Source organism: Nocardia ignorata NBRC 108230, from assembly GCF_001612905.1.
In the GTDB taxonomy this organism is placed as follows: Bacteria; Actinomycetota; Actinomycetes; order Mycobacteriales; family Mycobacteriaceae; genus Nocardia; species Nocardia ignorata.
In genome coordinates, this window is sequence record NZ_BDBI01000044.1 from 1 (window position 1) to 53,947 (window position 53,947).

General features: G+C 67.7%; 58 protein-coding genes (1 of these 58 cut by a window edge). 27 read left to right on the plus strand and 31 right to left on the minus strand.

Features of this window, described 5'->3' with window-relative positions; all coding sequences use genetic code 11:
* A partial coding sequence (locus tag NI2_RS34810) for a hypothetical protein (protein ID WP_218018535.1) occupies nucleotides 1–190 on the minus strand: 190 nt, incomplete at its 3' end.
* A gap of 139 nt (nucleotides 191–329) precedes the next feature.
* Nucleotides 330–749 carry a DUF5318 domain-containing protein gene (locus tag NI2_RS29560; protein ID WP_159372838.1) on the minus strand — a complete coding sequence of 140 codons (420 nt, stop codon included), beginning with the start codon at nucleotides 747–749 and terminating at the stop codon, nucleotides 330–332.
* A gap of 123 nt (nucleotides 750–872) precedes the next feature.
* On the opposite strand from NI2_RS29560, the gene NI2_RS34565 reads away from it, so the two are divergent.
* The 4 genes from NI2_RS34565 to NI2_RS29580 all read left to right on the plus strand — a co-directional run bounded on the left by NI2_RS34565 (nucleotide 873) and on the right by NI2_RS29580 (nucleotide 4,543).
* A complete protein-coding gene (locus tag NI2_RS34565; protein ID WP_084476964.1) occupies nucleotides 873–1,937 on the plus strand; it encodes a DUF1707 SHOCT-like domain-containing protein in 1,065 nt (354 codons plus the stop codon).
* Between the two features lie 4 nt (nucleotides 1,938–1,941).
* Nucleotides 1,942–2,730, plus strand: coding sequence for a DUF1707 SHOCT-like domain-containing protein (locus NI2_RS29570; RefSeq protein WP_067497593.1), 789 nt, complete (start codon nucleotides 1,942–1,944; stop codon nucleotides 2,728–2,730).
* Nucleotides 2,731–2,883: 153 nt separating this feature from the next.
* Nucleotides 2,884–3,441 (plus strand): PadR family transcriptional regulator, encoded by a 558-nt coding sequence (locus NI2_RS29575; RefSeq protein ID WP_067497596.1) that lies wholly within the window; start codon nucleotides 2,884–2,886, stop codon nucleotides 3,439–3,441.
* The gene (locus NI2_RS29580; RefSeq protein WP_067497599.1) at nucleotides 3,434–4,543 is read left to right on the plus strand and encodes an inositol-3-phosphate synthase; all 1,110 of its coding nucleotides are present in this window, start codon (nucleotides 3,434–3,436) and stop codon (nucleotides 4,541–4,543) included. Before NI2_RS29575 ends, NI2_RS29580 begins: the two co-directional genes overlap by 8 nt.
* Nucleotides 4,544–4,598: 55 nt before the next feature.
* On the opposite strand, the gene NI2_RS29585 is transcribed toward NI2_RS29580, so the two are convergent.
* From NI2_RS29585 to NI2_RS29610, 6 genes are all read right to left on the minus strand, one after another.
* On the minus strand, nucleotides 4,599–5,030 hold the full coding sequence (locus tag NI2_RS29585) for a GyrI-like domain-containing protein (protein ID WP_067497603.1): 432 nt from the start codon (nucleotides 5,028–5,030) through the stop codon (nucleotides 4,599–4,601).
* A gap of 3 nt (nucleotides 5,031–5,033) precedes the next feature.
* On the minus strand, nucleotides 5,034–5,498 hold the full coding sequence (locus NI2_RS29590; protein WP_067497606.1) for a GyrI-like domain-containing protein: 465 nt from the start codon (nucleotides 5,496–5,498) through the stop codon (nucleotides 5,034–5,036).
* Nucleotides 5,499–5,668: 170 nt separating this feature from the next.
* Nucleotides 5,669–7,939 carry a transglycosylase domain-containing protein gene (locus tag NI2_RS29595; RefSeq protein WP_084476966.1) on the minus strand — a complete coding sequence of 757 codons (2,271 nt, stop codon included), beginning with the start codon at nucleotides 7,937–7,939 and terminating at the stop codon, nucleotides 5,669–5,671.
* A gap of 65 nt (nucleotides 7,940–8,004) precedes the next feature.
* Nucleotides 8,005–8,904 carry a carbohydrate ABC transporter permease gene (locus NI2_RS29600; protein WP_084476968.1) on the minus strand — a complete coding sequence of 300 codons (900 nt, stop codon included), beginning with the start codon at nucleotides 8,902–8,904 and terminating at the stop codon, nucleotides 8,005–8,007.
* On the minus strand, nucleotides 8,904–9,881 hold the full coding sequence (locus NI2_RS29605) for a carbohydrate ABC transporter permease (RefSeq protein WP_067497611.1): 978 nt from the start codon (nucleotides 9,879–9,881) through the stop codon (nucleotides 8,904–8,906). Before NI2_RS29605 ends, NI2_RS29600 begins: the two co-directional genes overlap by 1 nt.
* A 45-nt stretch (nucleotides 9,882–9,926) precedes the next feature.
* Nucleotides 9,927–11,204 (minus strand): ABC transporter substrate-binding protein, encoded by a 1,278-nt coding sequence (locus tag NI2_RS29610; RefSeq protein WP_067497614.1) that lies wholly within the window; start codon nucleotides 11,202–11,204, stop codon nucleotides 9,927–9,929.
* A gap of 197 nt (nucleotides 11,205–11,401) precedes the next feature.
* Here NI2_RS29610 and NI2_RS29615 point away from each other — a divergent pair, with 197 nt between their 5' ends.
* Complete coding sequence (locus tag NI2_RS29615) at nucleotides 11,402–12,199, plus strand: DUF2786 domain-containing protein (RefSeq protein WP_067497782.1); 798 nt, start codon at nucleotides 11,402–11,404, stop codon at nucleotides 12,197–12,199.
* The gene (locus NI2_RS29620; protein ID WP_067497617.1) at nucleotides 12,196–12,738 is read left to right on the plus strand and encodes a TIGR04338 family metallohydrolase; all 543 of its coding nucleotides are present in this window, start codon (nucleotides 12,196–12,198) and stop codon (nucleotides 12,736–12,738) included. The genes NI2_RS29615 and NI2_RS29620 overlap by 4 nt, the downstream gene beginning before the upstream one ends.
* A gap of 384 nt (nucleotides 12,739–13,122) precedes the next feature.
* Here NI2_RS29620 and NI2_RS29625 read toward each other — a convergent pair whose 3' ends face one another.
* The 4 genes from NI2_RS29625 to NI2_RS29640 all read right to left on the minus strand — a co-directional run bounded on the left by NI2_RS29625 (nucleotide 13,123) and on the right by NI2_RS29640 (nucleotide 16,429).
* A complete protein-coding gene (locus tag NI2_RS29625) occupies nucleotides 13,123–13,545 on the minus strand; it encodes an organic hydroperoxide resistance protein (RefSeq protein ID WP_067497620.1) in 423 nt (140 codons plus the stop codon).
* Nucleotides 13,546–13,553: 8 nt separating this feature from the next.
* Entirely contained in the window at nucleotides 13,554–13,985 is a 432-nt protein-coding gene (locus NI2_RS29630; protein ID WP_067497623.1) for a MarR family winged helix-turn-helix transcriptional regulator, read from the minus strand.
* Between the two features lie 88 nt (nucleotides 13,986–14,073).
* The gene (locus NI2_RS29635) at nucleotides 14,074–15,060 is read right to left on the minus strand and encodes an o-succinylbenzoate synthase (protein WP_067497627.1); all 987 of its coding nucleotides are present in this window, start codon (nucleotides 15,058–15,060) and stop codon (nucleotides 14,074–14,076) included.
* 199 nt (nucleotides 15,061–15,259) lie between these two features.
* Nucleotides 15,260–16,429, minus strand: a complete 1,170-nt coding sequence (locus tag NI2_RS29640; protein ID WP_067497630.1) for a thiolase family protein — start codon at nucleotides 16,427–16,429, stop codon at nucleotides 15,260–15,262.
* A 92-nt stretch (nucleotides 16,430–16,521) separates the two neighbouring features.
* On the opposite strand from NI2_RS29640, the gene NI2_RS29645 reads away from it, so the two are divergent.
* On the plus strand, nucleotides 16,522–17,046 hold the full coding sequence (locus NI2_RS29645; RefSeq protein WP_371852023.1) for a winged helix-turn-helix transcriptional regulator: 525 nt from the start codon (nucleotides 16,522–16,524) through the stop codon (nucleotides 17,044–17,046).
* Between the two features lie 55 nt (nucleotides 17,047–17,101).
* On the opposite strand, the gene NI2_RS29650 is transcribed toward NI2_RS29645, so the two are convergent.
* On the minus strand, nucleotides 17,102–18,184 hold the full coding sequence (locus NI2_RS29650; RefSeq protein ID WP_067497636.1) for an ABC transporter ATP-binding protein: 1,083 nt from the start codon (nucleotides 18,182–18,184) through the stop codon (nucleotides 17,102–17,104).
* A gap of 120 nt (nucleotides 18,185–18,304) precedes the next feature.
* Between NI2_RS29650 and NI2_RS29655 the strand changes: the two genes are divergently transcribed.
* The 5 genes from NI2_RS29655 to NI2_RS29675 all read left to right on the plus strand — a co-directional run bounded on the left by NI2_RS29655 (nucleotide 18,305) and on the right by NI2_RS29675 (nucleotide 22,656).
* Nucleotides 18,305–18,790, plus strand: coding sequence for a hypothetical protein (locus NI2_RS29655; RefSeq protein ID WP_133733883.1), 486 nt, complete (start codon nucleotides 18,305–18,307; stop codon nucleotides 18,788–18,790).
* A gap of 45 nt (nucleotides 18,791–18,835) precedes the next feature.
* Nucleotides 18,836–19,630, plus strand: a complete 795-nt coding sequence (locus NI2_RS29660; protein ID WP_067497643.1) for an LLM class F420-dependent oxidoreductase — start codon at nucleotides 18,836–18,838, stop codon at nucleotides 19,628–19,630.
* Nucleotides 19,631–19,709: 79 nt separating this feature from the next.
* Nucleotides 19,710–21,509, plus strand: coding sequence for an ABC transporter substrate-binding protein/permease (locus NI2_RS29665; RefSeq protein ID WP_067497646.1), 1,800 nt, complete (start codon nucleotides 19,710–19,712; stop codon nucleotides 21,507–21,509).
* 40 nt (nucleotides 21,510–21,549) lie between these two features.
* Entirely contained in the window at nucleotides 21,550–22,275 is a 726-nt protein-coding gene (locus NI2_RS29670) for an amino acid ABC transporter ATP-binding protein (RefSeq protein WP_067497649.1), read from the plus strand.
* 84 nt (nucleotides 22,276–22,359) lie between these two features.
* A complete protein-coding gene (locus tag NI2_RS29675; protein ID WP_067497651.1) occupies nucleotides 22,360–22,656 on the plus strand; it encodes a hypothetical protein in 297 nt (98 codons plus the stop codon).
* 77 nt (nucleotides 22,657–22,733) lie between these two features.
* Here the strand turns inward: NI2_RS29675 and NI2_RS29680 are convergent, their stop codons facing one another.
* From NI2_RS29680 to NI2_RS35405, 4 genes are read right to left on the minus strand one after another with little or no spacing between them, the layout of a single operon-like run.
* Nucleotides 22,734–23,951, minus strand: coding sequence for a CHAT domain-containing protein (locus NI2_RS29680; RefSeq protein WP_067497786.1), 1,218 nt, complete (start codon nucleotides 23,949–23,951; stop codon nucleotides 22,734–22,736).
* A gap of 26 nt (nucleotides 23,952–23,977) precedes the next feature.
* Nucleotides 23,978–25,489 (minus strand): tetratricopeptide repeat protein, encoded by a 1,512-nt coding sequence (locus NI2_RS29685; RefSeq protein WP_067497654.1) that lies wholly within the window; start codon nucleotides 25,487–25,489, stop codon nucleotides 23,978–23,980.
* 48 nt (nucleotides 25,490–25,537) lie between these two features.
* Entirely contained in the window at nucleotides 25,538–26,617 is a 1,080-nt protein-coding gene (locus tag NI2_RS29690) for a hypothetical protein (RefSeq protein WP_067497657.1), read from the minus strand.
* On the minus strand, nucleotides 26,617–28,137 hold the full coding sequence (locus tag NI2_RS35405) for a hypothetical protein (protein WP_243749788.1): 1,521 nt from the start codon (nucleotides 28,135–28,137) through the stop codon (nucleotides 26,617–26,619). The genes NI2_RS29690 and NI2_RS35405 overlap by 1 nt, the downstream gene beginning before the upstream one ends.
* 129 nt (nucleotides 28,138–28,266) lie before the next feature.
* Between NI2_RS35405 and NI2_RS29700 the strand changes: the two genes are divergently transcribed.
* The 4 genes from NI2_RS29700 (at nucleotide 28,267) to NI2_RS29715 (ending at nucleotide 32,602) form a co-directional block, all read left to right on the plus strand.
* Entirely contained in the window at nucleotides 28,267–28,779 is a 513-nt protein-coding gene (locus tag NI2_RS29700; protein WP_067497663.1) for a lipoprotein LpqH, read from the plus strand.
* 47 nt (nucleotides 28,780–28,826) lie between these two features.
* The gene (locus NI2_RS29705; RefSeq protein WP_067497666.1) at nucleotides 28,827–29,627 is read left to right on the plus strand and encodes a hypothetical protein; all 801 of its coding nucleotides are present in this window, start codon (nucleotides 28,827–28,829) and stop codon (nucleotides 29,625–29,627) included.
* A gap of 122 nt (nucleotides 29,628–29,749) precedes the next feature.
* Complete coding sequence (locus NI2_RS29710; RefSeq protein ID WP_067497669.1) at nucleotides 29,750–31,798, plus strand: PhoX family protein; 2,049 nt, start codon at nucleotides 29,750–29,752, stop codon at nucleotides 31,796–31,798.
* A 150-nt stretch (nucleotides 31,799–31,948) separates the two neighbouring features.
* Entirely contained in the window at nucleotides 31,949–32,602 is a 654-nt protein-coding gene (locus NI2_RS29715; RefSeq protein ID WP_243749787.1) for a pentapeptide repeat-containing protein, read from the plus strand.
* Here the strand turns inward: NI2_RS29715 and ggh are convergent.
* Together ggh and NI2_RS29725 are read right to left on the minus strand one after the other, a co-directional pair.
* Entirely contained in the window at nucleotides 32,599–33,939 is a 1,341-nt protein-coding gene (ggh, locus tag NI2_RS29720; protein ID WP_067497672.1) for a glucosylglycerate hydrolase, read from the minus strand. The two genes, NI2_RS29715 and ggh, sit on opposite strands and share 4 nt — an antisense overlap.
* A gap of 54 nt (nucleotides 33,940–33,993) precedes the next feature.
* On the minus strand, nucleotides 33,994–34,539 hold the full coding sequence (locus NI2_RS29725) for a DUF6069 family protein (protein ID WP_067497675.1): 546 nt from the start codon (nucleotides 34,537–34,539) through the stop codon (nucleotides 33,994–33,996).
* A gap of 84 nt (nucleotides 34,540–34,623) precedes the next feature.
* Here NI2_RS29725 and NI2_RS29730 point away from each other — a divergent pair, with 84 nt between their 5' ends.
* A complete protein-coding gene (locus NI2_RS29730) occupies nucleotides 34,624–35,313 on the plus strand; it encodes an SDR family oxidoreductase (RefSeq protein WP_067497678.1) in 690 nt (229 codons plus the stop codon).
* 125 nt (nucleotides 35,314–35,438) lie between these two features.
* Nucleotides 35,439–36,227, plus strand: coding sequence for a polysaccharide deacetylase family protein (locus tag NI2_RS29735; RefSeq protein ID WP_067497683.1), 789 nt, complete (start codon nucleotides 35,439–35,441; stop codon nucleotides 36,225–36,227).
* Between the two features lie 124 nt (nucleotides 36,228–36,351).
* Here the strand turns inward: NI2_RS29735 and leuS are convergent, their stop codons facing one another.
* Nucleotides 36,352–39,234 carry a leucine--tRNA ligase gene (leuS, locus tag NI2_RS29740; protein WP_443093650.1) on the minus strand — a complete coding sequence of 961 codons (2,883 nt, stop codon included), beginning with the start codon at nucleotides 39,232–39,234 and terminating at the stop codon, nucleotides 36,352–36,354.
* A 130-nt stretch (nucleotides 39,235–39,364) separates the two neighbouring features.
* Here leuS and NI2_RS29745 point away from each other — a divergent pair, with 130 nt between their 5' ends.
* From NI2_RS29745 to NI2_RS29755, 3 genes are all read left to right on the plus strand, one after another.
* Nucleotides 39,365–39,772, plus strand: a complete 408-nt coding sequence (locus NI2_RS29745) for an SdpI family protein (protein WP_067497689.1) — start codon at nucleotides 39,365–39,367, stop codon at nucleotides 39,770–39,772.
* Between the two features lie 74 nt (nucleotides 39,773–39,846).
* A complete protein-coding gene (locus NI2_RS34210; protein WP_133733882.1) occupies nucleotides 39,847–40,128 on the plus strand; it encodes a hypothetical protein in 282 nt (93 codons plus the stop codon).
* 91 nt (nucleotides 40,129–40,219) lie between these two features.
* On the plus strand, nucleotides 40,220–40,573 hold the full coding sequence (locus NI2_RS29755; RefSeq protein ID WP_067497695.1) for a hypothetical protein: 354 nt from the start codon (nucleotides 40,220–40,222) through the stop codon (nucleotides 40,571–40,573).
* 2 nt (nucleotides 40,574–40,575) lie between these two features.
* Here the strand turns inward: NI2_RS29755 and NI2_RS29760 are convergent, their stop codons facing one another.
* Genes NI2_RS29760 through NI2_RS29780 form a run of 5 tightly spaced genes read right to left on the minus strand, consistent with a single transcriptional unit; the run spans nucleotide 40,576 to nucleotide 45,404 of the window.
* Nucleotides 40,576–40,959, minus strand: coding sequence for a cupin domain-containing protein (locus NI2_RS29760; protein ID WP_067497697.1), 384 nt, complete (start codon nucleotides 40,957–40,959; stop codon nucleotides 40,576–40,578).
* The gene (locus NI2_RS29765) at nucleotides 40,956–42,005 is read right to left on the minus strand and encodes an aminotransferase class I/II-fold pyridoxal phosphate-dependent enzyme (protein ID WP_067497700.1); all 1,050 of its coding nucleotides are present in this window, start codon (nucleotides 42,003–42,005) and stop codon (nucleotides 40,956–40,958) included. Before NI2_RS29765 ends, NI2_RS29760 begins: the two co-directional genes overlap by 4 nt.
* Nucleotides 42,002–43,015: a 3-oxoacyl-ACP synthase III family protein gene (locus tag NI2_RS29770; protein WP_067497703.1), complete on the minus strand. Its 1,014-nt coding sequence runs from the start codon at nucleotides 43,013–43,015 to the stop codon at nucleotides 42,002–42,004. Before NI2_RS29770 ends, NI2_RS29765 begins: the two co-directional genes overlap by 4 nt.
* Nucleotides 43,016–43,017: 2 nt before the next feature.
* Nucleotides 43,018–43,677, minus strand: a complete 660-nt coding sequence (locus tag NI2_RS29775) for a DUF8713 domain-containing protein (protein WP_067497704.1) — start codon at nucleotides 43,675–43,677, stop codon at nucleotides 43,018–43,020.
* A 17-nt stretch (nucleotides 43,678–43,694) separates the two neighbouring features.
* Complete coding sequence (locus tag NI2_RS29780; RefSeq protein WP_067497792.1) at nucleotides 43,695–45,404, minus strand: thiamine pyrophosphate-binding protein; 1,710 nt, start codon at nucleotides 45,402–45,404, stop codon at nucleotides 43,695–43,697.
* Between the two features lie 140 nt (nucleotides 45,405–45,544).
* Between NI2_RS29780 and NI2_RS29785 the strand changes: the two genes are divergently transcribed.
* From NI2_RS29785 to NI2_RS29795, 3 genes are all read left to right on the plus strand, one after another.
* Entirely contained in the window at nucleotides 45,545–46,069 is a 525-nt protein-coding gene (locus NI2_RS29785) for an EXLDI protein (RefSeq protein ID WP_067497706.1), read from the plus strand.
* 105 nt (nucleotides 46,070–46,174) lie between these two features.
* Entirely contained in the window at nucleotides 46,175–47,131 is a 957-nt protein-coding gene (locus NI2_RS29790) for an ATP-binding cassette domain-containing protein (protein ID WP_067497709.1), read from the plus strand.
* Complete coding sequence (locus tag NI2_RS29795; RefSeq protein ID WP_067497712.1) at nucleotides 47,128–47,910, plus strand: ABC transporter permease; 783 nt, start codon at nucleotides 47,128–47,130, stop codon at nucleotides 47,908–47,910. Before NI2_RS29790 ends, NI2_RS29795 begins: the two co-directional genes overlap by 4 nt.
* Before the next feature lie 42 nt (nucleotides 47,911–47,952).
* On the opposite strand, the gene NI2_RS29800 is transcribed toward NI2_RS29795, so the two are convergent.
* The 3 genes from NI2_RS29800 to NI2_RS29810 all read right to left on the minus strand — a co-directional run bounded on the left by NI2_RS29800 (nucleotide 47,953) and on the right by NI2_RS29810 (nucleotide 49,839).
* Nucleotides 47,953–48,627 (minus strand): zf-HC2 domain-containing protein, encoded by a 675-nt coding sequence (locus NI2_RS29800; RefSeq protein ID WP_067497715.1) that lies wholly within the window; start codon nucleotides 48,625–48,627, stop codon nucleotides 47,953–47,955.
* The gene (locus NI2_RS29805; RefSeq protein ID WP_067497718.1) at nucleotides 48,624–49,133 is read right to left on the minus strand and encodes a sigma-70 family RNA polymerase sigma factor; all 510 of its coding nucleotides are present in this window, start codon (nucleotides 49,131–49,133) and stop codon (nucleotides 48,624–48,626) included. Before NI2_RS29805 ends, NI2_RS29800 begins: the two co-directional genes overlap by 4 nt.
* Nucleotides 49,134–49,200: 67 nt before the next feature.
* Complete coding sequence (locus NI2_RS29810) at nucleotides 49,201–49,839, minus strand: YqgE/AlgH family protein (protein ID WP_084457503.1); 639 nt, start codon at nucleotides 49,837–49,839, stop codon at nucleotides 49,201–49,203.
* Nucleotides 49,840–49,944: 105 nt separating this feature from the next.
* Between NI2_RS29810 and NI2_RS29815 the strand changes: the two genes are divergently transcribed.
* Entirely contained in the window at nucleotides 49,945–50,706 is a 762-nt protein-coding gene (locus NI2_RS29815) for a lysophospholipid acyltransferase family protein (protein ID WP_067497721.1), read from the plus strand.
* Here the strand turns inward: NI2_RS29815 and NI2_RS29820 are convergent.
* The gene (locus NI2_RS29820; RefSeq protein ID WP_067497724.1) at nucleotides 50,700–51,011 is read right to left on the minus strand and encodes a GNAT family N-acetyltransferase; all 312 of its coding nucleotides are present in this window, start codon (nucleotides 51,009–51,011) and stop codon (nucleotides 50,700–50,702) included. The two genes, NI2_RS29815 and NI2_RS29820, sit on opposite strands and share 7 nt — an antisense overlap.
* A gap of 264 nt (nucleotides 51,012–51,275) precedes the next feature.
* Between NI2_RS29820 and NI2_RS29825 the strand changes: the two genes are divergently transcribed.
* Nucleotides 51,276–52,400, plus strand: a complete 1,125-nt coding sequence (locus NI2_RS29825) for a glycerate kinase (RefSeq protein ID WP_067497727.1) — start codon at nucleotides 51,276–51,278, stop codon at nucleotides 52,398–52,400.
* An 8-nt stretch (nucleotides 52,401–52,408) separates the two neighbouring features.
* Here NI2_RS29825 and NI2_RS29830 read toward each other — a convergent pair whose 3' ends face one another.
* Nucleotides 52,409–52,735: a winged helix-turn-helix transcriptional regulator gene (locus tag NI2_RS29830; RefSeq protein WP_067497730.1), complete on the minus strand. Its 327-nt coding sequence runs from the start codon at nucleotides 52,733–52,735 to the stop codon at nucleotides 52,409–52,411.
* A gap of 144 nt (nucleotides 52,736–52,879) precedes the next feature.
* Here NI2_RS29830 and NI2_RS29835 point away from each other — a divergent pair, with 144 nt between their 5' ends.
* Nucleotides 52,880–53,749, plus strand: coding sequence for an NAD(P)-dependent oxidoreductase (locus NI2_RS29835; protein ID WP_067497797.1), 870 nt, complete (start codon nucleotides 52,880–52,882; stop codon nucleotides 53,747–53,749).
* 46 nt (nucleotides 53,750–53,795) lie between these two features.
* Here the strand turns inward: NI2_RS29835 and NI2_RS29840 are convergent, their stop codons facing one another.
* Nucleotides 53,796–53,947, minus strand: partial view of a helix-turn-helix transcriptional regulator gene (locus tag NI2_RS29840; protein ID WP_067497733.1) — the 3' portion only. 85 nt of this gene lie beyond the right edge of the window; 152 of the gene's 237 nt are visible here — the last part of the coding sequence; its start codon lies beyond the right edge, outside the window — the gene reads right to left on this strand; its stop codon occupies nucleotides 53,796–53,798.

The following is a 53,947-nucleotide window of genomic DNA, read 5'->3' on the forward strand; positions in this document are numbered from 1 at the left end:
GGCTGCGGACCACGTGCACCCGGCGCGGGCCCACGCCCGGTCGGTGCGGGCGGACGCCCACCCGGTCCACCCTGTGGCCGCGGCGGTCCGGCGGGCGGCGTAGGCCGACGCGGCGGCCCGATAGGACGATCACCGGACTGCGGACCTGGTTGTGCACCCCGCGACGGGCGGCCGCCGCGCGGATCGTCACCGTAGGGGGAGGGCTCGTAGGGCGAACTCACTGACCAGATCTCCATAACTCGTAAGGTTCGACCGGCACACAACATCCGCGCCGGAGGACCGGCGCGGATATTTTGCACCCCGAACTGCGGCGCGTCACGCGGCCGCTGTCATTCGGCCGCAGAGCGACGTCCCGCTCTCGGTCCCGCCCGGCGACGGGCGGGCGCGGGCGCCGACCCGAGCACGTACGACTGCACCAGGTGGTTCCAGCTGCACGAGCGGCACACCTCGACGACATGCACCGAGAATTCCTCGTTCGACTCTGCCATCCGCGTCAACTCGTCGGGTGTGCGCGCCGACCCGGCCGCCTGGCCGAGCCCGTCGCCGAACACCCACGACACCAACGTCAGCTGCTCTTTCCGGCAGATCGGGCAGGTCACCTCGCTGCCGCGACCGTGGAACTTCGCGGCCCGCAGCAGGTAGGGATTGGCATCGCACACCTCGGCGACGCCGACCCGCCCCGCGTAGACATCGGCGAGCAGCGACCTGCGCCGGAGCGCATAGTCCACCACCTGCCGCTGAATTCGCACGATCACCAGAGTAGCCGGGATTGATTTCCACCGCCGGTGCCACCGCTTGTTGCCCCCGGCGGCCTTAGACTCCCGATACCGGGTACTTTCCGGGTCTTTTCGCAGGTGAGGCATGGCAAGTAGATGGCAGATTCTCCACAGGCGCGCTCCGTCGCCGATCCCCGGACAAGGGCGCGTGATATCGATCGCGCCGAGGTGTCGACCATGCTTGACGCGGCCTACGCGGAGGGCCAGCTCGGTGCGCAGGAATACCACGACCGGGTGAAACGGGCCGGTTCGGCCCGCACGCTCGGTGAATTGCGTGGACTGACCGGCGATCTGCAGTCGCCCGCGGTGTTCGGCCCGACCACCGAACGGAAGCGCTTCGGCCGCAAGCACTCCGGCGAGTACCCGGCCAGGACCAAGGCGCGCGACGACGACCGGGCACGCACGATCGCCGCCCTCGACACCGCCCGCGCCGACGGTCAGCTCGATGCCGAGGAGCACACGGCGATGACCGAGCTGGCCGCCGAAGCGCGCACGCTCGGCGAGCTGGCCACCCTCGTCGCCGAGCTGCAGCAGCGCCCGGCGGCACCGGTGAAACCCAAGGCGCGCAACACCTTCCGCATAGTGACGATCGCGGCCGTCGTGCTCGCGGCGGTCGGCGGCTTCGCCTGGACGATCCGGGCCGACGAGCCGGCGGCGAAGGAAACCGCCGCATCGATCAACTACGACGCGGCCCCACCCCTGGTGATCCCTACTCCGAACCTCAACACCATCGCCGGATTCGTACAGTTCCGCGACGACTACCGCACCAAGTTCGGCGACGCCGTCGTCGACGAGGCAGTGCTGCACGACGAGCACGCCTCAGCGGTCCGCCGCGCACCCGACAACGGCGACTGGACCGTGAGCTACACCTATCGCGGCGGATTCGAACGCTCGAATTCGCAGGTCACCACCCGTGACCGCAAGGCGGTCGACATCGACCTGACCCAGGTGAACACCGACGCCCTCGCCGCGGTGCTGAACACCGCCGCCACCACCCTCGGTGTACCCGGCGGCGTGGTCTCCCACTACCGGATCGCCAACGACACCTGGGTCGGCCGTCCCTCGATCACCGTCTACGTGCGCAACGAGGTCTCCCAGTCCGCGCATCTCGTCCTCGCGCTCTCGGGCGAAGTGCTGAAGACCTACCCGTACGAAAGATGACGCCATGAAGACCACCTCCCCGGCGAAGGACCTGCGGGCCCGCGACGCCGACCGCGCGGACGTGTGCGCCCTGCTCGACGCCGCCCTGGCAGACGGCCAGCTCACCGAGGCCGAGCACGGCAAGCGCACCGCCACCGCCATGCGCGCCGAGACCTTCGGCGACCTCGACCGCCTGGTCGACGACCTGCAGATCCCCGACGGGCTGGCCGCCACCCCGGTCGCACGGGGTGTCCCCCGCGCCACGCGCCGCTGGTGGATCCCGGTGGGCGCGGTGGTCCTCGCGGGCCTGGTCGGCGCGGGTGCCGGTCTGCTCGGCCGCAGCACCGTCCTCGCGCCGCCGTTGCCCGATCTCACCACCGGCAACGGCTTCGCCCATTTCCTCGCCGACTACCGCGCCGAATACGGAAGCGCGCTCGCCGACGAGTTGACGCTCTATCCGGAGTACGCGCTGGTCGAGCGCGATTCCGGGAAGCCGGGCAAGCAGGACGAGCTGCAATATCGCGGCGATTTCGACCGGTGGGGTTCACCCGGTTCGCGACCGCCGGGCACCCGCTCGTTCGACCTGGCCACGGTCGACCTGGCGAAGTACGCGCGCCTGATGTCAGGCGCCCCGCAGACCACCCGCGTGCCCGGTGGTTGGGTGTCGCACGTGCTCGTCCGGTTTCCACCGGGTGGCGCCAAAGATGCCGAGCCGGAAATCAGCATCTACGTCAAGAACGAGGCCGAGCAGAGCGGTTATCTGAAGATCCGGCTCAGCGGCGAACCTATCGCGGTGTACCCGGCAGACTCCTGACCTGCTGATTCGCCCGGCCCCGACGGTCGGTCCCCGCTCATGTGAGGGATACGACTACGCCCTGATGTATCGCTCCGATATAGTGGGAAGTCGCATCCATCGGTTAGGTCCGTTCGGCCTGTCAGGCCGTCATAGTCAGGGAGTGAGGTCGGCATGCTCGAGTTGGCGATTCTCGGCCTGCTCCTCGACGCGCCCATGCACGGTTACGAGCTGCGCAAGCGGTTGACGGGCCTGCTCGGGGCGTTCCGGGCCTTCTCCTACGGTTCGCTCTACCCGACGCTGCGCCGGATGCAGGCCGACGGGTTGATCGCCGAGGAGATACCGGAGGGCGCGACCGCGCGCCGTGCGCGCCGCGTCTACCGGCTCACGCCGGTCGGGCGGGAACGGTTCAAAGAACTCCTCGCCGATACCGGTCCGCAGAACTACACCGATGACGGCTTCGGTGTTCATCTGGCCTTTTTCAGCCGCACCCCCGCCGAGGCGAGGATGCGGATCCTGGAGGGCAGGCGACGCCAGGTCGAGGAGCGCCGAGAGGGTCTGCGGGAAGCGATCAAGAAGGCCAGTGGCTCGCTGGATCGCTACACCCGCCAGCTCCACCAGCTCGGATTGGAATCAAGCGAGCGCGAAGTGCGCTGGCTCAACGAGTTGATTGCGGCGGAGCAATCGACGAAGGCGGCACCACAGAAAGAGGGAAAGAGCGGCCATGAGTGATGTCAACAAGGTTGGATCCGGCGAAGTACGCGTCGCGATCGTCGGTGTCGGCAACTGCGCATCGTCGCTGGTGCAGGGCGTGCAGTACTACAAGGACGCCGATGAGAACGCGGTCGTTCCGGGTCTGATGCACGTCCGGTTCGGTCCCTATCACGTCAAGGACGTGAAGTTCGTCGCCGCGTTCGACGTCGACGCCAAGAAGGTCGGCTTCGACCTGGCCGAGGCCATCTTCGCCAGCGAGAACAACACCATCAAGATCTCCGACGTGCCGCCCACCGACGTGACGGTCCTGCGTGGCCCGACCCTCGACGGCATCGGCAAGTACTACGCCGAGACCATCGAGCAGTCCGAGGCTCCGGCGGTCGACGTGGTCAAGGCCCTGAAGGATGCCAAGGTCGACGTCCTGGTCTCCTACCTGCCGGTCGGCTCCGAAGAGGCCGACAAGTTCTACGCCCAGTGCGCCATCGACGCGGGTGTCGCGTTCGTCAACGCGCTGCCGGTGTTCATCGCCTCCGACCCGGTGTGGGCCAAGAAGTTCACCGACGCCGGTGTGCCGATCGTCGGTGACGACATCAAGTCGCAGGTCGGCGCGACCATCACCCACCGCGTGATGGCCAAGCTGTTCGAGGATCGCGGCGTGGTGCTCGACCGCACCTACCAGCTCAACGTCGGCGGCAACATGGACTTCAAGAACATGCTCGAGCGCGATCGCCTGGAGTCGAAGAAGGTCTCCAAGACCCAGGCCGTCACCTCGAACCTCACCGGTTCGCTGGCGGGCAAGGTGCACGACCGCAACGTCCACATCGGTCCCTCCGACTACGTGGAGTGGCTCGACGATCGCAAGTGGGCCTACGTTCGCCTCGAGGGCCGTGCCTTCGGTGACGCCCCGCTGAACCTGGAGTACAAGCTCGAGGTGTGGGACTCGCCGAACTCGGCGGGCATCATCATCGACGCCGTCCGCGCGGCCAAGATCGCCAAGGACCGCGGCATCGGTGGACCCGTCATCCCGGCCTCGGCCTACCTGATGAAGTCCCCGCCGGAGCAGATCGCCGACGACGTCGCGCGCACTCAGCTCGAAGCGTTCATCATCGGTGCGGACTAGTCACTGAACGAAAAGGCCGGGCACACAATGGTGTGCCCGGCCTTTTTCGTGGGACTCAATCCAGGGAGACGTACACCTCGACCGAGGTGGGCCCGGTGTAGCGCTCCAGTTCCGCGGTGTGGGAGCGGGTGATGGTTCCGGCGTTCTCGGCCTTGATCACCTGGGCCCAGGCGGTGCGCAGCAGGTCGTAGGGCTTGTCGGAGACGACGAATTTGGCGTAGCGGCCCGCGGGGATGCGGGTCAGGACATCGCCTTCGTCCACGTCGTCGAGGCCGGCGACCTCGTAGCCGAGGACGGCCACGGCGTGGTCGTTCTGGCCGATGTAGGCGGCGGCCCGGGTGACCGGCTTCTCGCGGGACAGGTAGCGGTCCCAGGTGAAGTTCACCAGGTCGAGATCGCGGGCGGTGACCTCACGGCCGGCCAGCGGCACGGTGAGTCCGGCGATCAGGCTGTCGTCCAGGGTGACGATCTCGAAATCGGCGGTCATCGGCTATTCCCCGCTCTGCGCGTCGTCGGTCAAGGAAACGAAGATCTCGACGGTGCGTTCGTCGGGGTACTGCTCGCAGTCGCCGGTGTAGGCGCGTACGAACTCGCCCGCCGCCTCGGCGTCCCAGACCTGCCGCCACAGGGCGACGATGGTGTCGCCGATCTCGTCACCGTGCGCCACGAACCGCGCGTAGCGGCCCGCCGGAATCCGCGCGAGCACATCGCCTACCCGCAGGTCGGCGAGGGTTTTGCATTCGTAGCCGACGATATGGGTGAGGTAGGAGTTGATCTCGGGCGCGAAGTCGACATAGCCCGTCGCGAACGGTCCGGGTAAGTCCTGTCGTGCCCGTAGCCGCTGCCACGCTTCCACCACTTTGGCGCGTCGTGGCCCCTCCACAGCGAGCGCCGGACTGCGCAGCACTGTGCCCGCGATCAGCATCTCGGGACGGTCAACGACATTGAAATCCACCTGCGTAGCCCCTATGTCTAGTCTCGTCGTCGCTCGAGCGCACATCTTCCCGCATGGATACGACAGGTTCCGCGCCGGGATTCCGCCGGCGCCCGATCTCCGGATGCGCACTGGCCAACGATGTTGCCATGTTCGTGCAGATGTGTGGTCACGCCTGTCCAATCCGTGATCTACCGCGGCGCCTCACCACCCAGTCCGGGGAACCATTCGCCGGGTGTACTCGGGCTCGGAGCGGGCGGGATGATGATGATCGGCGCCGGATTGCGTGGTGTGTCGCTCGGTGGGTTGAGGATGTCGAAGCCACCACCGCCACCGCCACCTTCGCCACCGGACGAGGGCGGCGGAGCAGGTACCAGTGATCCACTGCCGCCCAGCGGCGGAGTCGGGAATTCCTCGACGGGTGAGCCGGCGAGCGCGGTGTCCATCGTCTGCTTCCAGATGTCGGCGGGCAGTCCCGATCCCCAGATCGGGTTGCCGCGTCCATCGCGCAGCGGCTGCGGATGCTCTGTTCCCACCCACACCGCCGTCGACAGCGACGGCGTGTATCCGACCATCCAGGCGTCCTTGTTGGCCCCGGTCTCACCCAACTGGGTCGTCCCCGTCTTGCTCGCCGACGGCCTGCCCCCGGCCAGCCCGTGCCCGTTGGAGTAGTTGGCGATCGGCTCCATCGCCCGCGTGGTCGCGTCGGCGATGGCCGGGCTGATGCGCTGCTCCGGCTCCGGAAGTTGTTTGCCCCTGCGGGTTTCCGGCGGACCACGATCGAGCAGCACCTGACCGTTGCCGGTGGTCACCCGCTGCACGAAGTACGGCTGCCGGTACACCCCCGACGCGGCGAGCGTGGCATACGCCGACGCCATATCGATCGGTCGAACCAGATACTGCCCCAACACGATTCCGTTGAGCGGTGGCTCGCCGTTCTCGGTGAGCGTCTCGCCCTCGACCCCTGGAATGTGCTCGGGGATGCCCGCGAGATGCGCGGCCTGGGCCACCGAGCGTGGACCGTCGGCCATCGTCATGGTGAGCCGGTAGAAACTGGTGTTGAGGGAGCGTTTCAGCGCCTCGGCCAGCGAACACCGTCCACACGAGTCGCCGTCCACATTCTTGATGGTCGTACCACGATCGGTGATGGGCGAACTGTCGATCGCCCGCGTCACCGGGATGCCCTGCATCTGGGCCGCGACGAGCGCGAAAACCTTGAAGGCCGAACCGGTTTGCAGCGGCGCCTGGGCGAAGTCGAAACCGGTGCCGTCTTCGCCGCCGTAGTAGGCCCGCACCGCACCGCTTCGCGGGTCGATCGACACTACGGCCGCCCGCAATTCCGGTGGCTGCCAGGAGGAGCGGGCCCGCACGCTGTCGACGGCGCCCGCCTGCGCGACCGGATCGATGGTCGTGGTGATCTGCAGGGCGCCGGTGTTGATGTCGGCGTCGGTGAGTCCGGCGGCGCGCAGTTCTCGCAGCACCATGGTACGGATGTGGCCCTCGGGCCCCGATGCCTCGGGTTCGGTCGCCACGTCGTCGAGGGCGAGGATCGGCGGGAACACCGTCGCGTCACGGTCGCCCGGAGCGAGTACGCGCATCTCGACCATCCCGTCGAGCACGTACTGCCAGCGGGCGCGCAACTGGTCGAAGTGGGTTTCCGGGTCGAGCACCGAGGGTGAACGGATCACCGCGGCCAGCACCGCGCCTTCGGCCAGTGTCAGTTCCGGCACCGGCTTACCGAAGTACGCCTTGGCCGCCGCCGCGATGCCGTAGGCGCCGCGACCGTAGTAGATGGTGTTCAGGTAGGCGGCGAGGATCTCGTCCTTGCTCCACTGCCGCGACATCTTCGCCGCGATGATGAGCTCGCGCATCTTGCGGGTGACGGTGCGTTCGGAACTCAGGAAGGCGTTCTTCACGTACTGCTGGGTGATCGTCGACCCGCCACCGGCGTTGTCGTGCCCGGCCAGGTTGTCCCGTGCCGCGCGCAGGAACCCGCTCGTGGAGTATCCGGCGTTGGTGTAGAAGGTGCGGTCCTCGGCCGCGAGCACCGCCTCCCGCACGTGCATGGGCACCTCGGTCAGCGGGATCGGGATGCGGTTGCCTTGCGGCGGAATGATTTTCGCCAGCACCGTTGTGCCGTCGGCGGCCAGCACCGTCGCCGGTTGCTCGACGGCCACCTCGCCCGGTTCGGGAATCTCCGAGCTCCAATACACCGCGAAGAACAGCAGCGCGGGCACACACACGAAGATCACGAACAGCGCGAAGACCAGCCGCCGGATCCGCTGCGCCCTGGTGCGTGGCGGGCGGGGTTCCGGGTCGTCGTCGCCCGCCAGCCGGGCAGCCTGGGCTCGCCGGGCCGCACCCTTGCGCGGCTGCTGCTCGCGCAGAGGATCCCGGAAGCCTGCGATCGACGTATACGGCACGTCCTCGTCGGAACGCCCGCGCCTGCCGGCCACGACCATCTCCTCCCGTCGGTGCAGGCGACTTTACCCGCCTGCACCGGCATAACCCGGGAGGAGCACGCCCGTCAGCTCTTCACGCCGCCCGCGGTGAGGCCGGAGATGATGCGGCGCTGGAAGATCAGCACCATGATCACCAGCGGCACGGTGACGATCACACCGGCCGCCATGATCGCCGCGTACGGCTGGACCAGCGGGTCGTTGCCGGAGAAGCTCGCGATGGCGACCGTCACCGGCTTGGTCTGCTCACCGGAGAGCAACCGGGCGAGCAGATATTCGTTGACCGAGGCGATGAACGCCAGGATCGCGGTGGTGAACACCGCGGGCGCCGCCAGCGGCAGCATGACCAACCGGAACGCCTGCAGCTTGCTCGCACCGTCGATACGCGCGGCTTCTTCGAGCTCCCAGGGCAATTCGGCGAAGAACGACGCAAGGATGTACACCGTCATCGGCAGTACGAACGAGATGTTCGGGATGATCATCGCCTGGTACTGGCCGATCCAGCCGAGGTCGGTGAACAGCTGGAACAGCGGCGTCACCAGCACGACGGCAGGGAACATCGACGCCGAAAGGATCAGCCCCGAAACCAGGTACTTGCCCGCGAAGGTCATCCGGGCGAGCGCGTACGCGGCGAGCACGCCGAGCAACAACGCGACCACCGTCGTCACCGAGCCGATGATCACGCTGTTGAGCAGCGCCTTGCCGAAGTCGTTGCCGCGGCTGGTGTCGAAGGCGTTGCGGAAGTTCTCCAGCGTCACGTGGGTCGGCCACGGAGTGCTGTCGAAGGTGTGGGCCGGGTCGCGGAACGCGACAACGGCCATCCAGTAGAACGGTCCGAGCCCCCACACGAGCACGATCGCCACACCGAGGTACAGGCGAACGGTTCCGAGCCGTTTGCGCCACGAAACCGACTGTGTCGCAACAGGTTCGCGTTCGGCGGTGGGCTCTTTGGTCATCGAAATGCTCATCAGTTCGCCTTCCGCTGCTCTTCCTGCGTGCGAACGGCGTTGGCGCCCAACACCTTCACCAGCAGGAACGCGATCGCGAACACCAGCACGAAGGTGATCGTCGACAGGGCGGCCGCGCTGTTGGGACCTTGGCGCACCTGGTCGACCACCAGGATCGACAGGGTGCTGGTGGCCGGGTTCGCGCCGGTCATGATCGCGGGCAGGTCGTACATGCGCAGCGCGTCCATGGTGCGGAACAGCACCGCGACCAGCAGTGCGGGCTTGAGCAGCGGCAGCGTGATGTGCACGAACCGCTGCCAGGCCGAGGCGCCGTCGACCTTGGCGGCCTCGTACACGTCGTTCGGGATCACCTGCAGCCCGGCAAGGATCAGCAGCGCCATGAACGGGGTGGTCTTCCACACGTCGGCCACGATCACCGCGAACCGCGAGGCCCACACATCCGAGGTCCACAGGATCTCGGTGCCGAGCACCCGGTTCACCACGCCGTCGTACTGGAACATGAACTCCCACAGCCGCGCGGTCACAGCGGTGGGGATGGCCCACGGGATCAGCACCGCGGCCCGCAACAGCGCCCGGCCACGGAAGGTCTTGCCCATCACGATGGCCATGCCGAGGCCGAGGGTCGCCTCGATCGTCACGGTCACCACCGTGAAGAACAGGGTGACCCCGACCGCCGCCCAGAACTGCGACCCGAGTGTGCCGGTCGGGCACGACACCGTACCCATCAGCGAATTGCATTGCTGCAGTAGCCAATGGGTGTAGTTGTCGAAACCCGCGCTGCCGCCCTCGACGAACATGCCGGTGGCCGGGTCGATGCCGGCGTCCTTGCGGAACGACATCCACAGCGCCTGGAACACCGGATAACCGATGACCACGGCCAGCGCCACCATCACCGGGGTCACGAACAGCCACGCCCGCCGTGATTGCCTCAGTTGCAGCGCTAGCCCGCGCTGCTTGACTCCCGAAGGATCCGACACCGTTTCTACTCTCCTACGGTCTGGTCGGGTCCGCTGCGCGTACCGCTACGAACCAGCGGTCTCGATGCCCTTTTGCATGCCTGCGACTGCGTCGTCGACGGACTTCGTGCCGTTCAGGGCAGCATATGCGTTGTCCTGGATGGCCTTTGACACCGCCTCGTAGAACGGCGAGACCGGTCGCGGCACCGCGTTGGCGATCGACTCCTTCAGCGCGGGCAGGTACGGCATCTTCGCGATCAGGGCCGGGTCGTCGTAGAGCGAGGTACGCACCGGCGGGAAGGCGCCCTGGGCGACGATCTGCTGTGCCTCTTCGCTGACCATGAAGCGAACGAAGTCGGCGGCGGTGGCCTTGTTCTTGGAGAACGCGCTGATCGCGACGTTGTAGCCGCCGAGGGTCGAGGCGCCGACATCGGTCTTGCCGGGCAGCGGTGCCACGCCGAAGCGGTCCTTCACCATCGAACCCTCGCCGTTGGCCTGACCGTACAGGTACGGCCAGGTGCGCAGGAACAGCAGCTTGCCCGACTCGAACGCGTTCGCGCTCTCGCCTTCCTTGAAGCTGATGGCCTCTTTGGGGATGTCGCCGCGCTGGTAGGCGTCGACCAGAACCTTCAGGCCCTCTTTGGATTCGGGGCTGTTCACGGTGGGGGTCTTGCCGTCGGCGCCGACGAAGCTGCCGCCGTAGGCGTTGATGACCTCGGACGTGTTCACGGTCAGGCCCTCGTAGGGGAACAGTTGACCGGCGTAGCAGCCGATGTTGTTGTCGCGCGCGATCTGGCACTGGCCGAGCATCTCCGACCAGGTGCGCGGCGGGTTGGGAACCAGGTCCTTGCGGTAGTACAGCAGACCGCCGTTGGTATTGCGCGGTGCCGCGTACAGCTTGCCGTTGTAGGTGGCGCTGGCAACGGTCGGCGCGAGCAGCGGCGCGGTGTCGATGGCGAAGCTGCCTTCGAGCGGCTGGATCCAGCCCTTGGCGGCGAACTCCGCGGTGTAGGGCACGTCGAGGGCGACCACGTCGTAGCCGTCCTGCTTCGAGCGGAAGTGCTCGGCCATGTCGTCGCGCTGCTGGTCGGCGTCGGCCGACTGCTCCTTGAACGTCACCTGCTCGTTCGGGTGCGCGGCGTTCCAGCGGTCGATGAGCTGCTTGACCATCCCGGTCTCGGAGACGTCCTTACCCTCGACGTAGGTGATCGGTCCACGCCCGGTCAGGTTCTGGTCGAGGGCGTTGCCGCCGTTGTCACTCGAGCAGGCGCTGGCGAACGATGCGGTAAGCAACGCAATCGAGGCAGCAGCCATCGTCGCTCTGGGGACAAACTTCAAGGCCATCGCAGACACTCCAGGGTCGAGACAGTGAGCAGCAGCACAGTGCGTCGGTGCAGGGGCAAACATACATGGTGTGGCCCGCCGCGTCCGATCGTCCCGTCACTTCGGCTACTTTGCGGTCAGTTCGGTGCGCGGGCGATGTCGGCGCGGTGTCCTAGGCTCGATCCGTGACCAGCCCCACGCCGTCCGCACCCGACCGGATGCTGTCCCGGATCGGTGGTTTGCTGCGCAAGGCCGAGGCCACCGACAACGAGCACGAGGCGGAGGCGTTTCTCGCGGCCGCGCAACGGCTGGCGACGAAGTCGTCGATCGATCTGGCGGTGGCGCGCTCGCATGTGGCGCGGCGCGAACGCCGGTCCACGCCGGTGCAGCGGATCATCCCGATCGGGGAGCCGGGGCGGAAGGGGTTGCGCACCTACGTGCAGTTGTTCGTCGCCATCGCTACCGCCAACGACGTGCGCTGCGATGTCGCGCGCACCTCCACGCAGGTCTACGCCTACGGTTTCGACGCCGATATCGACGCCTGCGAGGCGCTGTACGCGAGTCTGCTGGTGCAGATGGTGCGGGCCTCGGATCACTACATCAAGTCGGGTGCGTATCGCGAGGCCACGGTGGTGAAGGTGGTCACCGAGAAGCGGTTCGGCCGGACGGTACGCCGCAAGGTGCAGGCCCCGGTCGCCGGTGTGACGGCGCGACTGAATTTCCAGATGGCGTTCGCGGCGCGGATCGGCGCGCGACTGGCCGAGGTGAAGGCCGAGGTGGTCGCCGAGGAATCGGCGGTCGAGTCGACTGGAACCGCACTCGCGCTGCGCGACAAGGAACTCGCCCTCACCGACTTCTACACCGCCACCTCGGAAGCGCGCGGCACCTGGCGCGGACCGCAGACCTCCACCGGCCATTCGGCCGCGGCCCGGCAGGCGGGCGACCGGGCGGGCCGCAACGCCCGCCTCGGCCCCTCCACCGAACTACCCGCCGCACGCGGCAAACTCACGAGATGAACCGCGAGCCCGACGATGTCTGCGGTCCGGCTCCACGACGCGACACCCAGCGGGCGCGGGTGTACGACGCCGAGCAGTTGGTGCGCGGTGTCTTCGATCGCGCCGAGGAATTCGGGCATCGCACTGTCGATATCTACGGTTCGCAGGTGACCTTGCCGGTCGAGCGACGATTCGCGTCGGTGGAATCGGTGCAGAGTTATGTCGACAAGGTGATCGCGCTGAATTGGGTTCGAGCCCAATGGGATCGGGCGGTGATTTCCGTGCGGGTCCGTGCGCGGGCGGGCACGGCTGCGGCACACTACGAACGCGCCGCTGCCGTGCTGGCCGTCCCACTCCATACCGGCGCCACCGCGTGGGCGCTGCGCGAACTGGTTGTTCTGCACGAACTCGCCCATCATTTGGCGCCGACCCCCGACGAAGTGTCGCACGGACCCGAATTCTGCACTCGCTATGCGGAATTGGCCGACGGTGTGATCGGTCCCGAAGCGGCTCTGCTGATCCGGGCGACATTCGCCGGTTGCGGAGTCCGCTTCGGGTGAGTCGCCCTAGCGATTTCCGGTGCTACCAGGGGCGCTGCCGCGTCCGCCTGACCCCTGTCCGCCCGGGGCGGGAGAGGTGCAGGATTTGCTGTCCGTGCAGGGGGAACCGCTCGTGGAACCACCACGCCCACCACCACCCTGCGAGCCGTGAGCCGCGGCGAAACTCGTCTGCTCGGGTGTCACCGCAGCGGCCACACCGACCCCCATCACGCTGAACGCGGCGACCATCGCGGCAATTGCTGTTTTCATTGTTTCCCCTTTGTTCGCGGCTACGAGTTGATCGTGCGGGGCGGGGACTAATGAATTCTCAACAGCCGCTTGTAGATAAGGCTCGAGGCCCCGGCCGATGAGCACCGGGACCTCGATTCGACGGGGTGTTGCCGATCAGTCGTCGGTCACCTGGACGTCGACGTCGATATTGCCGCGGGTCGCGTTGGAGTACGGGCACACCTGGTGTGCCTGGTCGGCCAGTTGCTGTGCTTCCTCGCGGGTGAGGTGGGGGAGGGTGACCTCGAGGGTGACGGCGAGCTGGAAGCCGCCCTTGTCGTTCGGGCCGATCGAAACCTGCGCGCCCACCGCCGAATCGGCGATATTCGCGCCTGCCTTCTTACCGACCAGGCGCAGCGCGGAGTGGAAGCACGCGGCGTAACCGGCCGCGAACAGCTGCTCGGGATTGGTGCCCGCGCCGTCGCCGCCCATTTCCTTCGGCGGGGCGAGCACCACATCGAGCTTGCCGTCGGTGGTGCGGGCGGAGCCGGTGCGGCCTTCGCCGGTGGCAAGGGCTTCGGCGGTGTAGAGAACCTGCATGGGGAGTCTCATTTCTCGATGAGGGAATCGGTCAGTTTGCGGAGCAGAGTGCGGAGGGCGGCGGCTTCGTCGCCGGTCAGACCCGCTGCTCGAGCCATTTCCGTGGGGATGGCGCAAGCTCGGGCGCGGACGGCCCGCCCGTGCTCGGTGAGCACGATGTCGACGCGGCGCTCGTCGTCGGCCGCACGCCTGCGCTGCACGAAACCGGTTGCTTCCAGTCGCTTGAGCAGTGGTGACAGGGTGCCGGAGTCGAGCTCGAGCGCCCTGCCGAGTTCGCCGACGCTGCGGCCGTCGCGTTCCCACAGCGCCAGCATCACCAGGTATTGCGGGTAGGTGAGTCCTAGTTGTTCCAGTTTCGGACGGTAGACCGCCGTCATCGCTCGCGAGGCCGCGTAGAGCGGGAAGCACAGCTGCTCGTCGAGGGTGAGTCCGTCGGTCATGCGAGGAACTGTAGCGCACAATTAAATTGTGCACAACTAATTAGGTCGAGTGCTCGCCGGTCGGTGGTCGTACCGGTGTGGTCGGCGTCTACGAAACGGAGTCGGACGCCGGCGTGTCCTCGAGCAATGCGCGCACCCGCTCGTACCGTCGCAGCCACCACCGCACCCGCTCGGCATCCGGATGGCGGTATCGATCCATCGCCACCGGATCGGGTTCCGGCGCACTGGTCGGCACCGTCAACCACCCGTCGACCGGGCGCAGCGAGTCGGCGACCAGATCACCTTCGAACAGCGCGAGAGTACCCAGCCCACAGGCGAATTCGAGGTCCGGCAGCGTCCCGGCCAGAGCGATCTGGGCTGCCAGCCCGACACTCGTCTCCAGTGCCGACGACACCACCGTCGGCAGTTCGGCGGCCTCGGCAACCGCGAGCGCCCGCCGCACCCCACCGAGCGGCGTGCATTTGAGCACCGCCACATCCGCCGCCCCCGCCACCGCGACGCGCAACGGATCCTCCGCACGCCGAATCGACTCGTCGGCCGCGATCGGCACCGAGACCCGCGCCCGCACCTCCGCGAGTTCCTCGATACTCCGGCACGGCTGCTCCACGTACTGCAATCCTCTTGCCGCCGAATCTATTTCCCGAATTCGCCGCACGGCGGTCTCGACATCCCACACCGCATTGGCATCGACCCGGACGGCCCCGGAATCCCCGAGCGCCGCCCGCACCGCCGCCACCCGCGCCAAGTCCTCAGCAAGCGAATCAGAATGATCGGCGACCTTCACCTTCGCTGTCGCACAACCGGATTGACGGGCGATTCGCGCCGCACGTTCGGGATCTACGGCAGGCACGATGCAATTCACCGGTACCCGCTCCCGCACGGGCGCAGGCCACCCGATAGTCGCCTGCTCGACAGCGGTAGCCAACCACCCCGCCGCCTCCCGATCGTCGTACTCGGGAAACGCGCAGAACTCCCCCCACCCGTTCTCCCCCCGAATCAACATCCCCTCGCGCACGGTGATCCCCCGAAACCGCGTACGCAGCGGAATCGCATAAACGAAGGTCTCGAAGTCCACGCCATCACCCTAAGCGTTGCGCAGAATCGGACAGGGTGACCTGCGCTGCCTACTTGTCCGCCGGACCGTAGAAGTCAGGGCGCAGGCCAGACCACAGAAACGAGCGCGGTCGGATACGTCGCACCGGTGACGGGTCTCGGCCGTAGCCGAGGACGGCCGTCGGCGGCGGCATTCGCGTGGACGCCGCCGCCGACCGCACTCACAATCTTTCGATGATGGTCGCGTTGGCGAGCCCACCCGCCTCGCACATCGTCTGCAACCCGTAACGGGCACCGCGCTGGTGCAGGGCATGGACCAGCGTGGTCATCAGCCGTGCCCCGGAGGCGCCGAGCGGGTGGCCGATGGCGATGGCACCGCCGTTGACATTCACCTTGCTCAGGTCGGCGCCGGTTTCCTTCGCCCAGGCCAGGACGACGGGCGAGAACGCCTCGTTGATCTCGATCAGGTCGATGTCGGACAGGTCGAGGCCCGCCCGGCGCAGCACCTTCTCGGTCGCGGGGATCACCGCGGTGAGCATGAGCAACGGGTCGTCGCCCGCGACGGCGAAGCTGTGCAGCCGGGCGAGCGGGCGCAGGCCGAGCTGCTCGGCCCGCTCGCCCGACATGATGAGCACGGCCGAGCTGCCGTCACTGACCTGACTGGCGGAGGCGGCGGTGATCTCCCAGCCGATCTGCGGGAAGCGCGCCGCCATGGCAGGGTCGTAGTAGGCGGGCTTCAGCTTCGCCAGCGTTTCGAGTGTGGAGCCGACGCGGATGCCCTCGTCACCGGTCAGCCCGTTCAGTGGGACGAGTTCGCCGGCGAAGAGCCCGTCTTTCGTTGCGCGGGCCGCCTTTTCGTGGCTGCTCAGCGCGAACTCGTCGAGCTGGGTGCGGCTCAGTCCCCACTTGGCGGCGATCAGCTCGGCGCTGATGCCCTGCGGGACAAGGTCCTCCGGATACCGTTGCGCGAAGGCCACCCCGGACAGGTCGGCGGCCCCGAGCGCACTGGAACCCATCGGAACTCGCCCCATGGATTCGACGCCCGCCGCGACGACGATGTCGTACGCGCCCGCGATCACGCCCTGCGCGGCGAAATGGATGGCCTGCTGGCTGCTTCCGCACTGCCGGTCGACGGTGGTCGCCGGCACCGACTCGGGGTATCCGGCGGCCAGTGCGGCCCGCCGGGTCATGTTCACGCCCTGCTCGCCGACCTGGGTGACGATGCCGCCGATCACATCGTCGACCAGTGCCGGGTCGATGCCGCTGCGCTCGATCACCGCGCGCAGGCTGTGCGCGAGCAGGTCGACGGGATGGACGTCGTGGAGTGCGCCGTCGGGTTTGCCCCGCCCGATGGGGGTGCGTACCGCTTCGACGATGACCGCGTCTCGCATGGGAGTCCTCTTCCCTCTGGCTATATCAGACAATAGTCAGACTAGACGCTAACTATCATTTGCTCAAGTCAGGGAGGCGTATGATGTCGGCTATGGCAGCGGTGATGGAAGGACCCTTGGCCGATCTGAGCAGGTGGGAGACCGAAGGCTGTTCGATCGCCAGAGCCATGGAGCTCATCGGCACCCGCTCGGCCGTCCTCATTTTGCGCGAGGCCTACTACGGCACCACCCGCTTCGACGGCTTCGCCCGCCGCGTCGGCATCACCGACGCGGCGGCCGCGAGCCAACTCCGCAAACTCACCGCGGCGGGAATCCTGGAAAAGCGCCCCTACCAGGAGGAAGGCAAGCGCACCCGGCACGAGTACGTCCTCACCCAGATGGGCAGGGACCTACTTCCGGTGGTCGTGGCGCTGTGGCAGTGGGGCGACACCTACCTCCAGCCGGGCCCGGCGCCACTGCTGCGCGTCGACACCGAAACCGGCGAGCCGGTGCGGGCTCGGCTCACCACACCCACCGGCACTCCGGTCGAACTCGAACAGCTCGGCGTTCGCGTCAACCCGGAGTACCTGCGTGCCCGCAAGAAGGCAGGCCGCCCGCCGAACGGCACCGGTGCCTGACGACAGCCGACCGCACCGATGATGCGGTCGGCATGTCAGGTCGTCGAGCGGCGGATCAGCGCAGCCGCCGACCGTTCTCGGTGCTGAAGAAGTAGAGGTTCGCCGAATCGGTGGTGAGCGAAAGCCGCTCGCCCTTGGCCGGCGGGTTGCGCCAATCCACCCGCGCCACAAGGGTTTCCCCGGACGTGCTGTCGGCCCCGGTGGACAGTGCCCGGCCGTAGACGTAGGCGTCGGAACCCAGTTCCTCCACCACGTCCACTTCCATCTGCATCCCCTGACCGCCGACTTCGAGATGCTCGGGACGGATGCCGAGCACCACCGAACCCGCACCCGCGTCGACCACCGCGCGCGGCACCTGCACCGGGTAGCCGCCGATGGTGACGGTGCCGTCGGTGACCGGCAGCGTGAACAGATTCATCGCCGGCGAGCCCATGAACCCGGCGACGAACACATTCGCCGGGTCGCGGTACAGGTCACGCGGCGACGCGCACTGCTGCAACAGGCCGTCCTTGAGCACGGCGACACGGTCACCCATGGTCATGGCCTCGACCTGGTCGTGGGTGACGTACACCGTCGTCGTCCCGAGCCGCCGCTGCAGCTGGGCGATCTGGGTGCGGGTCTGCACGCGCAGCTTGGCGTCGAGGTTCGACAGCGGCTCGTCCATCAGGAACACCTGCGGCTGCCGCACGATCGCGCGCCCCATCGCCACGCGCTGGCGCTGACCGCCCGAGAGCGCCTTGGGCTTGCGGTCCAGGTACTCGGTGAGGTCGAGCAATTCGGCTGCCGCACGCACCCTTTCGTCGCGTTCGGCCTTGGACACCTTGGCCAGCTTCAGCGCGAAACCCATGTTCTCCGCGACCGACATGTGCGGGTACAGCGCGTAGTTCTGGAACACCATCGCGATGTCGCGATCCTTGGGTTCGGCGTGGGTCACATCGTTGTCGCCGATCAGGATGCGCCCGCCGTTGACCTCCTCGAGGCCGGCGAGCATGCGCAGCGAGGTCGACTTGCCACAGCCGGAGGGTCCGACGAGAACGAGGAATTCGCCGTCGGCGATTTCGAGGTCGAGGGCGTCGACAGCGGGTTTGCCCGCGCCGGGGTAGAGCCGGGTGGCGCCTTCGAAGGTCACGGTAGCCATGCGTAGATCATTCTTCCCATCCCGGCAGGAACGTGCCGGACGATCCGAGTACGGGTGCTTCGGTACGAGCGCCATCACATTAACCGCTGGGCGTGGCGCGGGCTCGTGGGATCCTCGATCATGCGAAAAGCCAGAATATGGGCGGCCGTGGTGGCGGCGTCTCCGATCGTGTTCCCGCTGGTCGCGATCGCCGCGGCGGCCGTCGTCGCCATGCTCGCCGGGCCGGGCGCCGACGTCGCCTGGTACCTGGTGTTCACGCTGATGCTCGGCATGGCCATGTTCGTTCCCGGCCTCTGCGTGAACCTCGTCGGCCTGGCATTGTTGCCGCGCCGCAGCGGAACGGTCGTCACCGTCGTCGGGCTGCTGCTGCTGATGGGCGCGGCAGCCATGATGTGTCTCGGCATTTTCGAGGATGCGCTGAGCGGTCTCGATGACGACCCCCGCCTGATCCCGAAGCTGTCGATCCCCGAAGCGGTCGCGACCTCGGTGCCCTACGCGGCCGTCGTGATCGCCGGCCTCTGCGCCACTTTCTTCGTTGTCGCGGCCGCCCGCGACTCGCAACTGCTCGTGTCGCGCGACGATGCGACCATCTCGGACGCCGAGTAGCCTCGATCGCGGAGCAGATCGGCGAGCCCTCGAGGAGCTAACGGTATGAGTCGTCCAGTTCGTATCGGAGTCCAGCTTCAGCCCCAGCACGCACCGGATTACGGGCTGATTCGTGATGCGGTGTTGCGGGCCGAGGACGCCGGGGTGGACATCGTCTTCAACTGGGACCATTTCTATCCGCTCACGGGCGATCCGGCGGGCGCGCATTTCGAATGCTGGACGATGCTCGGCGCGTGGGCCGAGCAGACGGAGCGGGTCGAGTTCGGTGCGCTGGTCACCGGCGGTGGCTACCGCAATCCCGATCTGCTCGCCGATATGGCGCGCACGGTCGACCGGATCAGCGGCGGCCGGTTGATCCTCGGCATCGGTGCGGGCTGGTTCCAGCGCGACTACACCGAGTACGGGTACGAATTCGGTACGGCCGGTAGCAGGCTGAACCTGTTGAAGGACAACATGTCCCGGCTCACCGCCCGCCTGCGCGTGCTCAGCCCACCGCCGGTGCGTGATATCCCGATCCTCATCGGTGGCGGCGGCGAGCGCAAAACGCTGCGCCTGGTCGCCGAGTACGCCGACATCTGGCATTCCTTCGTCGATGTGGAGACGCTGGCGCACAAGAACAAGATCCTGGCCGAGCACGCGGCCGCCGTCGGCACCGACGAGAGCCGGATCGAACGGTCGGTGCAGTGGCAGGGCCGGGCGCAGGCCGAACAGTTGCGCGCGGCGGGTGTGAGCCTGTTCACCATCGGCGTCTCCGGTCCCGACTACGACCTCGCCGAGGTGCGCCGCGCGATCGAGTGGCGCGACGAAGTGAACCCGGAATTACTCGAAGGCCTGGCATAAAATCTTTGACCTGCCCGGATGCACCACACCAGGCGCGGGTGGCGAGTGGGGACACGGGCGGGCACTAGGGTCTATCGGCATGGCAGGTGTGCGTGCTGTGCGAACCCGGGCGCGGATTGCCGCGCTGTTGCTCCTCGTCGGCGTGGCCGCGACCGGATGCGGTGGCTCCGGTGGCGAGACGTCGACGGGGGGCGACCTGTGCTCGCCTCCCGGCCAGAGCGCGGCGGCCGCGGCGCCGACCAACCTCGCCTCCTCCGAGACGGCGGGCACCGACCGCTACACGACCCCGACCACGGTGCCGCTCGAGTCGATCGATACCAGCAAACTCGGCCTGCTGAGTCCGGGCAAGCTCAGCGTCGGCACCCTCTCGGACGCGCCGCCGAGCATCTGCGTGAACGGCGAGGGCGCCTTCACCGGATTCGATAACGAACTGCTGCGCGAGATCGGCGCGAAACTCGGTCTGCAGGTGGAGTTCTCGGGCACCGAGTTCGCCGGGCTGCTCGCCCAGGTGGCGGGCAAACGCTTCGATGTCGGCTCGTCCAACATCACCACCACCGATGCCAGGCGCGAACTCGTCGGCTTCACCAACGGCTACGATTTCGGCTATTTCTCGCTGGTCGTGCCGCAGGGTTCGGCGATCAAGGGGTTCGGTGATCTGAACGCCGGTTCGCGGATCGCCGTGGTGCAGGGCACCGTGCAGGACGAGTTCGTGGTGAACCAGCTGCGCCTGGACCCGGTGAAGTTCCCGGACTACAACACCGCGTACGCGAATCTCAAATCCGGCCAGGTCGACGCCTGGGTCGCCCCGTCGGCGCAAGCCGAGGGCGCGATCAAACCGGGCGACGGGATCGTGGTGTCGGAGAACACCTTCAGCCTCGACAACTTCGTCGGCTACGCGGTGGCCAAGAACAACCAGCCGCTCATCGACGCCCTCAACGCGGGCTTGGACGCGGTGATCGCCGACGGCACCTACGCGCGCCTGTACGCCGACTGGGTACCGCGCGAGCTGCCGCCGGGCTGGAAGCCGGGCTCCAAAGCCGCGCCGGCGCCGGATCTTCCGGACTTCGCCGCCATCGCCGCGAGCAAGCAGCCCGGCGAAGCCGAAGTGGCACAGCAGAAATCGACCATCCAGCAGTTGAAGGACACCTTCTTCGACTGGTCGCTCTACACCAAGGCCTTCCCCGACCTCATCAAGACGGGTCTGCCGAATACGCTGATCCTGGCCGTGGTTTCGGGTGTCCTCGGCACCGTGCTGGGCATGCTGCTCGCGGTGATGGGTATCTCGCGCACCCGTTGGTTGCGCTGGCCCGCCCGCGTGTACACCGACATCTTCCGCGGTCTGCCCGCCGTGGTCATCATCCTGCTGATCGGGCTCGGAATCGGCCCGGTGGTTCGCAATGTCACCGGCGGCAACCCGTACTGGCTCGGCGCGGTGGCGTTGGCGCTGTTGGCGGCGGCGTACATCGGTGAGATCTTCCGCTCGGGTATCCAGTCGGTGGAGCCCGGTCAGCTCGAGGCGGCCCGTGCGATCGGGTTCGGGTACCGCCAGGCGATGACCCTTGTCGTGATCCCGCAGGGCGTGCGCCGGGTGCTGCCCGCGCTGATGAACCAGTTCATCGCCCTCATCAAGGACTCCTCGCTCATCTACTTCCTCGGGTTGCTCGCCTCCCAGCGCGAGCTGTTCGCGGTCGGCCGCGACCTCAACGCCCAGACCGGCAACCTGTCCCCGCTGGTCGCGGCGGGTCTGATGTACCTGGTGCTGACCATCCCGCTCACCCACCTGGTGAACTACATCGACCGCCGGATGCGCACCGGAAAACCGGTTCCCCCGGTCGATCCGCTCGAACAGGCCGTCATCACGGAAGGCCGGGGCGCATGACCGCCACGTCCGCCCGCGCTTGCGAAGGAGTTACAGCTCGATGAGTGCATCCCTGACCGGTACCGGCCTGCATCTGACGCTTGGCAACAACCACATCCTGCGCGGCGTCGACATCCACGTCGACGCGGGCCGGACCACCACCGTCATCGGGCCGTCCGGTTCCGGCAAGTCGACCCTGCTGCGGGTGCTCAACCGCCTGCACGAACCCGATTCCGGCGACATCCTGCTCGACGGCGAATCGGTGCTGCGCGAGAACCCCGACCGGTTGCGTCAGCGCATCGGCATGGTGTTCCAGCAGTTCAACCTGTTCCCGCACAAAACGGTCGCCGACAATATCGCCCTGGGGCCGCGCAAACTGCGCGGGCTCTCGGCCGAGCAGGCGCGGGCGCTCGCGGTGGAGCAGCTCGAGATCGTCGGCCTGGCCGACAAGGCCGACGCGCGACCCGGATCGCTCTCGGGTGGGCAGCAGCAGCGCGTCGCCATCGCCCGCGCCCTCGCCATGAAACCGGAACTGATGTTCTTCGACGAGGCAACCTCCGCGCTCGACCCCGAGCTGGTGAAGGGTGTGCTCGCGCTCATGGCCGACCTCGCCGCCGGCGGCATGTCGATGATCGTGGTGACCCACGAGATGGGGTTCGCGCGCAGCGTCTCCGACAGCGTGGTGTTCATGGACCATGGCCAGGTCGTGGAGACCGGCGCGCCCGCCGAACTGTTCGACGACGCCAAGACGCCGCGTCTGCGCCGCTTCCTCGATCAGGTCCTCTGACCAGCACGAAGGGCTCGCAGCAACGCATGCGCAACTGCTAATGTCGGAAGAGTTGCAAGCTCGATTCGATCCGGAGGAGAGCAGATGACCACCGCGCACGCCGAACATCCGCAGCACACCCACGTTCACGGCCCCACCTGCGGGCACGTCGCCGTCCCCCACCAGGACCACGTCGACTACGTCCACGACGGGCACTTACACCGCGAGCACGAGGGCCACTTCGATGAGTGCGAACCCTCGTCCCACGTCGCCTGCTCCAACCACGACCACGTCCACGGCCCCGGCTGCGGGCACGTCGCCGTCCCGCACAACGACCACGTCGACTACATCCACGACGGTCACCGCCACGCACCCCACGACGGGCACTACGACGACCACTGACCGTCGGGGCTGCCGTCGGTGTTCAGTGACCGCTCGCGCCGCGGATCCCTATCGGTGCCGTTGGGGTTGCTGAGCCGTCAATCAATGACAGTGGCGAAGGCTGACCAGAGGAGCGGGGAGTTCTCGGGGATCGGGGTGGTTTGCCATGCTGCGAGCTGGGTTCGTTGCCAGTTCAGGAGGGTCGATACCGGGGTGGGGGAGTTGTGGGCGGTGTCGACGGCTCGGATGGCGGATTGGAGGGGGTGGCCGATTGTCGCTGTGAGGGTGTGGAAGGCGTGGTCGGTGGGGAGTGGCCAGCGGGTGGCGGTGACGAGCTCGGCGCCTGCCGACAGTGCCGCGGTTGTCAGGCCGAGGGCCTCGGTGAAGCGCAGGTCGCCACCGCTTTCGCAGGCGATGAGCGCTACCCGGCTCGGCATCGGCCACAGGTCGCGGCCGGGGACCGGTGCGGGGTCGAGGGTGTAGGTGCCGAGCAGCAGGTCCTTGGCCGACAGCGGGCGGTGTGAGCGGGTCGGCGCCGCGAAACCGCGGGTGTCGGTGGTGCACGCCAGGTGCAGTTGCGCGTGCTCGCTTTCCCCGGACTCCGGTGCGGGCGCGGTGACATGGCCGACGTAGATCAGGCGGCTCGCACCCGCGCGGAGTGCGTCGGACAGCCAGTCGCGGTCCAGATCGGTACGCCGGAACAGTTCCACCGGATCGGCGACCGTGGGCACGATGCGGTCACCGTAGGTACTGAAATGTTGCGCCACAATGGAATCCGCACTCGGGCGGCCGAGCACGGACCCGAGCTCGGAGTCCGCGCGGAAACCGGGAACTCGCGGATCCAGCACCGCGACCACCGGCAGGTCCCGAGTCTCGGTCCAGCGCCGCACCATTCGATCCGGCGCCCGAACCACCGACACCGGCGCCAACAGGCTCACATCGGCGATATCGAGCAGCCGGATCGCCGGATCGGGCGCGATGATCTCCCATGGAACCTGGGCGAGCCGGGGCGACGGCTGAATCCGCAGATGCGGCCGGATGCCCCGCTGCGACAGTTCGTATAGCTGCACGGCGAGCCCGTACGGCAGCAGCGCGCGTGACAACGACTGTGCCAGTGCGTTTTCCGCCTCGGGATCGACCAGTGCGCCCTCGGTCATCACCCGGCTCAACTCGTCCGGGCGGCCGGGATCGGGCACCGCGGCGGCCAACTGCCGCAACACCGCACGCACATCATCGCGCGGCAGCATCGCCACCCCACGCGCCGAGGTGTCGTCGACCCACCGCCAGGACGCATACACGTCGCCTGCGTCGGCCATCCGGATCAGCGCGGTCGGTTGTTCGATCACAGCGCGATCACTCGGTGGTCGCGGATCAGGCGCCCGTATCGCTGCTCGGCGTGGGAGATGTAGTCCGACAGCAGGATTCGACCGCGATCGGAGAGCCGCGGTGGTGGGGCGACGCGGATTCCCGCTGCGGCGGCTACGTCGGCGAGGGCGGTGCCCAGGTGTAGCGCGGGGGCCGGGTCGTCGGAGACCGGTGGGTCGAGCAGCTCGAATTCAAGGGTGGCCGAGCGCGGTTCGATCACCGACTCGACATCGAGGGCTGCTCCTGCGCAACGGCTTTCGACCAGGTCCGCAACCAATTGTCCGTCTCCGGTGCGGGCCGCGCACTGAAAGGCCAGGCGCATGGCTGGTTCGGCGACCGTGCGGTGCCAGTGTTCGCGCTGATTCCCGTTGGGCAGAGTGTGGCGAACCGCATCGATGGCCAGCGCGGCGGGGACCGCGAGGGTGAGCGCGCGCGACAGTGTGGCCGGATCAGGAGGAGCGTCGGCCGCGATCGTCCGGTGCAGCAATTCGGCGTGCCAGTAGTCGAGCTGGGCGCAGTGCATTCCGAGACCGTGTTCGGCGTAGACCTCGAACGACATCGCGAGCAGTTCCTCTGCGAGGGCGAGGTCGTCCTCGGCGGCGGCGACGGTGGCCAGCCGCAACCGCACATCCGCCGCGTCGAGGACCGCACCGGCCTTGTCGAAACAGTCGAGCGCATGCCGATATCGGGCCCGCGCGGTGTCGAAGTCACCCCTGCCTTCGGCCAGGTAGCCGTAGGTTTTCGCACCGATACCCGCGCGATGCTCCAGCTCGGCTCCCTCGAAGAATCCCTGGCTGGCCCCCAACGGTTCCTCGGCATCGTCGTAGCGGCCCGACCGCACGAACATGATGGCCAGGTTCTGTTGGGTTTCGGCCACGGCCGCGGCATCGCCCGCCGCCTCGAGCGCGGCCAGCGCCTGCCTCGCGAAGTCGACGGCCAGTTCACGTCGGCCGATCTCGAACGACGCGGCCGCCAGATTCATCAACGGATGACCGATCAGCTCGGGGGCCAACCGGCGGGTCACGTCGAGCGACTCGGCGGCGAGCTCATTGGCTCGCGCCCACTGCTGGCGGTGCAGCGCGACGGCCGTCAGCGAGAGCAGGCACGCCACCGGCAACAGGCCCTGGTCGGTGCCGTCGGCGAGCAGCGACCGGGCCTCTTCCAGCGTTTCCTGGGCGGAATCGAGCTCACCCAGATGCTGGTAGGCCTGCGAAAGATCGACCAGGGCGGCCGGTCGTTGATGAGCCGCGTCGGCGGGGAGCACGGCAAGCGCGGTCCGCATCAGGCTCACCGACCGCCGATGTTCACCCAGTTCGTCGGCCATGCTCGCCGCATTGATCAGCGCCGCGCTGCGCAGTCGGGGCGGCGCGTCCTGCGCGGCTCGCTCGAAGATCTCCAGTGCCCCGAGCACGTCACCATGCTGGTAGGCCGCGTAGCCCGCGGCGAGCTGGTCGTCGTCGCCGTCCGATGTTCTACCGGTCGCTGCCATCGCATCGGCTCCTTGCCGTCCGGGCGCGCTCGGCGATCCGTGCGCGCATCAGAAGTCGTCATCGGATTCCGCGGCTGCGGATTCGGCGGCCAACAGGTGGTCACCCGCCTGTCCGGTGAGTCGGCCGCGGGCGAAATCGCGGATGCGCGCACGCATGGCCGACTCGTCGGGATATGTGGTCGCGGGGCCGAGACCAGGAACGAAAACCGTGAGAGTTGTGAAGGTTTCTGCGCTCTCGGGCAGTTGTATCTCCGCCGACCAGCTGTCCGTCCGCAGATGCAGCTCGGCTGTGTCGGCGGCAGCGGTTCGGTTGTCCGTGTCGAGCCGGACATGTGGACGAAGGTGCTCGGGAATGTGCCGTGGACAGTCCGGCGCGGCGACCACCGTGACCCGCGCTGTCGAAATGCCCGAGGTCCGGGTGACCGTCCAGGACAGCGCCTCGGCGCCCGCGTCGAGAATGCCAGGCGGACATCGCCGCCAGTCCCAGTCGCCGCTCCCATGTGCGACGATCAGCCCGTCGCCGGGCTGCTTCCCGCCCGCGGCAAGCGCGTAATCATCGGCACGAGTGGAGGATTCGAAGACCGGGCGAGGTTGTTGGGAGCTCGCCTCTGGGCCTGCGATACGTCGAGGACTCAGCTCCGCAGAATTGTCGATCGGCCCGTCGCCATCACTCGGAGTAAGTGAGAGAAGCTCCGAATCCGCGAGCACCATTTCACACATCTCGCTGAGCTGCCCGATTTCCTCGTCAAGCAGGAGCGGGTCGAGAGCCGGAATGTCATCGACAGTCGACGCAGGCCACCATCGAGAAGCCCAGTGTGCGTAGGCAAGTCGCCGCAAGGCGGCAACCAGCTCAGGCCGAACCGATTCAGCGGCGATTTCGCCGTCCACTCCGTCTGCCACTGCGATCGCGACATTCTCCCCATAGACCGCCCACAGCCACTCCTGCGCGGCTTCGGGGTCGTCGAGCACCGCGGCAGGCAGCTGCCGATCATCGAGCACGCTCCAGCTGAGGTGCCCACCAACGACTTCGAGAACCATCGCATCCAAGGGAGCCAGGATGTCGGTGACCAGCGGAGTTTCACCAGGAGCGATCGTCAGCAGACCATCGGAGCGACTGAGCCGAATCATCAACTGGCCCTCGCTTCCTCGACCTCGTCCATGGCCACGGTGAGCGCCTGCTTCACTCGCGTCCGATGGTCGAGCATCACCGACCGCGCGATCCCGTCGAGCAGATCCCACAGCTCGACCGGATCGAACACCGCCAGCTCCCGAACGTCACGTCCGTGCAACCGAACCCACAGTCTGCGCAGGTAGGGTCGCCACGGTGTCCGCAGTTCAGCGGCGACCACCGCCAGCGGTCCGCTCACCGCCTCACCGAGGTGCACCGAGTAGCGCCGCGCTTGCAGGACGTACGCTTCCCGCCGCCATCGCGCGTTCACCACCGCGTGCGCCCGTGACCCGGGGCCGGGCTCGCCGGCGTCCGCCCACTGCCCCTTCGAGCCGCACTGTGCAGCCCCGCCATCCGTGCCGCTAGGAGCCTGCACCCCCAGGCTCTTCGCCGCCGAAGGTGTAGTGCCGGTATGTAGTCCCGCTTCCGGCTCATCCTGCTCCGATTCCGCAGATCGTTCGCCACGAGCGTCGGACAACTCTGCCTCGACCAGGGCCCGCATCAGAGGTACCGCGCCCAACGGTGAAAGCCCGAGGGCCAGTTCGCAACCAGCCGCCGCTGTCACGCGAAGAGACTCGTCGAGCAACCCCCACGGCGAACAGCTCCGGCTCACCTCGGTGCTCACCAACGTCGGCAGATCCGGCAGATCGGTCCGGTCGATGCTGCCTTGCAGAACGGTGAAGACACGTTCGTAGATGCTCCGGTCGAACGGGAGCGCGAGGGTGGCGGTCGAGGCGGTGGCGCCGACGGCGGGGCGTGGTGGGCACTCGTGCACGGTCAGGCCCAGGTCGTCGGCTCCGTACCTGGGATGCGGGCGCCACAGCGCGATGCCCCGGTGGGTGCCCACCTTGTCCTCGATCAGCTCGTCGAGCAGCGGGCCGGCGTCGGCGGGATCACCCTCGCGGGCCAGAGTGCTCGCGTCGAGTAGTTCGGTCAGCGCGGAGGCGAGGTCGCGCGCACCGGAGTTCACCAATGGTCGTGCGCGCCAGGCGGACTCGATGAGTGTTGTCAGCTCGGCGAGCCGGTTCGGTTCGGTCACCAGGTTTTTCAGCGCCGTCGTGGTGCGCCCGCCCGTTCCCTCGTGTACCTCGCGCAGCACCGCGGCGGCACGCTCGCGGGCATCCGCTCCCGGCTCGCCGTGCAGAGTCGCCAGCTCGAAGCATCGCTGGAAGTAGAGATCCTGCGCGTTGCCCTCGGTGATCCGTAAGGCGCGCCGCGCTTGTTTGAGGACGGTGAACCAGCTCGCGCACGCCCGCAGCGCATCGGAACGCGCGAGTACCAGGGAGGTCAGCAAGGTGACGCCGTCGGCGTCGAGAACGCTGCCCGCGCACAGCGGATGCTGCATCGGCCGGATGACCAGCGGATCGAGGATCAGTTTCACGGTGCGCCGCAACGGCGCACCCTGTGGTCCGCTCAAGGCGTCGACACCGTCGAGCCCGCGCCACACCTCGTCGAGCACCATGGCGCGGGGTCTTCGCATTCGACCAGGGTAACCGCAGGTCAGCCGACTGTCCGAGGGAAAACTTGGGATCGGTAGTCGGCGCGGGATTTCTACCTTTCTCTCAACGGGTTCACCGACCCGCTCACACCGAGAGAGAACGGAAACACCATGAACACCAAGCTGATCGCCACCCTCGCCGCCGCCTCCGCCGCGACCGCCCTGTTCGTGACCGGCTGCAGCGACACCGGCAGCTCCACCAGCACCCCGTCCAGCACCGCCGCCCCCGCGCCGGCCGCGGGCAAGTCCACCGCCACCGTCGACGGCAAGGAACTGACCGCGAAGTTCGACACCACCTGCGCCAAGCAGGGCGGAACCCTGGCACTCGCCCTCACCGATACGGCCAACGCCACCTACGGCAGCCTCTCGGTGAGCGCGACGCTGGAAGGCGAAACGGTGCAGGCCGTCGCCATCGCGGGCAGCCAGGGCGGGTCGAGCGGCATGCCGTACGCCGTGGGCTACGGCAACGGCCAGCCCGGCGGCTCGGCGACCCTCGCCAAGGACGGCAACACCTTCCGCGTCACCGGCGAGGGCGTCGGCGCCCCCGACATGACCAACCCGCTGGCCGGCCCGTCGACGGTGAAGTTCGACATCACCTTCGCCTGCTCCACCATCGTCGGCTGACCTGACCCCCTGATCGCGATCCGGTCGCATCCATCCCGAGGAGAATCATGAAATCCAAGCTGCGTGCGGCCGCGGTCGCCTTCGGAATCCTGGCCATCGGCTACTACCTCTACTACGGCCTCACCTACACGCCCGACGAATTCACCGGCACCATGCTCGGCTGGGTCGGCCCGCAGATGGCGTTGCCCATCATCGCGCTGACGATCGTGCCGATGGTCTTCGCCTTCACCGGCGACGGCATCTTCGAGGCCTTCACCGGTCACAACAGCTCGGAGTTCCGCGGCGGTGAGATCGGTATCGGCACCATCACCTCGTTCCGCCAGACCGGGGTGTCGGTCAACGACCAGCCGCAGGTGCGGATCGAATTCCGGGTCGAAGGCGCCGACGGCAAGACCTTCGACTCCCACGCGAAGATGATCGTGCCGCTCACCGAACTGGCCCTGCTGCGCCCCGGCGTGGTCCTGCCGGTGCGGTACCTGCCCGGCCGCACCGACAAGGTGGAGGTCGACCGCTCCGGCGACGCAGGCGCCGCCCAGCGCGCCATGAACGAATCGCTCATCCGCAAGGGCATCACCACCCGCGACAAGCTCGACATCGCCGAACGCGGCATCGCCGCCCAGGCGGTGGTCCGCAGCCTCGATGTGCCCGGACGCATCCGCGGCGGTTACACCGAGGTGGTGCTCGGGCTGGTCGTCACCCGCCCCGACGGCAGCACCTTCCTGACCGGCGCCGCGAAGTACCTGCCACCGACCGCGATCGGATCGGTACAGGTGGGACGCATCATCGGCGTCCACTACCTGCCCGGCGACGAACAGGAGGTGGTGATCTCACTGCCCATCAATGCCTGACCCACCCCCACTCGGCGCGTGCTGCCCACGCGCCGAGTTTTGGTCGTGCGTTCACCTTCACGTTCCCGACGCCTCGCCTGCGCTGCCTACCGTGCCGGAAACCGCACTAATCAGGAGTAATCGTGAGTCTGAAACCGCTCGCCCTTTTCGTCACCCACGACGGTCAGTCGTCACGCTCGGCCATCACCTGCGAATACAAGTGTGGCAACGCCTGCTTCCACGAGGTCCCCAACACCTCCGACGGCGAGTACTTCGGTGACATCGTCGCCCGGCTGAACCGTCGCGGACTCATCAAGGGCGGTGCCGCGGCGGTGCTCGCCGTCGGCGCCGCGAGCATGCTCGCCGCCTGTGGCGACGACAGCTCCGACACCGGTTCGACCGGTTCGCCCGGCACCGGCACCGGCTTCACGCCCGTCGCGCCGAACAAGGAAGACGCCGTCGTCGTCCCCGAGGGCTACGAGCAGTCGGTGCTTATCCGCTGGGGTGACGCGGTGATCGAGGGCGCGCCCGCCTTCGACTTCGAGAAGCAGACCCCGGCCGCCGCCGCTCAGCAGTTCGGCTACAACTGCGACTTCGCCGGTCTGCTGCCCATCGAGGGTGAGGCCGACAAGTACGTGCTGGTCGTGAGCCACGAATACAGCACCGAGCCGATGATGTTCCGCGGCTACAACAAGGACGCGCCGACCCGCGAGCAGTTCGAGATCGCCCTCGCCTCGCACGGCCTGAGTGTCGTCGAGGTGCACGGGCAGGCCGGATCGGGTCAGCTGAAGCCGGTGTTCGGCAAGTACAATCGCCGCATCACCGCGACCACCGAGTTCGAGGTGCGTGGTCCGGCCGCCGGGAGCGCGCTGCTGAAGACCAAGGCCGACCCGACCGGTACCAAGGTTCTCGGCACCCTGAACAACTGCTCGGGTGGTGTAACCCCTTGGGGCACGGTGCTTTCCGGTGAAGAGAACTTCAACCAGTACTTCGGAAACGCCGAGAAGGTGACCGACGCCGACGTCGCCAAGAAGCTCAAGCGCTACGGCATCGAGGGCGGCGCGTCGGAGCGTCGCTGGGAGAACTTCGACCCGCGCTTCGACCTCACCCAGGAAGTCAACGAGGTCAACCGCTTCGGTTACGTCGTCGAGGTGAACCCGTGGGATGCCTCCTCGGCGCCGGTGAAGCACACCGCGCTCGGCCGCTTCAAGCACGAGGCCGCCACCATCCACGTCACCGCCGACGGCAGCGTCGTCGCCTACAGCGGTGACGACGAGCGATTCGACTACATGTACAAGTTCGTCTCCGCCAAGAAGGTGCAGCCGGGCGTCGGTGCGTCGAGCATGCGCCACAACATGACCATCCTCGACGAGGGCACCCTCTACGTCGCCAAGCTCACCGGCGACCACGCCGCCGAGATCGACGGTTCCGGCAAGGTCCCCACCGGCGGCTTCACCGGTAAGGGCGAGTGGATCCGCCTGCTCGAGACCGGCGCCGACGGCAAGGGCAAGTCGTTCGTCGACGGCATGTCGGCCGAAGAGGTCGCCGTGTTCACCCGCCTGGCCGGTGACAAGGTCGGCGCGACCAAGATGGACCGCCCCGAGGACTTCGAGACCAACCCGAAGACCGGCAAGGTGTACGTGGCGCTGACCAACAACACCAAGCGCGGTGAGGAAGGCAAGCCGGGCCCCGACGAGGCCAACCCGCGCAAGCTGAACAAGAACGGCCAGGTGCTCGAGCTCACCGACAACCACACCGGCACCGAGTTCACCTGGACCCTGCTGCTGGTCTGCGGTGACCCCGCCGCCGCCGACACCTACTTCAGCGGCTTCGACAAGTCCAAGGTCAGCCCCATCTCCTGCCCTGACAACCTGGCCTTCGACCCGTACGGCAACCTGTGGATCTCCACCGACGGCAACGCCCTGAAGTCCAACGACGGCCTGTTCGCCGTGGTCCTCGACGGCCCCAACCGCGGTGAGACCAAACAGTTCCTCACCGTCCCCCGCGGCGGCGAGACCTGCGGCCCGATCATCACCGAGAAGCAGGTCATCGTCTCCGTCCAGCACCCCGGCGAGTCCGACGACGCCACGGTCGACAAGCCCCTGTCGAACTGGCCCGACGGCGGCACCACCCAACCCCGCCCGTCGGTCGCGGTGGTCTGGAAGAAGAACGGCGGTCGCATCGGCGTCTGACCCCGCCGACACCCGATCTGCTGACGAAGCCGCTACCCGACTGGGCGGGTAGCGGCTTTGTCATGTCACCGCCGCGTCAGGATTCGTCGGTGGGTGGACGTATGTTGGGCGCACGGCGGCGATGGGAGTGGTGTGAAGGTGGGTAGGCGGGTGCGGTTCGAGCCGGGCGTGGCGGTGCTGGGGGAGTTGCGGGCCGCGGTTTCCCCCGGTGACGATCCGGTCGGGGAACGCGAGGTTTCCGGGGTCGAGTATCGAGGTGTCGATTTCGCCGATGCGCAGGTGTACGGGTTCGGTGCCGAGGGGTGCCGGTTCGTGAGTGTGCGGTTCCCGACTTTGTTGCGGCAGGCCACTATCGCGGAATCGGAATTGCAGGTGTGCGATCTGGCGAATGTGCAGGCCGATGATTCCTCGATGTTCGAAAGTGTGGTCGGCAACGGCCGGATCACCGGGTTGTCATGGACCGCAGGGGTTCTGCGTGACGTGCTCGTGGAGTCGACGCGAGCCGACATGGCGTCGTTCGCCGAATCCCGTTTGAGCAAGGTTGTTTTCCGGGATTGCGATCTGCGCCAGGCCGACTTCCAGCGCACCGACTTCCGCAATGTGCGCTTCGAACGCTGCAATCTCGCGGGTGCGCGGTTCACCGGAGCCCGCATCCAGCAGAACCTTCGTTTCGAAGACTGCGATCTCACCGGCATCTACGGGGTCACGGCATTGCGCGGGGCGACGATCCAGGGCGGTGACCTCGAAACCCTGGCCGCCACACTGGCCCGTGAACTGGGCATCACGGTGGAGCTCGGAAGCTAGCCCAGCCAGTCGAGGACCGAGGCGGCCGTCCAGGACTGTTGCATGCTGCCGAGCGGGGCGCCCGTGAAGGGTTCGTAGTACTCGGCGAAGCTGCCGTCGGCGGCTTGGCGGAGGCCTTCGGCGCGCAGGAGGTAGGCGCGTTCGGCCCAGCCTCGGCGGGCGAACGCCCAGGAGAACAGCCAGCTCATGACCGGCCAGACGGGGCCGCGCCAGTATTCGCGGGGGCGGAAGTCCTTGGCAACGGGGGAAGTCGACGGTGGCAGGGCGTAGCGCAGGTCGGGGTGGCCGCAGAAGCGTGGGCCCTCGAAGGTGTTGAGCAGGGCGCGTTCGGCGGGCCGGGACAGGCCGCCCGAGATCAGCGGCGCGAACATGGCCAGCGTCTCGGTGTTGATCCACCGGCCCAACCGCACGTCGTAATCCTTTGCGGCACCGGTCCGTTCGTCGGCCGTGGCCGCCACGCCCTTGCGGAAGCGCGCCGCCCAGCCGTGCAGTTCACGCACATCGGAATGCGGTTGCTTGTACTCCTCGCCGATATCGGCGAGCACTTCGCAGGCCAGCGCGAAGATCGCGGAGACGAACACGTCCTCCACGGCGAAACTCATCACCGAGGTGAGCTGGAAGTCGTCGTAGTTGGCGCGCCGCATCTGTTCGACCAGCCACAGGTATCGGTCGTATTCACGGTCGCTCGGCCGTTGGGTCGGATCGGAGATGACGACGGTGTCGGCCCGGCGGTACGGCGGAAGATCCACGCCGGGAACGACATTGGCGTAGGCGCGGTCCCAGCGCGGCGAGTTGTCCATGCCGGATTCCCACCCGTGGTACAGCGTGATCCGGCCGTTCTCCTTGGGGTCGCGCGCATGGGCGAGCCACCGGTGCCAGCGCACCAGATCCGGCCACCGCCGATTCAGGAACTCCTGCGCCACCGCCCGCGTGGAACGCCCGTGCCTGCGCGAATGGTCGAGAATGCGCTGCACGGCGATGGCATGCACCGGCGGTTGGGTGATGCCGGAGGTGTCGGGTCCCTCGGGGGCGTTGGCGGCCAGCCTGCGGCACTCCCAACGCGCGGGTCCGGGGAAATACCCGTCGACACCGTTGGCGAACACGATGTGCGGGATCATCCCGTTCTTCCACTGCGCCGACAGCAGCGTGTCGAGTTCTACGACCGCCCGCTCCACGCTCAACGGCGCGAGCCCGACCGCGACGAACGCCGCGTCCCAGCTCCACATGTGCGGATACAGGCGCGGCGCGGCACTGGTCATGGTGCCCAGGTCGTTGCCGCGCAGAAGGTAGGCGGCGCGTGCCGCGAGCTGCGTGGGGGTGAAACCCGGGTCGGTCATCTCCCTATTCTGCGGCGGAGCAGCACCGATGGCATCCCGACATGACTGTGACGATCAGTACCCGGTCTCGCGGGTGACATTCTGCGACGCCGTGCCGACCGAGCTGAGCATGGTGGTGATGCACAACCCGAGCACCAGGTTGATGACCGCCGTCGCGATCTTGGCCTCGATATCGGCGACGAAGGTGAACGGCAGGATCACCGCCACGGCCGTGAGCAACAGGCAGATCCAGGTGAAGAATGTCATCGGACTCGGCATCGCCAGCAGCAGCACCATCAGCAGCGCGGTGGCCAGCAGGGCGGCACCCGCGGCGGCGACGGCATACGACGTGGTGGAGACGGTGCCGTAGGCGCCCGCCCCTTCCGGGGAGAGGATCGCGATGCCGAGCACACCGCGCACGAGCATGATCGCGACGACCGCGAGCAGCGCGGCGACGACGGCCGTCCCGATGCCGCCCGCCCACAGCTTGCCCACATTCACCTTGGGCTCCTGGGGTTCGCCCGGCTGCGGGGCGTACTGGCCCTGGCCGTAGTGCGGCTGGCCCTGCTGCTGCGGATACTGCGGGTCCGAGGGTCCGTAGTTGTACCGGGGATCGGTCATAGTGCGACGGTACTAGTGCACGCCGACATCCGCCTGAGGAACGCACAGGTGTCGGTATCCGTGCGCCGGATTAGCGTGGGACCTATGACGGTGACAAGTACTCCCGCCCCGATTGCCCTCATCACCGGCGCGAGCCGCGGCCTCGGCGCCGCCATCGCCCGCGACCTCGCCCCGACCTACGATCTGCTGCTCGGCGCCCGCTCCGCCGACTCGCTCACGCCGATCCTGGACGAGTTGCCGGGTGCGACCGGTTGGCCGGTGCCGCTCACCGACTATCCGGCTGTCGCAGAGGCCGCCGCACGCATCGAGCGACTCGACGTGCTCGTGCACAACGCGGGCATCGCCGACCTCGGCACCGTCGCCGAATCCTCGCTCGACCAGTGGCGCAACACCCTCGAGGTGAACCTGATCGCCGTCGCCGAGCTCACCAGGCTGCTGCTGCCCGCGCTGCGCGCCGCGAACGGGCATGTGGTGCTGATCAATTCGGGCGCGGGGCTGCGGGCCAACGCGGGGTGGGGTTCGTACGCGGCGAGCAAGTTCGGGTTGCGGGCCTTCGCGGACGCATTGCGGCTGGAGGAGCCGCAGTTGCGCGTCACCTCGGTATTCCCCGGTCGCATCGATACGGATATGCAGCAGGCGATCGTGGCCGAGGAGGGGCGGGAGTACCGTCCCGAGGAATTTCTCACCGCCGAAACGGTGGCGCGAGCGGTGCGAAACGCCGTCGACACTCCGCGCGACGCGCATCCGACGGAGATCGTTCTTCGCCCGCGCTGACGGTGACATTGTTCGTCCCACAGTGATCCCTGGTTGTTCTCTTCGAGGGAATCTCGGGCTACCGTCCCGCTGAGCTGTGCCGATCGCATCCGGTCATGAGGAGGAGTGGAGTGGACAGACGTCGAATGCTGACCTTGCTCGCTGCGGGGACGGTCGGGGCACTGGCCGGTTGTGCCAGCGCGGGTGGCGAGACCGCGCCCGTCGGCGAGGCGGTCGTGCCGGTCCCACCGCCGCCCGCACCGACGCCGAAGCAACCGGTGCTGCCTCCGCCGCCGAGCGGTCCGAAGTCGATCATCGGCCCCGAGACCATCACCGCCCTGCCCGGTCAGGGCACCAGCATGGCCCTGACCGTCGACGACGGCGCGAGCCCGGAGGTGGTCGGCGCCTATATCAAGTGGGCCCAGGACACCGGCGCCCGCTTCACCTTCTTCGTCACCGGTTCGTTCGAGGCCTGGACCATCCACCGCGATGCCCTACGCCCGCTGGTCGACTCGGGTCAGATCCAGCTCGGCAACCACACCTGGAGCCACGAGGCACTCACCAAGATCGGTGCCGACGGGGTCGTCGACCAGCTGAGTCGTACGAAAACCTTCCTGCACAACAACTTCGGTGTCGACGGCACCCCGTTCTATCGGCCGCCCTTCGGCTACCACAACGCCACGGTCGACAAGATCGCCGCCGACCTCGGCTACACCGTGCCGACCATGTGGTACGGCTCCCTGTCCGACTCCGGTCTCATCACCGAGGAGTACCTGATGGAGTGCGCCCGAAAGTATTTCGCCGCGCAGACCATCATCATCGGCCACGCCAACTTCCCGCCGGTCACCCACTGCTACGAGCAACTCGTCGACATCATCCGCGAGCGCAACCTGTCGCTGGTCACACTGAACGACGTCCTGGAAGTCCGCAGTTGATGGGCCTGGTTTCGCACGAACATGGGTAACACGCCGGGCACGGGCTGACCCGCCACTGCACAAAAGCTTGCCGCGTCCCCGACTCTCCCCGGGCCTGAGTCTGGCCAAAGACCCGGGGAGGCGGTCACAGTACGATGTTGACCATCTTGCCGGGCACTACGATCACCTTGCGAGGGGCCGCCCCCTCGAGCAGTGCCACGACCTTCTCGTCGGCCAGCGCGGCCGCCTCGATCGCGGCCGGGTCGGCGTCGGCGGGCACCTGGATCCGGCTGCGCACCTTGCCCTTCACCTGAATCGGGTACTCCACCGAATCAGCGACGAGCAGCGCCGGATCGGCGGTCGGGAAGGGGCCGTGGGCCAGGGAAGTGTTGTGGCCCAGCCGTTCCCACAGTTCCTCGGCGATGTGAGGCGCCAGCGGAGCGAGCATCAGGACCAGGGGTTCCACGGCCGCGCGCGGTGCGCCGTCGGGGTAGTTCTTGGTCAGGTGGTTGGTCAGCTCGATCAGCTTCGCGCCCGCCGTGTTGTCGCGCAGGGCGGCCAGATCCTCGTCGACACCGGCGATGGTGCGGTGCACCAGGCGCAGCGTCTCGTCGGACGGTGCGGCATCGGTGGCCTTCACCGCGCCGGTTTCCTCGTCGACAACCAGTCGCCACACCCGCTGCAGGAAGCGGTGCGCGCCGACGACGTCCTTGGTCGCCCACGGACGTGAGGTGTCCAGCGGTCCCATCGACATCTCGTAGAACCGGAAGGTGTCGGCGCCGTACAGGTCGCACATCTCGTCGGGCGAGATGGCGTTCTTCAGCGACTTGCCGATCTTGCCGTATTCCTGGGTGACCTCGATCTCGACACCGTCAGGACCGGTCCAGAAGAACTTCGAGTCACGCTCCACCACCTCGGCGGCGGGCACGTACGCACCACGCTCGTCAGTGTAGGCGTAGCCCTGCACGTAACCCTGGTTGTAGAGGCGGCGGTAGGGCTCGCTGCCCGACACATCGCCCAGGTCGAACAGCACCTTCTGCCAGAAGCGCGCGTAGAGCAGGTGCAGCACCGCGTGCTCGACACCGCCGACGTACAGGTCGACACCACCCGGGTCGTTCGGGCCGTGCTTGTCGGTGCGCGGGCCGAGCCAGTACTTCTCGTTCTCCTCGGCGCAGAACGTCTCGGTATTGGTCGGATCGGCGTAGCGCAGCTGGTACCAGGAGCTACCCGCCCAGTTGGGCATGACATTGGTGTCGCGGCGGTACTGCTTGGGCCCGTCGCCCAGGTCGAGTTCCACGTTCACCCAATCGGTGGCCTTGGCCAGCGGCGGGGACGGCTCGGAGTTCGCGTCGTCGGGATCGAAGGTGACCGGCGCGAAGTCCTCCATCTCCGGAAGTTCCACGGGCAGCATGGATTCCGGCAGGGCGTGTGCGACACCGTCGGCGTCGTAGACGATGGGGAACGGCTCACCCCAGTACCGCTGCCGCGCGAACAGCCAGTCGCGCAGCTTGTACTGGATCTTCCCGGTGCCGTGGCCCTCGGCCTCCAGGCGACCGATCATGGCCGCCTTCGCCTCGTCGACCGAAAGTCCGTTCAGGAAGCCGGAATTCACCAGCTCGCCCTCACCCGACCAGGCCGCCTCGGTGATGTCGCCGCCGGAGATGACCTCGATGATCGGCAGGCCGAAGGTGGAGGCGAAGTCCCAGTCGCGCTGGTCGTGGCCGGGCACCGCCATGATGGCGCCGGTGCCGTAGCCGCTCAGCACGTAGTCGGCGATGAAGATCGGCACCTGGCTGCCGTCGGCGGGGTTGGTGGCGTAGGAGCCGAGGAAGACGCCGGTCTTCTCCTTGTTCTCCTGCCGCTCCAGATCCGACTTGGCCGCGATCGACTTGCGGTACGCCGCAACGGCTTCCGTCGGGGTGGCGCTGTCGTTTGTCCAACGGGCGTCGGTGTCGGCGGGCCAGGCGGCGGCGGTCAGCTTGTCGACCAGCTCGTGTTCCGGCGCGAGCACCACGTAGGTGGCGCCGAACAGGGTGTCGGGCCGGGTGGTGAACACCTCGATCGTCTCGCCATCGGGCGCGTCGAAACGCACCTGCGCACCGCGCGAACGCCCGATCCAGTTGCGCTGCATGGACTTCACGTTGTCGGGCCAGTCCAGCTCGTCCAGGTCGTCGACGAGGCGGTCGGCGTAGGCGGTGATCCGCATCATCCACTGCCACATGCGCTTACGGAACACGGGGAAGTTGCCGCGTTCGCTTCGCCCGTCGGCGGTGACCTCTTCGTTGGACAGCACCGTGCCGAGGCCGGGGCACCAGTTGACGATCGAATCCGACTGGTAGACCAGGCGATACGAATCGAGCAGGGCCGCCCGCTCGGTGGCGCTCAGCGATGCCCAGTCGCCCTCGGGTACCGGACGCGCACCGCCGGCGAACTGCTCTTCGAGCTCGGCGATCGGCCGGGCGCGACCGGCCTCCTGGTCGTACCAGGCGTTGTAGATGCGCAGGAAGATCCACTGCGTCCACCGGTAGTACTCGGGATCGGTGGTGGCGAAGGAGCGACGCGGGTCGTGGCCGAGGCCGAGCCGGTCCAGCTGACGCTGCATCGTCGCGATGTTCGACTCGGTGGTGACGCGCGGGTGCGCACCGGTCTGCACGGCGTACTGCTCGGCGGGCAGGCCGAAGGCGTCGTAGCCGAGCGCGTGCAGCACATTGCGCCCGCGCATGCGGTGGTAGCGGCCGAACACGTCGGTGGCGATGTAGCCGAGCGGGTGGCCCACGTGCAGGCCCGCGCCCGACGGGAACGGGAACATGTCCTGGATGAACAGCTTGTCGTCGGGGGTGTCGCCCGCGAGCGGCCCGACCGGGTTGGGCGCGTTGAAGGTGCCGCGTTCGGCCCAGTTGCGCTGCCAGCGCTGTTCGATCCGCCCCGCCAGCTCGGCGTTGTACCGGTGCTGAGGTACGTCACTCTCGGTCGCACGAGTGTCCTGCACGGTCCCGCCTTCTTGTTCTCGCCGATCAGGGGTAAACATCGTCTAACAGGGTAGAACGTCGTGGCGAATTCATTTCCGAAGGGCTGCGCAGCGAGGCGCGCTGTGCGGCGGGTCACCTCGGCGGGGAGCACCGGATCGGCACTCGACAAGGGTGCGCTAGCCTGCATGAATGGTCGTCGTCGCTCTTCTGCTCTTCGCGCTGGCCGCGGTCGCCATCACGACCGGTGTGCTCGGGCTGCTCGGCAAGTTGCCCCGCAATCGCTTCCTCGGTGTCACCACCGAGGCGGCCCTGCACAGCGACGACAACTTCCGCATCGCCAACCGCATCGCCGCCCCCACCTCCGTCGGCGCGGGCGCCCTGCTGTTCGCCGGCGGCCTCGTGGTTCTGGTCGCGGGCGGTTTCGCTGCCCTCGGCGTCGCCGCCGCCGTCGCCGTGATCGCCATCTTCACCCTCGGCGCAGGCGCGAACGCCGCCGCCCGCACGGTAGAACCCCTCCTGCCCCCCGCCCCGGCCGGCGGCTGCGGCTCCTCCTGCGGCAGCTGCTCCCTCCGCGACACCTGCGCCCCCGCCAACTGATTCCTGGTCCCGCCGCCGCCCTTCCGGTACAACGGAAGTAGGTACTTACCGGGGGGTTCATGATGATTTTCGGAGTGGTGGTTCTCGTAGCGTTCGGTGGCGTGGTCGCCGTCAGCTTCGTTCCTTGGCTCGGCATCGCCTTGTTCGTGCTCGCGGGGGTGCTGTTCGTCGTCGGCATCGTGCAGAGCAGGCGTGAGCGGGTCCTGTTGACGAAGCCGCAGGCTCGTCGCGCCGGCGCGGCGGGTGCCAGTGGTGGCGGTTGGTCGGCGGCGGGGTTCTTCGACTGGGGCGGTGGCGGTGGTGGTCACTCCGGAGATGGCGGCGGCGGGGGTGGTGGCTGCGGCGGCGGCAGCTGACCGGGTGGCGCTGCTAGTTCGCGGTAAGTGAATCGCAAGGTGGCGCACCTAGATTCGGGATCGAGAGGCAGATCCCGAATCAGGAGGAGCCATGAGTTTCGTCGATCTCGTCGGCACGGTTCTCAGTGTTGGCGTCGCTGTACTGGTTGTGGCGATGGTGGTGTTCGTTCCGCTGGCCATTCTCGCCGCGATTTTGCAGGCGGCACTCGATTCGGGATCTCGGCAGTCTCCGCAGTACCGGCCGGGCCCGCGTCAGCGCCGGAACCGGAACGACCGCTGGTCCAGTGGTAGCGACTGGACCTACAACGGCGGTTATGCGGGCGGCTCGTCCAGCAACTGGTCGGACGGCGGCGGTTCGTCGAGCAGCTGTGACTCCGGTTCGAGCTCGTCGAGCAGCTGCGGTGGGGGCAGCAGTAGTAGTTGCGGTGGAGGCGGCAGCTGCTGAAATCAGCCGCCCGACGGGGCTGGCACCTGACGTGACAGCGGCGCACCCGCCGGGTTCACGTAGAGCACGAGGATGCGGACCTCGGTGGTCCCGTTGTTGCGGGCGACGTGGGCGTTGTGCGGACCGCTCGGCTCGCGGAACAGCCGGAACCGGCGATATTCGGCGGGTCCGCGAGCAAGGTAGGGATGGTCGAGCACACCGCGGGTGACCAGCACGAACAACGTTCCGTCGTGGAAATGCCAGCCGCTGGTGCCGCCGGGAACGATACGGGTGCGGCGGACGACGATGTCGCGGCCCGCCAGCCGCAGGCGCAGCAGCGTACGGCTGGCGGTGCCGACCGCCGGGGCCGGGTTGGCGACGAACACTCGGGTGCACCTGCGGATCATGTCGTCATGAAACCACCTCCGCGCAGCCAGGCGAGGGCAGCGTGCACGGCGCGTCCCGCCGCCGGATCGCCTACCGCGATGCGGGCGCTGCCGTCGGGATAGGCCTTGGCTTCGATCCCGGCCCGGCGCAGCGCCGTCGCCACGCCGGGCCCCGGCAGGTACAGGAAGTTCGCGTGACTTTCCGGAATGTCGAAACCGCATGCCCGCAACGACAAGCGCAACACATCGCGTTCCCGATTGATGCGCTCCACCCGCTCGCGCAGTTCCTCGCCTGCCGCGTAGGCGGCCCGCACGGCGGCGACCGAGGCGGTGGCGACCCCGAACGGCAACTGTTGCGCGCGGACACGCTCGATGAGCGCACCGCGCCCGACGCAGTAGCCGATACGCAGCCCCGCCAGCCCGTACGCCTTGGAGAACGTCCGAAGGACGAGCACGTTCGGATGCCGGGCCAGCAGAGCATGCAGATCGAGCCGATCGCCCGCCGCGAGGAATTCGACGTAGGCCTCGTCGAGCAGCACCGGCACCCGTTGCGGCACCGCCGCGACGAACTTGCGAACGGCGCTCGCCTCGAGCACCGTCCCGGTCGGATTGTGCGGCCTGCACAGCACGACGAGCACCGTCCGCCGGTTCACCGCGCGTCGCATGGCGGTGAGGTCCTGGTTGCCGGAGAGATCGAGCGGCACCGGGACGACCGTCATCCCGGCCATCTCCGCCATGATCGGATACCCGTCGAATGTCGGTGTGCTCGTGACGAGTTCACCGCCACCCAGGGCGCGCATCACCTGCATCGCGACCCCGGTGGCCCCGGCACCGACCACCACGTCTGCGGAGGAGACACCGAGGTGCGTGGCGATGATTCGGGGCAGTTCCTGCGGCAAGAACTCCGGGTACCGATTGGCGTGGGCGAGTGTCTCTTTCACCGCGGCGAGAACAGAGGGTAAAGGCGGAAAGGGATTCTCGCTGAGGCCGAGGTCGAACGCGGTCGGTACCGGTGCGCTGCCGAACCGCTGCGACGGGATGGTCGGCTCGATCAACCGCACACTCATCGCGCCGCTCCCCAGCGCACCGCCGCGGCACCGGCGAAGTCACCCGCGTGCGCGAACGCCGACAGCAGCACAACCGAACCGTTGCGCAATCGTCCGGCCTGGTTCTCCACATCGAGCGTCACGGGAATGCCTGCGGCGAAAAGGTTTCCGCACCGGTCGAAGGTGTCCGGATGACGGTCGGCGGGCAATTCCAGCGCGTCGTGCCAATTGCGCAGGAACAGCCGATTGGGCTGATTGGTGACGAAGGTATCGATATCGCGGCTCTTCACCCCGATCCGATCACACACCGCGAGCGCCACTTCCGGAACGAGCCGGTTGCCACGCGCGAACACCTTGGTGATCTTCGATTCGGAGAAACTCACGCACCCCTGGCCCTCGCCCGGTTCCCAGTATTTGCGGGTGCCGTTGGTGGTGAAGTCCATATCGCCCGCGAATTCGGGGTAGGTGCGGCATTCGATATCCAGAATCGGCGCCGAATCGTCCCTGCGCAGCAGACCGATTCCGCAACCGTCGCCGGGCACCGGGGCCTGGGCGAGTTTGCGGATATCGGGCTGGGTGAACACCGGGCCCGCGCAATTCTGGACCGCGACGATCAGCGCCGTCTTCGCATCGCTCGTCGCCATCATCATCCGCGCCATCGCCATCATGTGCACGAAGGCCGCGCAGCCGCTGTTGTGCACGTCGAGCACCTGCGAGGGGCGCGCACCGAGCCTGCGGGCGAGCTCGGGTGCGGCGCCGAGCACCGGATTGTCGGGCAGCTGGGTATGGGTGATGATGATGTCGATCTCGGCGGCGAGGTCGGCGCCGTGGCGTTCGCGCAGCACGTCGAAGGCGCGTTCGGCCATGTCGACGGCGGTTTCGTCGCGCGCCACATGGTGGCGGCCGGTGGGCGAACGGAACATCACGTTCTTGGCCATCCGCTCCGAGCGGGAGAACTGGGTGAAGTATTCGGTCGGCACCGGGTCACCGGGCAGGTAACTCGCGACATCGACCAGACTCACTGACGGCATACTCACTGCATCCACTCCGGCTTGATCGGCAGCCCGTTGGCCGCGCGGTATTCACAAATGGCCTTGAGGTTGTCCAGCTCCAGCTGGTGACCGGCGGAGAACATCTCCCAGAAATCGCCGACCCACACCGGCCGCTTCGGCGGCGCGGTCTCGGGATAACCGTTCTCGTCGTAGAAGGGGTGCTTGCAGTTCACCCACAGCACCACCGAACCGGGCTTGTGGAACACCACTTGCGCGTCGACCACTCGCATCAGGTAGATCATCCACAGGTGTTCGGACTGGTCCCAGGCACAGTGATAATCGACGGTCATCGCGTCGGAATGGGCGACGGTGCGGGTGAAACACTTGGTCTCGTCACCGAGCCGGTCGTAGGAAAGCCACAGCCCCGGTTCGTCGGTTTCGGTGAATCCGCGCAGGCTGTAGGTCCATTCCTCGAGCGAACGGGTGTCGGCGAGATATTCGAAGACCTCGCGTGGCGGTGCGTCGATATAGGTCTGGACCGGGCAGTAGTCACCGAAGATCTGGTCGTGCGGGTACACCGAACGCAGCATGTCCATGATGATCGGGGTCGTCGCCTCCCGATCCGAGTTCTCGATGCGCAGCACGCCGGGCACCGTCTGGCCGGGAATGTCGCTGAGTGCGGGCAGGGCACTTGTTGTCACGGTGTTCTCCTCGTCGGTCAGGAAAGGAAGGGCAGGAACGGCGGGATTTCGTCGGGGTCGCAAAGGATTTCGACGAAGGACGGACCGTCGGTGGTCAGGCAACGGCGCAGGGTCGCGTCGAGTTCGGTGGGTTCGTCGACGGTGTGGGCGGGTAGTCCGGGGAACATGGCGGCGATGCCCGCCCCGAGACGTGTGGTGCGGAAACGGTTGAAGCTGTATCGATCTCGGTAATAGATCTGCTCACGGGTGACGCACATGGCGTGCGCGTTGTTGTTGAACACCACGAAGGTGATCGGCAGGTCGTATTCGACGGCGGTGTGGATCTCCATGCCGTGCATGAAGAACGACCCGTCGCCGGCGATCACGACGGTGCGGTGGGCGGCACCGCGGGCGAACGCCGAACCGATTCCGGCGCCGAACGCGTAACCCATGCCACCCATGCCGAGCGCGACGACGAATCGTCCACCCTCGGGCACCCGTAGGTAATGCACCACCGAGGCGCCGGTGTTACCCGCATCGACGAAAATGTCGGCGCCCTCCGGTAATTCGCGCTGAATCGCCTCCACGACTGTGCGGTAGCGCAGGCCGGGGCCGTCGGCGGCCGGAACGGACATGAGGGTGAGGTCGGTGTTGTGCGGTTCGGTGCGTGTGGCTACCACTGAGTCGTGGTCGACCACGGGGTGGTGTCGCTCGGGATGCAGGACGGTCAGCGCGGTCACGAGGTCGGTGCTGGTCGCGTGCGTGGCGGGCAGGTAGGGGGTCAGCGCTCCGACGCTGAGCAGGGGTAGCCCGGCGAGGGCGTCGTCGAGGCCCGCGCGGGCGGTGACCGGTAGGCGGGTGCCGACCAGCAGGCAGGCACTCGCCGATTCGAGCGCCTCGAGCAGGTCGGCGTGACCCATGCTGCCCGCGACACCGCAGAAGCCGGGGCCGGTGTTGGAGTACACGTCCTTCGCGTCCGGCGCCACACCGATCGAGGCATCGAGTGCCTCGACCAGTTCCGCGAGTTCGGTGCGGGCATCATCACGGGCGACCTGATCGCCCGCGATGACCACGACCTTTCCCAACCTGCGGGCGGCGGCGAGCTGAGTGGCGACCTCGGCAAGGGCGCTGTGCTGGTGGATGGCAGAGGTGGTCGGTACAGTGACTGCCCGGCCGACCGTCGCGGGCCGTTGACCATTGCTGTGTGCCGCGATCAGATCCGGCATCATCTGCTGCTGAATATCCTTGGGTAGCAACAACACCGCAGGGCCACCGGACTCGGCTGCCGCGATTGCCTCGGCGAGCTGCCCAGGCACCTGCGCCGGTTCGGCGACCCGCGCGCAGTATCGGCTCACGGTCGCGAACAATGCTGCGGCGTCGAGGGATTCGGCAAGTCCACTGGAATCCTGGAACGCGCCGCGACCTTCCAGGCTCGTCGGCGGCTGACCGACCAGCGCGAGTACCGGCACCCGCGATGCAAATGACTCGGCCAGCCCGGCAACAAGATTCGCCGCCCCACCACCCGAGGTCGCGGCGACGACCCCGAGTCCACCGGTGGTGCGCGCGTACCCGTCGGCCATGGTCGCCGCCGAGAACTCGTGTTTGGCGATGATCCCGGCCGGGTGACCGCCCGCGTCGAAGATCGCGTCGTAGAGGTCTTCGATATTGGCGCCGTCGACGCCGAAGATCTGGCCGATGCCCCGGTCGGCCACCGCCCGCACCAGGTAGTCCACCACTCGGTCCGGCATCGGCACTCCTTCTCCGCCACACAATCCACAGCGGTATCCACCGCCGTCACCTGGGATTACGTGGCACGCCGACACCGAGTTCAGAGGGTGGGTGAATACCAACCCTTGTGTGTACGTATACATCTATGTATATTGAGTTCATGCCCAACAAGACGATCTACGTATCCGACGACGATCTGCCGGTTTTCCAGCGGGCGCAGGAGCTCGTCGGCGGCAACCTCTCCAGCACGGTGGTCAGCGCACTGCGCAAGCTCATCGAGTCGGAGGAGGGTCGTGTGGCCGGGTTCGACGAGGTCGTCCTCCGGGTCGGTCGCGACGGCGTGCGGCAAGTGCGCTTTCAGGGCGTGCTGCTGGGCGAATGGCGCGATATGACCGACAAGCGGACGCTGCACCAGCAGGTGTATCGCAGCCGCAAGGGCAAGTTCGTGCTCGCCACCCACACCGCGAAGTGGAAGGACTACCCGTCCGACGACCTCGGTGACCTGAAGGACTGGAAGAACTGGCGGCGCCTGCTCGGCATCGGCGAGCAGGCCACCGACTGGGGCGACTACGAGTACGAGATCCTCGACGATCTGAGGGACCTGAAGGACCGCATCCCCGACAACCTGTACCGCAAGGTCGAAGAGGTCACCGCGCACCCGCGCATCGAAGACCTCGACATCTAGCGCACCACAACAACTCTCACCGACACCGCGGCCCCGAGGGGGCGGTGTGGCTAAAACATGCACTTATTCGCACCAATGAATGCAATCTTCTGGAAAGGGACGACCATGGTTCACCCGGCCATCACCGCCCGCGGCCTGCGCAAGGCGTACGGCGAGCACACGGTTCTCGACGGCATCGACCTCACCGTCGCCGAGGGCACGATCTTCTCCCTGCTCGGCCCCAACGGCGCGGGCAAGACCACCACCGTGCAGATCCTCACCACCCTGATCGGCGCCGACGACGGCGAGATCCGGGTCGGTGGCCACGATGTGCGCGCCTCGGTCGACGACGTGCGGGAACTCATCGGCGTGACGGGCCAGTTCGCCGCCGTCGACGAGTTGCTCACCGGCCGCGAGAACCTCGAGCTCATGGGTGCCCTGAACCACCTCCCGAAGCGGGAGATCCGCAGTCTCGCCACCGAACTGCTAAAGCGGTTCGATCTTGTCGAGGCCGCCGACAAGCCGGCGAGCACCTACTCCGGCGGGATGACCCGCAGGCTCGACCTGGCGATGACCCTCGTCGGCGATCCGCGCATCATCTTCCTCGACGAACCGACCACCGGACTCGACCCGCGCAGCCGCCGGTCCATCTGGGACATCATCCGCACGCTCGTCGACGACCTCGGCGTCACCGTCTTCCTCACCACCCAGTACCTGGAGGAAGCCGATCAGCTGGCCGACCGCATCGCGGTGCTCGATCAGGGCCGCATCGTCGCCGAAGGCACCGCGGCCGAACTCAAACGGCTCATTCCCGGCGGACACATCCGCATCGACTTCGCCGATCCTGCCCGCCTCGACGCGGCGCGTTCCGCCCTCGGTTCCTCGGCGCAGGTGCTCGAAGGCAGCGACGGCCTCACCCTCGCCGTGCCAGGTGACGGCGGCGTACGTTCGCTGCGCGCGGTGCTCGATGTGCTCGACGCCAATCGGATCGAGGCGGGCGGCATCTCGGTGCACACCCCGAACCTCGACGACGTGTTCCTCACCCTCACCGGCAAGCCGACCACTCAGGAGACCGTGCGATGACCACTCAGACCGTCCGGCGCGATCACACGTTCGCCGACACCATGACGATGTTGCGCCGCAACATCACCCACGCCAAGCGCTATCCGAGCATGACGTTCAGCATCATCATCATGCCGATCGTGCTGCTGCTCGTGTTCAACTACGTGTTCGGCGGTGCGCTCGAAAAGTCCTCCGGCGGTGAGTACATCGACTACCTCGCCCCCGGCATGCTGTTGCTGCTGCCCGCGTACATGACGGTGTCTGTGGCGGTCTCGATAGCCACCGACGCCAGCAAGGGCATCGTGAATCGCTTTCGGGTGATGGCGATTTCGCAATCCTCGATGCTCACCGGCCATGTGCTCGGCGCGCTCATCCAAGCGATGGCGGGTATCACGGTGATGACCGCTGTGGCGCTGCTCATCGGATTCCGGCCCAACGCCAACGCTGTGGAATGGGTGGCCGCCTTCGGGTTGCTCGCCCTGGTGACCTTCGCCTTCGTCTGGCTCGCCATCGCACTCGGCCTGCTGTCACCGAACGCCGAAAGCGCCAGCAACGCACCGTTTCCCATCGTGATGATGCCGTTCCTCGGCAGCGGCCTGGTCGCCACCGACACCATGCCGGTCGGCCTGCGTCAGTTCGCCGAGTACCAGCCCTTCACCCCCATCACCGAAACCCTGCGCGGACTGCTGATGGGCACCGAGATCGGGGTGAACGGCTGGGTGTCGCTGGCCTGGTGCGCCGCGATCGCAGGCGGCGGGTTCCTCTGGTCCAAATCCATCTTCCGCAGGCAAACCCGCTGAGACACAACAGGTCCGGCCGCCCGGAGTGGGCGGCCGGACTTTTCACATGTCCGCGACCAGAACCGTCCGTCCCGAATCGGCCCAGGTGATCTCGACCCGGTCGATCGACTCCGGTGCCGCGTCGATGGTGCGATCGATGGTGAGTTCGGTGCCGGGGCCGGCGGGCCAGCGGTCCAGCTCTGTGCGCTGACCGTCGGCGGCGGTCACCACCAGGGCGAGATTCGCGGTGTAGCCGTAGTCGCTTTGCCCATAGCTGCAGGTCATCACCAGGCGGGTGCGGTCGCCGTCGCGAATCAGGCGCACCTGAGCGCTCACCGGGGACTGTGCCTGCGCACGCATCTGCTGCTCGGCTACGACCTGCTCGGTGGGCGGACGGGTGACCTGCATCGTGACCGGAACGGCGATCACCACAGCGGCCGCGGCGGCCGCTACCGCACCGGCGATCGTGGTGAGCCGACGGCGTTTGCGCCGCCGCTCGGCGGCACCGGCCAGCGACACCAGATCGGGTGTGGGGGAGGATGGTTCGACCATCGACAACGCAGTTTCGCGATCCACGAGACCGAGCATCCCCGGCATCCCCGCCAACTCGGCGACCGCCTCGCGGCAGTGTGGGCAGTCGAGCAGATGGGCCTCGTACTCGCGGCGCTCGGCCGCGTCGAGCGAACCGAGGACGTAGGCGGCGTCCCAGGTGCTGTATTCGTCGGCGAGGTCGGTCATCGGGTCGTCACCCCCATCTCCTGTAGTGCCAGCCGCATCGCCCGCATGCCGTAGTGCAGCCGCGATTTCACCGTCCCCGGCGGGATACCCAGCTCCTCGGCGATCTGCGCGGCACCGAGCCCGCGATAGTAGGCCCGCACGATCACCTCCCGGTGATCCGGGCTCAACGTGCTCAGCGCGTCGGCGACCAGCCAACCGTCCAGCGCCCGATCAGATTGGTCGGGGCTCACCTGCTCCGGTGGTGCGTCGGTGCCGAACTCGCGGCGGTTGCGGGCGCTGCGATGCTCGTCGACGGCGAGATTACGGGCCACGGTGAACAACCACGCTCGCGGGGAGGTGCCGGTCTGCGCGAGCACCGCGGGTCGCTGCCAGGCGCGCAGCAAGGTCTCCTGCACGATGTCCTCGGCCCGGCCGGGGTCGCGGACCAAGCCGAGGGTGAAGCGCCACAGCGCGGGGGCGTGCTCGGCGTAGAGCGCGCGCATCAGTTCGTCGCGACCGTCGTCCATCGGCGGTCCGGGTCACTGCTCGTCGGGGTTCATGGTGTTACTCCTGCTCGTCGCAGGGGTAACGGGATCAATTACGTTCTAGTTCAATCGGGTGGGTGGCCAGCAGCGACAGCGGCAACGGCTGACGCCGCAACACTCCTGCCCACAGGTCGTGGCGATCGGTCGCGACCGGGTCCGACGGCAACGCCGACACCACCACCCAGTCGTCGTTGTCGAGTTCGCCCTCGAGCTGACCCATCGACCAGCCCGCGTACCCGGCGAACACGCGAATGCCCTCCACCAGCGGGGCGATCTCGTCGGGATCGGCGTCCAGGTCCACGAGCACCACGCGCCCGTCCACCCGGCGCAGCCCCCGCACCTCGCCGATCTCGGCGCCGACCCGCAGCACGCCGAGGCACAGCGCGGCGTCGCGTTTCACCGGTCCACCGATGTAGAGCTCGGCCGGCTCGGCCACCAGGTCGGCCCACAGCGGCAGCACATCGCGCACCGGCGTCTCGCTCGGGCGGTTGAGCACCACGCCGAGACTGCCCGCGTCGTTGTGCTCGATGACGTACACGACTGTCCGCCGAAAAGTAGGTTCTACCAGGTCGATCGCGGACACCAGCAGGTTACCGGCACGGATGCGGGCACCGAGCTGTCCGCGCCGTCGGTCGTCGCCGTGCCCGTCGCGAGTCCGGCGTTCGTCCGGGTCGTCTCCGCGTGCCACCGGCCCATCATCGCATTGGATCGGGGTCCCGCGCTTCCCTCGACCCGGGGAGAGCCGGAAATATCTCGCCCCGACCGGCCGGGCGATGCCCGGTAGGGTCGCGGCATGCACACGCCCGAAGTCCTGCTCGACGACAGCGACGCCGTGTACGACTACTACCTGCGACATCGGCAGAACCGGTGGAAGGCGCTGGCTTCCTACGCGGTGCTCGCCCGGCGGTTCCGGCCGAGGATCAGCTACGCCGAGGGCGCCAAGGCGCAGGTCGCCGCGCTGGTGCGCGGCAAGCGGCCGATCATCTACGCCATCAACCACCTGTCCACGAGCGACCCGTACACCGTCGCCGCCGCGGCCTGGCGGTCTCCGCTGCGCGCCAAGATCGGCCGGGTACGTGTGCTGGCCAAGGACGAACTGTTCGCCGATCCCGAACAGCGCCGCAAGGTCGACATGATGGGCGGGATCCCGGTGTTCCGGGGCAAGGACCACGGCATCCGCGCGGTGAACGCGGCAGGGCAGCGCATGATGGACGTGTGCGCCCAGCGCCTCGCCGACGGCGATCACCTCGCGGTCTTCCCCGAGGGCACGTGCAACCTCGTCGACCACAAAACGGTGCAGCCGGTCGGCAGCGGTATCGGGCACATCGCCTTCCGCGCTGCCAAACTCGCGGCCCCGCCCGCCCTCGTCGCCATCGGCCTGAGTTACGGGCCACGCCCCGCCGACGCGATCGAGCCCGGCGCCGACGAGGTGGTGTCGTCGAGCTTCTACTTCCGTACGCCCGTGCTGGAGCTACCCGCGCGACCTGGCGATATCGCCCGCCTTGTCAAGGACGAACTGCAAGCCGCCGTCGACGGCGCCGTCGCCAACTACTGAGGCAGCCCGAACATCTCCCTGGCTCCCTGTGGGACCAGGGAGATGTAGCGAGGGTTTTCGGTGATGAAGTGCAGCACCATCGAACACATCGGCAGCACCTCGAACCCTTCCTTGCGGCTGGTGGTCAGCGCGGACTCGACCAGCGTGTTACCCAGCCCGCGACCCTGGAATTCCGGGTAGATCTCGGTGTGGACGAGGGCGCGTTCGGCACCGGTGTCCTGGTATTCGATGTAGCCGGCGGGGGTACCGTCGGAGATGAGTTCGAACCGCTCCAGCGCGGTATTTTCGCGGACCTCGGTCGCCATGGGTAGAAGCTACAGTGTTTGTTGGAGCGCTGGCGCGCTCGAGTTCGCGGCCCCGCCGGTCCCGACGATCCGGCACCGTGGCTTGCTCCCTCGTCGCCTACGCCACGGCACCTGATCGTCGGGACGGCCGCGAACCGCCGCTTCGCGGCGTCCCCTCCTCGAGGTCGGGGAGTGCGGGGCCGGGAAGGCGGGGCGGTGCGTTCTCGCGCAGTGGTGTTGTCGAAGACGGTGGCGGGTTCTGGGGTTTGCCCGGAGAATGTCGGGATGAGTGGTCCTCGAGTGGTGCTTGCCCCTGACAAGTTCAAGGGTTCGCTGACCGCGCCCGAGGTGGCGGCCGCGTTGGGGGTGGGGATCAGGCGCCGGGCGCCAGGGGCCGATGTGCGGGCGGTGCCGGTGGCCGACGGTGGGGACGGGATGGTCGAGGCCTTCGCGGCGGCCGGGTGGCAGCGGGTCGAGATCGACGCGCCGGGGCCGACGGGCGAGCCTTCGCGGGCGGTGTACGCCATGCGCGACGAGACCGCGGTGGTTGAGCTGGCCGCGGCGGTCGGGTTGGTGAAACTTCCCGGTGGCAGGCTCGCACCGTTGCGGGCCGACACCTTCGGTCTCGGCGTCGTGGTGGCGCACGCGCTGGACGCGGGGGCGCGCGAGATCGTGCTCGGGCTCGGTGGAAGCGCCTCGACCGATGGGGGATCGGGTCTGCTGCGGGCACTCGGCCTGCGCCTGCTCGACGAGAACAACGACGAACTGGACGGCACCGCGATGGACGTCGTCACCCTGCTGAGCCGGGTGGCGGCCGTGGACCGGGCCGGCCTGCATCCCGCTGTCGCGCGGGCACGGTTCACCCTCGCCTGCGATGTCGACAACCCGCTGCTCGGCCCGGCCGGTGCGGTGGCGGTGTACTCGCCGCAGAAGGGCGCCGACCGGCACATGATGGTGAAACTCGAAGCGGCACTCACCCATTGGGCTGCCATCCTCGGCACCGGCTATGCCGAGATCGGGGGCGCGGGCGCGGCGGGCGGCACCGGTTTCGGGGCGCTGGCCGTCCTCGGCGCCGAGGTGCGCAGCGGCATCGACGTGTTGCTCGAGCTGCTCGAGTTCACCGCGCTGGTCAAAGGGGCGACGCTGGTGGTGACGGGTGAAGGGTCGCTCGATCACCAGAGCATGCACGGCAAGGCGCCGGTGGGTGTCGCCGCGGCGGCCAACGCGGCGCGGGTGCCGGTGGTGGCAGCGGTGGGTCGAACGATGCTGTCGCCGGGCGAGATTCGCGCCGCCGGGTTCGCCGCCTGCTATCCGCTCAGCGAACTGGAACCCGACGCGGCCCGGTCGATGCTGACCGCCGGGAAACTACTCGAGCGCATCGGCGAGCGCATCGCCCGCGAACACCTGTAGCCCGCCGGTCACACCAGCACGGCGCGATGCCGGTCGCCCCACGCCTCGAGCGGGGCGAGCGCGTCGCGCAGCGTTTCGCCGAGCGGGGTCAGCGAGTATTCGACGCGCGGCGGGATCTCCGGGAAGATCTCGCGACGCACCACCCCGGCCGCCTCGAGATGGCGCAAGTTCTCGGTGAGCACCTTCTCGCTCACCCCGTCGAGCAGCCGCCGGATGTTCCCGAATCGCTGCGGCCCTTCGCCGAGCACCCACATCAGGTGCAGTTTCCATTTGCCACCGACTACGTCGATAGCCAGGCTCATGCCACACACCTGGTGATCTGCGTCACTGCTCATCGTCTGCGCACCCTTCTGACCGTATTCCGAACCTATAGGTAAGCAACCGCACTGCGACGTGCGGTCTTCCCGCGCGCTGCCGACGCCGACACCATGGAAACCGGCGCCGAACCAATCCGTATCGAAAAAGCGAAGGGCTACACCATGAGTACCCGATCAGTTTCCGTTCTCGGCCTGGGCCCGATGGGTCAGTCCATGGTCAAGGCCTTCCTCGAGGCGGGCGTCGAGGTGACCGTGTGGAACCGCAGCACCGCCAAGGTCGACGCCATGGTCGCCCTCGGCGCCAAGCGGGCCGAGACCGTCGCCGAGGCGCTCGACGCCAACGAGGTGTCGGTGCTCAGCCTCACCCACTACGACGCCATGTACGACGTGCTCGGCCAGGCGGTCGACCACCTGCCCGGCAAGGTGATCGCCAACCTGTCCTCCGATTCGCCGGAGAAGGCGCGGGCGGGTGCGAAGTGGGTGCGTGAGCGCGGCGCCGAGTTCTTCTCGGGTGGGGTGATGTCGGCGGGCGACAATATCGCCCATCCCGCGTCCTACATCTTCTACAGCGGCCCCAAGGCGGTGTTCGACGCGCACGCCGACCTGCTGCGCCCGCTGAGCCCGCAGGAGTACCTCGGCGCCGACGACGGCCTGGCGCAAGTCTTCTACCAGGCGTTGCTGGTGATCTTCCACCCCTGGCTGCTCGCCTTCGACCAGGCCACCGCCGTGATCTCGAAGTCCGGTCACGACATCGCCCAGTTCGTTCCGTTCGCGGTCCGCGCCAGCGAGGCGTTCCCGTACTTCATGGAGCAGTTCTCGGTGGCGAACCAGAACGGCGGCTGGGCCGACCTGGCCGGCCTGAAGATGATGGACGCGGGCGCGCAGCACATCATCGACGCCAGCGAGGAAGTCGGTGTCGACGCGGCGTTCTCGCACCTGGCGCAGTCGTTCTGGCGCAAGGCCATCGCGGCCAGCGAGGCCGCGGGCAAGCCCGTGTCGACCTATGAGCTGATGCGCGGCGAGAACTCCTGAGGCAGTAGCGAAACCGTCCGACGTGGGGTCGGACGGTTCGCTCGCTCTAGGCCGTTCCGGCGCCGAGCCGGGGGAACGGCTCGGTGGAGAACACCACCTCCACGGCTACCTCGAAGTAGGCCGCGATTCGCAGCGCCAGGTGCAGGCTGGGGCTGTATTCGCCGCGTTCGAGGTAGCCGATGGTCTGGTAGTGCACGC

What these genes read in the sequence shown, in the direction of transcription:
- NI2_RS34565 (WP_084476964.1), top strand. Translation starts at nt 873, where the DNA reads ATGGCAGATTCTCCACAGGCGCGCTCCGTCGCCGATCCCCGGACAAGG.
- NI2_RS29570 (WP_067497593.1), top strand. Translation starts at nt 1,942, where the DNA reads ATGAAGACCACCTCCCCGGCGAAGGACCTGCGGGCCCGCGACGCCGAC.
- NI2_RS29575 (WP_067497596.1), top strand. Translation starts at nt 2,884, where the DNA reads ATGCTCGAGTTGGCGATTCTCGGCCTGCTCCTCGACGCGCCCATGCAC.
- NI2_RS29580 (WP_067497599.1), top strand. Translation starts at nt 3,434, where the DNA reads ATGAGTGATGTCAACAAGGTTGGATCCGGCGAAGTACGCGTCGCGATC.
- NI2_RS29585 (WP_067497603.1), bottom strand. Translation starts at nt 5,030, where the DNA reads ATGACCGCCGATTTCGAGATCGTCACCCTGGACGACAGCCTGATCGCC.
- NI2_RS29595 (WP_084476966.1), bottom strand. Translation starts at nt 7,939, where the DNA reads ATGGTCGTGGCCGGCAGGCGCGGGCGTTCCGACGAGGACGTGCCGTAT.
- NI2_RS29600 (WP_084476968.1), bottom strand. Translation starts at nt 8,904, where the DNA reads ATGAGCATTTCGATGACCAAAGAGCCCACCGCCGAACGCGAACCTGTT.
- NI2_RS29610 (WP_067497614.1), bottom strand. Translation starts at nt 11,204, where the DNA reads ATGGCCTTGAAGTTTGTCCCCAGAGCGACGATGGCTGCTGCCTCGATT.
- NI2_RS29615 (WP_067497782.1), top strand. Translation starts at nt 11,402, where the DNA reads ATGCTGTCCCGGATCGGTGGTTTGCTGCGCAAGGCCGAGGCCACCGAC.
- NI2_RS29620 (WP_067497617.1), top strand. Translation starts at nt 12,196, where the DNA reads ATGAACCGCGAGCCCGACGATGTCTGCGGTCCGGCTCCACGACGCGAC.
- NI2_RS29625 (WP_067497620.1), bottom strand. Translation starts at nt 13,545, where the DNA reads ATGCAGGTTCTCTACACCGCCGAAGCCCTTGCCACCGGCGAAGGCCGC.
- NI2_RS29630 (WP_067497623.1), bottom strand. Translation starts at nt 13,985, where the DNA reads ATGACCGACGGACTCACCCTCGACGAGCAGCTGTGCTTCCCGCTCTAC.
- NI2_RS29640 (WP_067497630.1), bottom strand. Translation starts at nt 16,429, where the DNA reads ATGCGAGACGCGGTCATCGTCGAAGCGGTACGCACCCCCATCGGGCGG.
- NI2_RS29645 (WP_371852023.1), top strand. Translation starts at nt 16,522, where the DNA reads ATGGCAGCGGTGATGGAAGGACCCTTGGCCGATCTGAGCAGGTGGGAG.
- NI2_RS29650 (WP_067497636.1), bottom strand. Translation starts at nt 18,184, where the DNA reads ATGGCTACCGTGACCTTCGAAGGCGCCACCCGGCTCTACCCCGGCGCG.
- NI2_RS29655 (WP_133733883.1), top strand. Translation starts at nt 18,305, where the DNA reads ATGCGAAAAGCCAGAATATGGGCGGCCGTGGTGGCGGCGTCTCCGATC.
- NI2_RS29660 (WP_067497643.1), top strand. Translation starts at nt 18,836, where the DNA reads ATGAGTCGTCCAGTTCGTATCGGAGTCCAGCTTCAGCCCCAGCACGCA.
- NI2_RS29665 (WP_067497646.1), top strand. Translation starts at nt 19,710, where the DNA reads ATGGCAGGTGTGCGTGCTGTGCGAACCCGGGCGCGGATTGCCGCGCTG.
- NI2_RS29670 (WP_067497649.1), top strand. Translation starts at nt 21,550, where the DNA reads ATGAGTGCATCCCTGACCGGTACCGGCCTGCATCTGACGCTTGGCAAC.
- NI2_RS29675 (WP_067497651.1), top strand. Translation starts at nt 22,360, where the DNA reads ATGACCACCGCGCACGCCGAACATCCGCAGCACACCCACGTTCACGGC.
- NI2_RS29680 (WP_067497786.1), bottom strand. Translation starts at nt 23,951, where the DNA reads ATGGCCGACGCAGGCGACGTGTATGCGTCCTGGCGGTGGGTCGACGAC.
- NI2_RS29685 (WP_067497654.1), bottom strand. Translation starts at nt 25,489, where the DNA reads ATGGCAGCGACCGGTAGAACATCGGACGGCGACGACGACCAGCTCGCC.
- NI2_RS29690 (WP_067497657.1), bottom strand. Translation starts at nt 26,617, where the DNA reads ATGATTCGGCTCAGTCGCTCCGATGGTCTGCTGACGATCGCTCCTGGT.
- NI2_RS35405 (WP_243749788.1), bottom strand. Translation starts at nt 28,137, where the DNA reads ATGCGAAGACCCCGCGCCATGGTGCTCGACGAGGTGTGGCGCGGGCTC.
- NI2_RS29700 (WP_067497663.1), top strand. Translation starts at nt 28,267, where the DNA reads ATGAACACCAAGCTGATCGCCACCCTCGCCGCCGCCTCCGCCGCGACC.
- NI2_RS29705 (WP_067497666.1), top strand. Translation starts at nt 28,827, where the DNA reads ATGAAATCCAAGCTGCGTGCGGCCGCGGTCGCCTTCGGAATCCTGGCC.
- ggh (WP_067497672.1), bottom strand. Translation starts at nt 33,939, where the DNA reads ATGACCGACCCGGGTTTCACCCCCACGCAGCTCGCGGCACGCGCCGCC.
- NI2_RS29725 (WP_067497675.1), bottom strand. Translation starts at nt 34,539, where the DNA reads ATGACCGATCCCCGGTACAACTACGGACCCTCGGACCCGCAGTATCCG.
- NI2_RS29730 (WP_067497678.1), top strand. Translation starts at nt 34,624, where the DNA reads ATGACGGTGACAAGTACTCCCGCCCCGATTGCCCTCATCACCGGCGCG.
- NI2_RS29735 (WP_067497683.1), top strand. Translation starts at nt 35,439, where the DNA reads ATGCTGACCTTGCTCGCTGCGGGGACGGTCGGGGCACTGGCCGGTTGT.
- leuS (WP_443093650.1), bottom strand. Translation starts at nt 39,234, where the DNA reads ATGTTTACCCCTGATCGGCGAGAACAAGAAGGCGGGACCGTGCAGGAC.
- NI2_RS29745 (WP_067497689.1), top strand. Translation starts at nt 39,365, where the DNA reads ATGGTCGTCGTCGCTCTTCTGCTCTTCGCGCTGGCCGCGGTCGCCATC.
- NI2_RS29755 (WP_067497695.1), top strand. Translation starts at nt 40,220, where the DNA reads ATGAGTTTCGTCGATCTCGTCGGCACGGTTCTCAGTGTTGGCGTCGCT.
- NI2_RS29760 (WP_067497697.1), bottom strand. Translation starts at nt 40,959, where the DNA reads ATGATCCGCAGGTGCACCCGAGTGTTCGTCGCCAACCCGGCCCCGGCG.
- NI2_RS29765 (WP_067497700.1), bottom strand. Translation starts at nt 42,005, where the DNA reads ATGAGTGTGCGGTTGATCGAGCCGACCATCCCGTCGCAGCGGTTCGGC.
- NI2_RS29770 (WP_067497703.1), bottom strand. Translation starts at nt 43,015, where the DNA reads ATGCCGTCAGTGAGTCTGGTCGATGTCGCGAGTTACCTGCCCGGTGAC.
- NI2_RS29780 (WP_067497792.1), bottom strand. Translation starts at nt 45,404, where the DNA reads ATGCCGGACCGAGTGGTGGACTACCTGGTGCGGGCGGTGGCCGACCGG.
- NI2_RS29785 (WP_067497706.1), top strand. Translation starts at nt 45,545, where the DNA reads ATGCCCAACAAGACGATCTACGTATCCGACGACGATCTGCCGGTTTTC.
- NI2_RS29790 (WP_067497709.1), top strand. Translation starts at nt 46,175, where the DNA reads ATGGTTCACCCGGCCATCACCGCCCGCGGCCTGCGCAAGGCGTACGGC.
- NI2_RS29795 (WP_067497712.1), top strand. Translation starts at nt 47,128, where the DNA reads ATGACCACTCAGACCGTCCGGCGCGATCACACGTTCGCCGACACCATG.
- NI2_RS29800 (WP_067497715.1), bottom strand. Translation starts at nt 48,627, where the DNA reads ATGACCGACCTCGCCGACGAATACAGCACCTGGGACGCCGCCTACGTC.
- NI2_RS29805 (WP_067497718.1), bottom strand. Translation starts at nt 49,133, where the DNA reads ATGGACGACGGTCGCGACGAACTGATGCGCGCGCTCTACGCCGAGCAC.
- NI2_RS29815 (WP_067497721.1), top strand. Translation starts at nt 49,945, where the DNA reads ATGCACACGCCCGAAGTCCTGCTCGACGACAGCGACGCCGTGTACGAC.
- NI2_RS29820 (WP_067497724.1), bottom strand. Translation starts at nt 51,011, where the DNA reads ATGGCGACCGAGGTCCGCGAAAATACCGCGCTGGAGCGGTTCGAACTC.
- NI2_RS29825 (WP_067497727.1), top strand. Translation starts at nt 51,276, where the DNA reads ATGAGTGGTCCTCGAGTGGTGCTTGCCCCTGACAAGTTCAAGGGTTCG.
- NI2_RS29830 (WP_067497730.1), bottom strand. Translation starts at nt 52,735, where the DNA reads ATGAGCAGTGACGCAGATCACCAGGTGTGTGGCATGAGCCTGGCTATC.
- NI2_RS29835 (WP_067497797.1), top strand. Translation starts at nt 52,880, where the DNA reads ATGAGTACCCGATCAGTTTCCGTTCTCGGCCTGGGCCCGATGGGTCAG.